The following is a 57,671-nucleotide window of genomic DNA, read 5'->3' as shown; positions in this document are numbered from 1 at the left end:
AGCGATAGAGTTCGGGCGATAACCCAATTCTTTGATCGCTTTTTCAACCTTTAATTTCTTGTCATGACTGACTCTGCTAGTGCCATTAATAACCCTAGACACTGTCGCCTGAGACACACCTGCATGTTCTGATACGTGTTTAATTGTTGCCACTCGAACCTCGATACTTCATTAGCTTGTAACCGCTTACAAAACGATTATTAAAGAAAGGCGTCTTGGTTGAAGTGAGTGTCATCACACTAAACCTCGAGCTAAAAAGGCCAGTTGTGGAAATCATGAAAGCGCTTACAGATTCACTTCACGCCATGAAACAGTTTCATGAGATTATTGTTCATATTATCAAGATGGCGCTCGGTTACTTGTTCGTCAGGTCAAACAAGTCCGCCTAAATCCATTTTTTGAAAACGTCATTTGATGATGAATCCGCAGCTGACGGCAATATACACGGGGAAAGTGACCTTGTTATTTCAATGGTCTTTCGAAATTGTATGAGAACATTTCACGGTAATTTTTAGCTCAAAGCCTTTTCATCAAATAACCAGATACGAAAACGCCCAGCGGAAGGCTGGGCGTGAAATCATGGAAGAAATTAACTGGCTCTAATCTTGGTGATTAGATGATTCCGCTAACTTAAACTCTTGAGTTAATGAGAATTGCTGTTGCGACATGGTTTCAAGCTGTTGACCGTGGGAAAAAAGCACTTGGGAACGTTGCGAGTTATCTTCAGCCAAGGTGTGTATCTGACTGATATTTTGAGTGACTTGAGAGGCAACGACTTGATGCTCTGTCGTCGCGGTCGCGATTTGATGACTCCTTTGCTCAACCTCATTAAGCAGATCAGACACCGTCGATATCGAGTGATTCACTTCGCCGGTTTGTTCTACGCATTGAACCATACCCACCACGCACTGATCGATCTGTTCAACCGCCAGTTTAGAGCTAGTTTGCAACTGCTCGATCTTGTTGTGTATCTCTTGTGTAGAAGCATTAGTTTTGGCCGCTAACACGCGAACCTCATCCGCAACCACAGAGAAACCACGCCCTTGCTCTCCAGCTCGCGCAGCTTCTATTGCCGCATTCAACGCCAGTAAATTGGTTTGCTCAGAGATCCCAGATATCACATCCAGAATGGACCCAATACTGGCGCTTTCGCTTTCAAGCTGACCAATGGTCGCCGTTGATTCCGCCAGCTTATTTTCTAAGCTGCCCATCAATTCAACGCTTTTATCCATGGTCTTTTGCCCATCACTGGAACTGGATACCGCGTCGGTCACTAGCGTTAGAGTTTGATTGGCCGCCTGAGTGATTTCCGTCACTGAGCACTCAATTTGTTCCATCGCTGTCGCTACCATCACCGTTTGATTGGTTTGTTCTTGCATCGCTTCACTCAGAGAACGGCTGGTGCTTTGGTTTTCAAGGGAAGCTTCCTTTAAACGTGTTGAGGAGTGGCGCATGTTGTCAATCATTTGGGTCAGGTGACTGATCACCAAATTGACTTTATCGCTCACCAAACCAAATTCATTATTGGCTTGATACTGAACCATCACGCTCAAGTCTTTTTTGGCGACTTGGTCTAGTGCACTTTGCAGTAATTTACTTGGCTTGCGAATCCCTTTAGCAATGTTCAGCCCGATTAGCAGCGCAATAAAAACCGACCCAATAGCAATGATGGCCTGCATCAAGAGTGCTTGATGAGAGAAGTCCATCGACTCGTTATATAAACGTTTAGCCGTGTCTTCCGCGTACATAGAAAGCTCATCAAAATGGCTTAACTGCACATCAATGAGCTGTTCGATCTCCACTCTTTGCTGAGCAATGCTCTCATGTAGCTTCACGGTTTCCATATGCGTTGACACAGATCCTTGCGCTGAAAATACATGTGAAGCGAGCAGTGATAAAGACTGTTTACTGCGGCGTAACAAAGATGAGTCCAGATTATCCAAATCTGATACAGCTTGTTCGAATCGCTCTTTACGACTTTGTAGACGACGCTCAACACCACGAACCTCCGATGACGTTTGCAGCGAGAAAGCTTCATTTGCTTCTGCAGCAATCAAACTCAATTGAACCAATAATGCTTCTACCGCTTTTTGCGTTGCATCTGAGCTTGCGCTCGCCAATTGATTCACCAAGGTGTTATTGAGTTGTCCTACCACAGATTGAAATTGTTCCTGCTCCATCGAACCGAGATCTTTACTATCCAAATAAGAGACGTATAAGTTTAAGGACTGCTCTACCTTATTGATGGTGGCAACGCCCGTTTCTTCAATATTTTGGAGTATGGGTTCAAGTGGTGAGCCCGATTCAGCCTTGCCATCAAACCAATTTAACTGCTGCTGATATTGCTCGATATTACTCAAAACGGTTTGTTTCAGCGGTTCGAGCTCATCAATGTAGTTCGCGGATAAATAGGGAGTAGTGCTGCGATTAATGTCCAAAAAACGAATGGTGAGCGTGGAGGATTGGAGCATTAAAGGAGTGGCTTGTTGAGTTATGGTTTCGATGTGTGAGGTTATGTTCTTGTTGCTGCTAATACTCAACCATGCGCTACCCAGCATGATTACTATCAGCGTAAAGAAACCTAAATAAACTCGAGACACGATGGAAGAAAGTCTCATCGTTATTCCTTGATCTAGTGGCGAAAAAAAGGGCACAAAAATGTGCCCAAGAATGGAGTTAATTGAAACGTGCCCTAATCAATCTGCCTTTAGGGCTAAAATGGACAGTATTACGTGCTCTTAACAAGCATAGATATTTGAAAGCATGGCTCCTTGAAAATATGCCAAATTCAAAGAGCACCGCTTTCTATACCTGTGATTACCACCAAGCTTCAAACATTGCGCCGAACGACAATGTATCAACATTGGTTGTCTTCACTGTGTTGCCTTTCGTTTCTACATCACCCACAGTTGTGTAGAAGCGAAGCATTGGACGACTCCAAGGTAAGCCACCTAGAGAAACGTTTTGAGACAGAGTGACTTTCCACGCATTCTCTTCACCGTCGTCATCGTAATCAACCATGCCGTAGCCAGCTTCTAACCATGTAGAGTGAACATCATCCCATTGGTACTGTGGACGAACGATACCAGCGTATTCAGTATTCTCACGATCTAAGTCTGAGCCAGAATTGTCTTTGTAAGACACTAAGTAATCAATGATGAACTGTTCAGATGCAGCGTAGCTACCCTCAACACTTGCATACAAAGTCTGGTAATCACCTTTAAGGTCATATACCGATGAATCGGCACCGTCACCGTACTTAACAACCAACTTGTTAGACTCACCCAAGCCTAATGTTGCACCTACTAGGTAGGCCGTTTCATCACTGACTTTTTGTCCTTGAGTCACGACAGGCTGCATTGAATCTGTCACTGGATCGTATACGTACTCAGTCGTCGTAGACGTATCCGCTTCGCTCGATGCAAAACCGTAGTTCGCGTAAAAATCCAGATTACCAATACCTGCGTCAATACTGTGTAGCTTCGCGGTTACAGCGTATCGACCATTATCATTGACGAGGCCGCCTTTCACTTGGCCTACAAAGCCCATATCCAGCTTCGCGCCGCCGAAATCTAGGCTGTTAAAGCCAGCGCCTTGACCATCGTGTGTCATCCAGAAGTAATCATTCAAACCTTGTTGCGGACGTTGATGGAAGTCGCGACCAGCCCACATGTAAAGTTCTGGTTGGCTTTCAAATACGTTAGTTACACCAGCGTACATTTTTTTCATGCTCAAGCCGCCGTCGTCAGCCCAAGCGTCTGCTTCCCAGTGGTCAGCCATGAATACGATGTCCCAAATCGCACCATTGTCAGCTTGGAAAAGCTTAGCTAGCTGAACCTCACCACCATTAGCTTCGTTACCCAAACGACCGACAGAACGACCTGTTGTACCGATGTCTACGTAACGCTCATCACCGCTCTTGTAGTGAGCGCCGTAACGAGCATAACCAGAGAAGACGATGCCTTCTGGCACCTTAGTTTCTGCAGTTAGGACAGCAGGCTGTTGATCGTTGACATAATCAATATCCACAACCTTAGATTCTAACTCTTGGATTCGTTTTTCTAATGCTTCGATATTAGTATCAGCAGCAAAAGAAGAGAGTGAAGCAAGCGATGCCGCCACTGCGACCGTTATTGGCAAAAGCTTAAATTTTTGCATTGTATTTCCCTATTATTTTTTTGAGTTTTCATCGAACAGGGAAATATTAAGCAATGAAAGAGTTGAAAAGTTGGTCGCTGTTCACACTGATAAATCAGCTTAAATGCCATGAAACTTTTAGAAAACCCATGACTAAAACTACTGACTTTAGATCAACAGGTTATAGTGAACAATGCGTAAAATATCAGCTTGAAATCGCTTTCATTTCATCAGTAATGGTGGCGGCTATCACGTAAAAGGGTGCCGAAAAGCAAAGAGAACGAGGTGTGAATTTGATTGGTTTTCATATATATGAAAAACCTCAAAATCTAAGGCAGATTTTGAGGCTTTTTGGTCTGAGTTAAATACCCAGTTATCTAAAATCAAGTATTCGCTACAATGAATCTAGGGACTCTATTCCCATATTGAACAGGGTAAATGCGTAGATATCAGCAGTAAGATCGATAGCTTTACTCAGCGGCATACCTGCCCCATGCCCTGCATTGACGTCAATACGGATCATCACTGGCACGCCACCTTCATGCTTATCTTGCAGCTCTGCAATGAATTTATAAGAGTGAGCAGGTACCACGCGATCATCGTGATCGGCTGTAGTAACCAATGTCGCAGGGTAATCCGCGCCGCGCACCACATTATGAACCGGAGAATAACCAAGCAGGTATTCAAACATCTCTTTATTCTGCGCTGACGTGCCGTAGTCGTACGCCCAGCCTTCACCAGACGTGAATGTGTGGTAACGCAACATGTCCAACACACCAACCGCAGGTAAAGCTACTTGGAAAAGCTCTGGCCTTTGAGTCATACAAGCGCCTACCAGCAAGCCTCCGTTAGAGCCGCCGCGAATCGCCAACTTATCGCTACTGGTGTAGTTTTCTGCGATTAAGAACTCGGCAGCAGCAATGAAGTCGTCAAAGACATTCTGCTTTTTCTGCTGAGTTCCGGCTTTGTGCCACGCCTTACCATACTCACCACCGCCACGCAGATTTGGCACCGCATATACGCCACCCAGTTCTAGCCAACTGCCAACCGTGCCCGAGAAAGAAGGCGTTAGGCTAACGTTAAAGCCACCATAGGCGTACAACATAGTTGGATTATTGCCGTCTAACACTAATCCCTTCTTGTAAGAGATAAGCATCGGAACCTTGGTGCCATCCTTCGAGGTATAGAAGACTTGTTTAGACTCAAATTGATCCGGCTCAAACGGAGACTCAGAGCGTTGGTAGATTTCAGAGCTTCCAGATTCAACATCAAAAGAGAAAATCGTTGGCGACGTTACATAGTTGGTAAAGGTGTAATGAAGCTGGGTTTGCTCTTTTTTACCACCCAAACCACTAGCCGTTCCTAGCCCAGGTAAATGAATTTCACGAACCAGATTGCCTTGGTAATCCAGCTGCTCAATCTTAGACACCACATCGACCATGTAGTGGGCAAACAAGTAACCACCACCCGTGCTGATATCTAACGGCTGTGGCTTTTCAGGAATGATATCGAGCCACTGTTGACTGCTAGTATCAAAGCTCACGACCTTGCCATTAGGCGCATCGAGATTGGTGTATAGAATGAAGGTCTCATCTTGGTTATCGATGAGATAAGTGTCGCTATCCACATGATCAATCAGCGTGTTCAGCGATTGTTCCTCTGAACCTAAATCGATATAGAACAGTCTGTTACCCGATGTCGACTCTCGCCCTAGAATGATCAAGTAACGGTCGTCTTCGGTGGTATAGCCTGATACATAGCGGTGCTGCTCAGCGTTGTTCTCGCCAAAAACCACTTTGTCGCTAGCTTGCTCTGTACCCAACTCATGGAAGTAAAGTTTGTGCTGTTCGGTACGTGCAGAAAGCTGGCTGCCGTCTGGCTTGTCGTAACTAGAGTAATAAAAGCCACGATTACCCAACCAAGAAATGCCGGTGAACTTCGCATCGGTGATTTCGACTTCAAGCTGCTGTTTAGTCTCGGTATCGATAACAAAAATCTTGCGCCAGTCGCTACCACCCTCTGAAATACTGTACGCCACTAGGCTGTAATCTTTAGAAAACGACACCGAACCCAGTGATGTGGTGCCATCTTCCGAGAAAGTGTTCGGATCTAGGAAAATTTCTTCTTGTTGCCCTTCTTTGTGACGATAGAGAATGCTGTGATTCTGCAGGCCATCGTTCTTATAGAAATAGGTGTACTCACCTCGAACAAACGGCTGCGAGCTCTTTTTGTAGTCTTGCGCTTTCGCTAATCGCTCTCGCAGTTCAGCGCGATACGGAATTTGAGCAAGGTAATCGAACGTGACCTCATTTTGGCTCGCCACCCACTGCGCGGTTTCGTCGCTTCTGTCGTCTTCTAACCAGCGATAAGGGTCTTCAACTATGTGATCAAAATAGTCATCGCTGACGATCTGTTTGTTGGTGACTGGATATTGATACTCTTTTAAATAGCTCATCGTGATCCTTATTAAAAATAATGTGAAATCGTCAGGTAACGTGTTCTGATGTGTTCAATCAATAACTTAATCTTGTTCGGTGGCTGGCGCGTAAAGGGGTACACCGCATAAATACCGAGCTTCTTGCCGACTAAATCAGGGAAGATATCCACCAGCTGGCCGTTGCGAATGTCGTGATAAACCAGACAGCGCGGTACATACGCGACCCCATGACCGCCCAAAGCGGCTTTTCGTAATGCCGTCGCATTATCGGTAGAAAAAGAGCCCGAGACGCGCACTATGTATTTATCGTTATCAGTAAAGCCATCTTTACTATGCAGAAATTGCCACTCACTGGCACCCGTTGTTTGATAAGCGTATTGCAGACAATTGTGCTCAACCAAATCCTTGGGCTGCATCGGCTTACCATTCTTGGCGATATAAGACGGAGAAGCACATACCACCCATTGAGAGTCCAAGATATGACGGGCAATTAAGCTGGAGTCTTCCAAGTAGCCGGTTCGAATCACTAAGTCGAGGCCATCATCGACCAGATCCACAAAGCGATTGTTAAGTGACATATCAACCGTTAAACCTGGGTGCATATTACAAAACTCGGCAACAGCATCTGCCAGAATCAAATCTCCGGAGATAGTAGGCACTGACATTTTGATATGACCACTAACATTTTCACCAAAGCCTGAAACTGCGTCCATAGCCTCTTGAGCCGCCTGCTTCACATTTTTGGCTCCGTGTAACATTGCCTTACCCGCCTCGGTAAGCGTCAATTTACGCGTGGTTCGATATAATAGCTGCACGCCAATCTCTTCTTCCAAACGCGCAATTCTCTTACTAACTACCGAATTTGTAAGGTTATTTTGCTCTGCCACCTTACTAAAACTGCCCAGCTCTACTACCTGTGAAAACAGGATCAAATCGTCTGCTCGCATTTGATTATGCCAATTTTGGAATTAATTATTTTCATTATTTCCCTATATCAATAAAAAATAAAGGGGTAAATTCACGCCAAATTAACAAAACAATTACAAAAACAGCTTTTGCAATCACATCGGTTACAAATAAAGCGACTCTAATTACAACAATTGAATCCTCGAGATTCAGATTACACCTACAAAACTAATGACGTGTTATTCACTTCAAACATGAACGTTTGAAAACAAGTACGAGGAAGTACCCATGAGTGAAACTCTACTAGCATTATTGGCCTTTTCGCCAATAGTTGTTGCAGCGATTCTGCTGGTTGGCCTTAACTGGCCTGCAAAAAAAGCGATGCCCGTGGCATTTGCGTTAACCGTTGCTATCGCCCTATTCGCATGGGATATGTCTAGCACTCGCGTGCTGGCTTCAGTATTCCAAGGCTTCGGCATTACCGTGTCGGTTCTCTGGATTGTGTTTGGCGCCATCTTCTTATTAAACACTTTGAAACACACCGGAGCTATCACCACCATCCGCAACGGCTTTACTGACATATCAGCAGACCGTCGTGTACAAGCGATCATCATCGCTTGGTGTTTTGGTTCATTCATTGAAGGTGCATCTGGCTTCGGCACACCCGCTGCAATCGCCGCTCCATTGTTGGTTGCCATCGGCTTCCCAGCATTAGCCGCTGTACTGATGGGCATGATGATTCAATCTACGCCAGTATCATTCGGCGCGGTGGGTACACCTATCATTGTTGGCGTAAACAAAGGTTTGGATACGCACAACATTGGTGAAAGCCTGATTGCCAATGGTTCAACATGGGATGCTTACCTACAACAGATCACATCAAGTGTTGCAATCATCCACGCCTGCGTTGGTGTGATGATTCCTGTCTTGATGGCGATGATGCTGACTCGCTTCTTCGGTAAGAACAAAAGCTGGACTGAAGGTCTTGATATCCTGCCGTTCGCACTGTTCGCCGGTGCTGCTTTCACTATTCCCTACGCACTAACGGGTGTTTTCCTAGGTGCTGAGTTCCCATCACTGATTGGTGGTTTGGTTGGCCTTGCGATTGTTGTAACAGCAGCAAAACGCGGCTTCCTAGTACCTAAATCAAAATGGGACTTCGAAAGCGAAGATAAGTGGCCAGCAGAATGGCTAGGCTCTTTGAAAATCGATCTAGATGACACTCATTCAAACAGTAAGCAAGGTCATAAGAAAATGAGCATGGCGATGGCATGGGCACCTTACGTGCTGCTCGCTGTCACTCTAGTTGCTAGCCGTGTGAGCCCTGAGTTCAAAGGCCTACTTAAGAGCGTTAGCCTTTCTTTCAGCAACATCCTTGGCGAGACCGGTGTAAGCACAGCGATTCAACCTCTGTATCTACCAGGCGGCATCTTAGTCTTCGTCGCGTTGGTTGCGGTTCTAATGCAATCTCGCAGTGCAGCTCCACTGGCTAAAGCCTTTGGTGAGTCGAGCAAAACTCTGATAGGCGCTGGCTTTGTGTTGGTGTTCACTATCCCAATGGTTCGTATCTTCATTAATTCTGGCGTGAACGGCGCTGATTTAGCAAGTATGCCAGTAACCACTGCAAACTTTGCAGCTGACCTAGTCGGCGGCGCATTCCCAGCGTTAAGTGCCACGGTGGGTGCGTTAGGTGCCTTCATTGCAGGTTCGAACACCGTTTCAAACATGATGTTCAGCCAGTTCCAATTCGAAGTAGCACAAACACTGTCTATCTCTAGTGCTGTGGTTGTTGCTCTGCAAGCCGTTGGTGCTGCAGCAGGTAACATGATTGCGATTCACAACGTGGTAGCCGCATCGGCGACCGTAGGCTTATTAGGACGCGAAGGCGCAACACTACGTAAGACTATCATCCCAACGTTCTACTACTTGGTGATGACAGGAATCATCGGCCTAGTGGTTATCTACGGCTTCAAAATGACAGACGCACTTATGTAAACCATAAGTCGTTACAAAAGCACTTGGCGTTAATACTCAATTCCCCGACTGCAACACCGTCTAATAAGACAGTTGATGAGTTTCGGAATGGATACTAAAACACATCAACACCCCGGGTATTAACGCCATTTTATTGCTTAACTGTTTCACTGTTTATTTGCTTCACAGGTTAATTGCTTCATAGATTAATTGCTTCACTGGTTATTTTATTTATCGATGAGTTGCTTCACCGATTAAGAAACAACAAACACTTACTTTTCAAGAATTAAAGCAGCCCAAGCCAAGCTCTCATAGAAGGGCAACATCCCAAGAATTTAGGACTGAAATTATGATCATATCCGCATCGACTGATTACCGCACCGCAGCAAAAGCGAAATTACCACCGTTTCTTTTCCACTACATTGACGGCGGTTCTTACGGAGAACATACCCTACGCCGCAACACCGCCGATCTTGCAGAGATCGCGCTCAAGCAACGTGTCCTCAATGACATGTCAGACCTAAATTTAGAAACCGAGTTGTTTGGCGAAAAGCTGGCCATGCCGATTGCATTAGCTCCGGTTGGCCTAACAGGCATGTATGCACGACGTGGTGAAGTACAAGCAGCAAAAGCCGCAGACAACAAAGGCATCCCTTTTACGATGTCGACCGTGTCGGTATGCCCGATTGAAGAAGTCGCACCTAAGATTGAGCGCCCAATGTGGTTCCAACTTTACGTGCTAAAAGATCGTGGCTTCATGAAGAACGTATTGGAACGTGCCAAAGCGGCAGGCGTAACAACGCTGGTATTTACGGTAGACATGCCTGTACCTGGCGCTCGCTACCGTGACATGCACTCAGGAATGAGCGGTCCAAATGCAGCAATACGTCGTGTATTCCAATCTATGCGTCATCCTAGCTGGGCAGTTGATGTTGGCCTACTTGGTAAACCGCACGACCTTGGCAATATCTCTACTTACCGAGGTTCTCCAACCAAACTGGAAGACTACATCGGTTGGTTGGGTGACAACTTCGACCCGTCGATTTCATGGAAAGACCTAGAGTGGATCCGTGATTTCTGGGATGGCCCAATGGTCATCAAAGGCATTCTTGATGAAGAAGATGCAAAAGACGCCGTGAGATTTGGCGCAGACGGTATCGTAGTTTCAAACCACGGTGGTCGTCAGCTAGATGGTGTTCTATCAAGTGCTAAAGCACTGCCTGCAATTGCAGACGCGGTAAAAGGCGACACCAAGATTCTGGTCGACTCTGGCATTCGTACTGGCTTAGATGTGGTTCGCATGATGGCGATGGGCGCAGACTGCACCTTGCTTGGTCGCTCTTTCGTTTACGCGTTAGCAGCGCAAGGACAAGCAGGCGTTGAGAACCTACTCGACCTTTACGACAAAGAGATGCGCGTTGCGATGACTCTAACTGGCGCCAAGACAATCAAAGACTTAACTCGTGATTCTCTGGTGGGGCTAGATTAAACTTCAACGATTTAGGTTCGGATTCGGACTAATGCTTTGGTCTACTTAGACTGAAGTTCAATCGGTGTCACAGCAATTCCACTGCCGTTGTGACACCGTTTAAGCACTGGAAAATAATATAAAAAACAAATCAGTGCCAAATAAGAAGCACAAGGAAGCAAAGATGGAGACAAACACATCCCATGAGCGAGTAGTAGACGCACAAGCTTATCAGCAGCTTGAAGCGATACTGGCTCAAAGAATAGAAACAGAACGCATTGTCACTCAAGAGGCAAAGCGCTTGGCTTACGGCACCGATGCGAGTTTTTATCGCTTGGTGCCGAAAATGGTTCTAAGGCTCAAGAACTTAGACGAAGTCATATTCACCATTCAAAGCTGCCGTGAACTCGGTATTCATTTTACCTTCCGCGCCGCAGGCACCAGCCTGTCAGGACAAGCGGTTTCAGACTCGGTACTCATCACACTGACCGATGACTGGCGTGGCCACGAAATTGTCGATAACGGCAATCAGATCATCCTTCAACCGGGTGTAATTGGCGCTGATGCTAATAAATACCTTGCCCCTTTCCAGCGTAAAATCGGCCCAGATCCAGCTTCAATCAATACCTGTAAAATCGGTGGCATCGCGGCGAATAACGCCAGCGGCATGTGTTGTGGTACTGCGCAAAACTCGTATCGCACCGTTGAGAGCATGAAAATCGTATTGAGTGATGGCTCCCTGCTTGATACGGCTGACAACGCAAGTGTTGAGGCATTCAAGCAATCACACAAAGCTCTGTTTGAAGGCATTGTCGAATTACATCAACAGACAGCTTCAAACCAAGAACTCGCAGACAGAATCCGCCACAAGTACCGCCTCAAAAACACCACTGGCTACGCTCTGAATGCCTTGGTCGATTACCACGATCCAATTGAGATCATCAAACACCTGATGATTGGCTCAGAAGGCACACTAGGTTTCATTGCTGAGATTACCTACAACACGGTTATCGAACATCCGAACAAAGCTTCGGCTCTGTTAGTGTTTGCCGACATCGAACAAGCCAGTAAAGCCGTTACTACGCTATCAAAAACGCCGGTTGCTGCGGTGGAATTGATGGATGGCAGAGCACTGCGTTCAGTAGCGGATAAACCGGGCATGCCTGCGTTTATGCCGAGCTTAGATTTAGAAGCGGCGGCAATTTTAGTTGAATCACACGCCAGCTCCCAGCCGGACTTAGATTTACAATGTAAATCAATTTTGGGTGCATTGACTGAGTACACTATTGTTGAATCAGTGCCTTTCACTTCTGATCCAAAGACAGTCGCAACCCTATGGGGCATTCGAAAAGGCATGTTCCCAGCAGTTGGCGCCGTGCGTGAAGTCGGCACAACCGTTATCATTGAAGACGTAGCTTTCCCTGTCGAAAACCTCGCTAACGGCATTCGAGAGCTACAAGAACTGTTCGACAAATACGATTACAGCGAAGCGATCATTTTCGGTCACGCCCTCGAAGGCAACCTGCACTTTGTATTTACTCAAGGCTTCGACAGCCAAACAGAAATCGACCGCTACGGCGGTTTCATGGATGACGTTGCCGAACTGGTTGCGGTGAAATACCAAGGTTCTCTGAAAGCAGAGCATGGTACTGGTCGTAACATGGCACCTTATGTGGAGCTAGAATGGGGCAAAGATGGCTATGCCTTGATGCAACAGATCAAAGCGCTGTTTGACCCAGAAAGACTGCTCAACCCCGGCGTTATCATCAACGACAATCCAAATTCACACATCACCAATTTGAAGCCAATGCCTGCTGCTGACGACCTTGTCGACCGCTGTATTGAATGTGGCTTCTGTGAACCTGTTTGTCCGTCTCGTACGCTGACTCTATCACCACGCCAACGCATTGTTCTGTACCGAGAACTACAACGCCGCCGAGCTGCGGGCGAAGAGATAGAAGCAAGTGAGCTAGAGAAAACCTTCGAATACCAAGGCATTGATACCTGCGCGGCGACAGGCCTGTGTGCCGAACGTTGTCCAGTGGGAATCAACACCGGCGATTTGATCAAGAAGCTTCGTATTGCCAAATACGAGAAATTTACGCCCATCGCTAAGTGGACAGCGGATCATTTCTCGACCACAACAAAACTGACTAAAGCTGGCCTCAAAACCAACCAAGTGGCGAGCAAAGTATTAGGCGCAAATACTGTCGGCAAGCTAACCAACGGCTTGCGCTCTATCACCAAAGGCGCGACACCCGTTTGGATGCCTGAGATGCCACAATCCAATAGCCACTCGCTAGTCTCATCACCAGTGACGGCAGAATCCTCAAGCAATCATAAGAAGGTGGTTTACCTCCCTTCCTGTGCCAGTCGCACCATGGGACAACAGAGTGATGCGGGCGACCAACGTCCTCTAACGGAAGTGACCATGTCTTTGCTTAACAAAGCCGGATTTGAGGTGATTCTTCCGAAGAAGCTAGATGACCAATGTTGTGGCATGCCTTACGACAGCAAAGGAATGACCGATTTAGCCCAATCTAAAGCGCAACAGCTCGAAGAAGTGTTGTGGCAAGCCAGTCGTCAGGGTGAATACCCAGTCTTAATGGATACTAGCCCATGTGCTAAACGCAGTATTGAACAGTTCACCAAACCGTTAGAGGTACTAGAGCCAACAGGGTTTGTGAATCAATACTTGCTTGAGCACCTGACACTTGAGCCGCTGCAAGAAACCGTGATGCTGCATGTGACTTGTAGCTCTCGTCGAATGGGTTTGGAAGGCGCGATGTTGAGCCTTGCTAAAGCCTGTACCGAAGAGGTCATCGTTCCTGAACATATTCAATGCTGTGGTTGGGCGGGTGATAAAGGTTTTACCACTCCAGAGCTGAATGAAGCGGCGGTACACCCACTCAAAGAGCAAGTGCCGAGCAACTGTACTCGTGGGTTCAGTAACAGTCGAACCTGTGAGATCGGTTTGTCACATCACAGTGGCATTCCGTATCAATCAATCTTGTACTTGGTGGACGAAGTCGCGCAATAGCGGAGCCTCCCCACTTAAGGTATCGAGCAATTAGCTTAAACCTACAACGAAAAATGGCAGCCCAATCAGGCTGCCATTTCTTTATTCGATTTAAAACGTATTACCGAGCTAGATCTTGATGAGCTAACGGCTACTGAGCTAGGTGTATCAACTCTTCTGGCGAGTAGTGTTCTGCTTCTGCACCTTTGGCGATTAAGTCGATCACTTGAAATTCGCTCATGTCACCAAACTCTTTGGTTAAGTAATCACGAAACGCTTTCTCGTTCGGCCACTTACCTCGCACGATATAGCCCTCTTCTTTATCGAAATCTTCTGTTTCAAAGAAGGAAAAGTCGGTCATACCAATATTGTGGCAATACAAAACGAGATACATGTTGAATCCTTAACGCTGAACATTTAACTAAGCTAAAAACCGATCGACAACCGATCCGAAAGCCAATTCTAAAAAACAGGCTCAAGGTTACAACATAAAAAGCAAATCGAACACTCAATCGAATAGCTCATCGATAACTTAAGCAACCTGCACTTTTTCGTTAATCATCAAACATCATGTTAATTGCCGCACCTAACAGAATCAGCCCAACGATTGGCCCCATGACTGCCAATGGCGCGCGTTCAATGTAGGGCAAGTTTTCTGCAATCATCAAACCCCATTCCGGTGCAGGCGGTTTCGCACCTAAGCCGATGAAGCTAAGCGAGGTCAGGCTCAATGTGATTACTGGCAGCCTCAACATCGCGTGCCTTAGCAAAGGTGGCAATACATAAGGAAGCAAGTAGAAGCGGAAGATTCGAAGCTTGCTAGTTCCCCACAATGGCGCGAGGTGCGTATATGGTTGAGCCTTGGCTTCTACGATCAAGCTTGAGCAGTGGGCGGCTAACGGCGCCCACGACACCAATACAATCGCGATTAATGCGCTGTTCGGATTCATGCCCGTTAAGCCAGCAACCAACAGGCCAGCAATGATGTAAGGAATACCTTTAGTGATCTCGATAAGACCTTGGCTAAAGCGGGTATTGAAGCCCATGATGATGCCTGTCGCCAAACTCAAAAACGTTGCCAAGATACCGGCTTGGAAGGTCGCGACCATACCGGAACCGATTCTCGCTAACAGATCTCGGCCAATGCCATCCGCACCCAATGGTGCTTGCCAACTTGGATCTGCTAAACGAGAAAATTGACTGGTGTATGGGTCACGAAATGCAGCCCAAACCACGATAGCAATCAGGAATGAGAATATTGAAAAAGCAACAGCACGCTTGGTGCGGCTTTGCGTAAAACAAAACGAAGAGTGGCTGCTAATGAGCTTACCGCTTTTCAGGCTGTGACCAAGAATCAGCTGTTGAACAAACAAGCTCATGCTACTCACGGCAATTGAAAATAGCAGCAATACCAATAAGCCGCCCTGCAACATTGGTAAATCTTGCGCCTTAGCTGCGCCTAGAATCATGCGTCCGATACCCGGAATCGAGAAGATAAGCTCAACCGCGACCGCACCACCAGTCAAACCAATCACGATCATCGCGATTTGTGGGATCAAGCTGCTCAGCGCTCTTTTCAGCGCAAAGCGAATAATTTGGTTGGAGTGAACGTTGGCACTGAGCCAAGTGATCACCCAAGGTTCATTTAAAACGCGTTGTAAACTGTCTCTGAGTAGACGACTAAATAGGCCACTGGCAGGCAGTGCGAGTGCTAAACTCGGTAACCAAATGTCTTGCCAGCCTTGCCAACCATACGGTGGTAGCCAACCTAACCAGATTGAGAACACCAGTATTAATACCGAGGCCATCACGTACTCTGGCAAGGATATTAATACGGTGCTTAAACTGCTGTAACTCTGCCCTAGTTTGCCCTTCTTCCAACTGCGCAAAGTAGCAAGCAAGCCTGCACCGCACAGCACGAAAGTCATCACAAGTGCGCTCGACATCAGAAACAGAGACGTCGACGCTGTCTTCTGAATGCCTAGTGCAACCGAAGAACCATCAATCCATGATTTCCCTAGATCACCCAAAAAAGCACTTCCTACCCAGTCAATCAGGCGCTCGCTTGCCGAACGGTCAAGCTGAAGATCAGCGCGTACCGCTGCTAAAGCTTCAGGCGTAAGCAGGTGTTGTTGCCCCGCCCTCGCACGCAGAATGGATTGGCTTGGGTCGATGCCTGCAATGTCAGGCATCAAGCCAACAAGAATCACCACCACAATCAGTGAGGCAATTCTTGATAGCCAAGGCGTCAAGATAAATAAGGTTCGACGCAGAGTTTCAGCAGATAACATCTATTTAGTTAGCCTATTTCACTTGTTTGATCTGTGTAGCTTGGTCAACTAAACGACGCTCACTTGGGTCACGAACCACATTGCTCACGCGCTCGCTTTCACCTTGAATCACACATTCGTGAAGCAATGGAATCGCAGCAAAGTCATTGAGGATTTTTTGCTCGGCTTCGATGATCGCTTGCTGACGTAGTGCACCTAGTGGTTGCAAATCAGCATGAGCCAGCGCTTGGTCGACTTCTTGAGAGCAGAATTGACCAAGGTTGAATGAACCCTTACAACCAAAGTCACTCATCATGTAAGCCACTGGGTCACCCGAATCTAGAACCGTTGCACGAGAAAGGATGAACGCATCAAACTTGCCTGACAGTGCATCGTTTTCAATCTGAGCGTATTCACGGATATCCAGCTCAACGTTAAAACCAGCCGCTTCAAGTTGTTGTTTAAGCAGTGCTGCTACTTCTGGAAGCTCTGCACGATCGGTAAAGGTACCGATAACAATGCTTTCGCCGTTCGCTTTTAGAGTTTTGTCTACTGCCTGACCTTCAGGTCGAATTGGTTCAGCCCAAGCAAGAGCAGGACCTAATAGACCTTGTGCAATATCCGCGTGGTTCTCATAAACGGTATTCACGATTTGCTCTCGGTCCACCGCAGCTGCCGCTACCTTACGCAGTTCAATATCGCTAAATACGCCTGACTTGTTGTTCAGGTAAAGCGTATTAGTACGAGGCATTGCCACTTCATAAAGTAGGTTCGGATCAATAGTCGCGATTTGTGAAACGGGCACTGCTTCAACGATGTCTGCCGTGCCTGTTCTTAAAGCTGCAGCACGAGCAAAACCGTTAGGAACGTATTCTGCAATCACAGATTCAACTTGCGCTTTTTCACCCCAGTAGCCATCGAAACGTTTTAGCTTCGCGCTGGTTGTACCGTTAATTTCAGTCAACTCAAACGGGCCCGTACCTGCACCCATTGGGCTAACGCGGCCATCTTCTTGGTAAGCACTTGCTGCAAGAATCGCTAATTGAGGGCTTGATAAACGGCTTGGTAAAAGAGGGTCATCAAAGCTGGTCTTGATCTCTACGCGGTAGTTGTCCATCGCTTTCACTTCTAGATCGACACCATCTAGAATGCGTGGCTTAGGCGCAGCCTCAAGCGCTTTCTGCAAAGAGTTCACTACCGATTCTGCGGTTAATGTAGAGCCATCGTGGAATTTAACGCCTTGGCGAATCGTGAACTGCCAAGTCAGTGGATCAAGATGTTTCCAATCAGTCGCTAGCATTGGTTCTGCTTCTGAGGTTGGGCTCAAGTTCACTAACGTTTCAGCCGTGCTCCAACGTGATAGTTTGAACGCGTCATCAGAAAGTGGCGATAGGCCCGTTCTTGGTGGCTGCATCATCGCAACACGAATTTCAGATTTGACCGCCGCATCGCTCGACTCTGGTTGAGAGTCAAAACAGCCCGTCAAAGGCAGAGCCAACGCAAGCGCGCAAGCCAGTTTGATTGAATTAAAACGCATAGTTATTTTTCTCTGTAAGCTGTATTTCGTTAATAAACAGTATTTCGTTAATAAGCAGTATTTCGTAATAAATAAGGTTGTGTTAACAAGTAGATTTCGAAAGTGGCTGAGATTGAATCAGCAACTGAGTCGCAGGGTGAGCAGGCGTGCTCATCACTTGAGGTGTCGGTCCATGCTCCACCATCTCGCCATGGTCAAGAACCAGAATTTCTTCACAAAGCGCCTTTGCCGCACCGAGATCATGCGTCACCAAAACGATTCGCATGTCGCGCTTATTCTTCAGTGAGTTAAGTAAATCCAGCAACCTTTGACGGTTCACAGGGTCAAGGCTGGCAGTCGGCTCATCGGCCACCAACACTGCGGGTCTAACGACAAGAGCCCGAGCGATAGCCACACGTTGAGCTTGGCCTGTAGAAAGTTGATTCGGTTTCAGTGATAACAAAGTGGCAGGTAAGCCCACGTCCAATAGCGTCTCTTCAATAATGCTTTCATGATTACCAGAAACGTCTAAGTTGCTTAGCGGTTCGGCTAAGATCTGTCGAACGGTATAGTAAGGGTTGAGACTGGTATGAGGCTCTTGTGGTACCAACTGGATCAAGCGACACACCGTTGCTTGCGTTTTGCTATTGCGAATCGGCAGCGAATGGCCAAATAGGCTGATTCGGCCAACAGTCGGTGATTTTAGGCCAAATAACAGCTCGAACAGTGTCGATTTTCCGGCACCAGAACGGCCAACAATGGCTAAGCTTTTGTCTTCAACATTGAGGTCGATGTTCTGTAGCGCTTTGAACGCCTTACCCCCCAACCAACTTGGCACTGAGTAATAATGAACCCCGACATTTTGGAACTTAATCTCGATCGGTGTTTGTGTTTCTGAATCTATCACTGGCATTAACGACGAGACTTCTGAATTTAGTGGTAAGGTCGAGCTCATTCGATTAAGTCTCTCAATGAACAACAGAAAGCGTGAGAACTTGATTCAAGCGCATGTTTTGGTGCGCCGTAAGCCACCACTCCACCATCATCGATGACCAACAATTTGTCACACGCTAATGCGCTGTGCAGGTCATGAGTAATCAACAAGCCACCGATTTGTCGCTGTTTAACATTGTCTCGAATCAGCTTAAGTATCTCTTGCTCTGTCACCGGATCTAACGCGCTGGTTGGTTCATCGGCGATGATGAGATCGGCGTTACTCAGCAAGCCAATCGCAATACAAATCCGTTGGCGTTGCCCTCCCGAAATTTGGCTCGGATATAACGGCAATATAGTTTCAGGGTTAGGAAATCCAAGCTGCATTAACAATTCAGTGAGTTTGATCTTGTCTTGTGATTTAAGCTTAGTGCGCGTCCCCGTCAATGCCAAACTGAGTTGACCTTCAATGGAAACCAGAGGATTTAATGCTTGAAGCGCATCTTGAAAGATAACTGCGGGGCGCTGTGCTGCGGTTCTTTGCAACATAGGCAAGCCACACACGGCATCGCCAGAAAGAGAAATATGGCCTTCAACTTCAACCGTCTCTGGCAGAAAACCCGCAATCGCGCGTGAAAGCATCGACTTACCAATGCCTGATGGACCCATGATCGCCAACAGCTCTCCTCGATATACATCGAAATGAATATCTTGAAAAAGTGTTCTCGAAGAGGTTTTGATCGTTAATTGGTCAACAGACAGAAGTGGGGTGTTCACGCAGATACTCATAAATGGATGTTATAACATAACAACCCTATCATTAAGCCTACATGATGAAAAGCGAACATTGAACCGTATCGCATTTTATTTGCTGTTTGATTGACCATTTTTACTAGGTCATTAGATAGAAAAAGCGCCCTTAGCATAATGCTGTCAGGCGCTTTCAAAAGTACTGGCAATAACGATTGTGTTTCTAACCTAATGACACGCCGCGGATGCACCTTCTGTTGGAAGGCACTTCTGCTTAACTTGTGCGATGAACGGATACAAGAAGGCAATACGTCCAAGATAAAACAAGGTAAACGCCAACCACAAACCATGATTGCCCCACATATCGATTGATAATGCCTGTACCGCTAAGAAAACCAACAAAGTAGCGATGCTAGAGTCCCTAACCGGACGCGTGGTACCCGTTCCGGTAAAGATGCCGTAAACCGTTAATCCAAAGCCAGACACCAGCGGGAACACAATCAACCACGGAGCCATCTCTTGATATAGAGCGACAAGCGTTGGGATATCGGTAAACAAGAAGACAATGCTGTCTTTGAATACCAAGGTGAGGAAGGTCAGTACGACAATAAAACTCGCCGTCCATTGGAAGTTAAGTCTTAATACACGATCCAACATTGAAGGGTTTTTCTGACCTACCGCTTTACCCGCGAACACACTCGATGCATTGGCAATGCCGTCAAACATGTAACTGACAATGAAGGTCACCTGCATCAAGATCGCGTTAGCAGCCAGAACATCGGCACCCAGTTTAGAACCAGTACGCGCCATCATGTTGAAGAAAACTAAAATACAGATGGTACGAAGTAAGAGGTCGGTATTTGAAGAGATGATTGTCGATAGGTCTTTCTTAGTCATCTTCGAACCTTGTAGGAACTCAGAGATCGAGATATTGCTGGTCTTAATCACCAGTGTCATACCAATAGCGAAAGTAGTGACTTGTGCAATCAAACTTGCGTAGGCCACACCCGCAACACCCAAGTCGAAATAAAGTACAAACACCGCATCCAATACAATGTTCAACACGTTACCAAACACTTGTGTATAAAGAACTTCTTTGGCTTTCGCCTGCCCCATTAACCAACCAATAATGGTGTAGTTGAGCAGTACAAAAGGTGCACCATAAATCAAAATACTGAAGTAGATATGCGCGTGCTCAGCCACTTTCGCTTCAGGTTCTATCACCCACATCGCGCCTTGCCAGATTAGCGGTTGTATCAAGATAAAGATCAAACCCACCAAACCAGACAATACGAACGGGCGCATCAAGCTGCCCGCTAAATCAGAACGATTCCCTTTGCCCAGTGCCATCGCACTTTGTCCCGTGGTACTAACACGGAAAAAACCAAACAGCCAATACATGGTGTTCATAATGATGGTGCCGATCGCCACGCCACCAATCAATTCAGCAATGCCAAGTTGGCCGATAACAGCAGTATCCACCGCACCTAACAAAGGCTGTGTCACCGTAGAGATGATGAAGGGGAAGGCGATTTTAAGATAATCTTTATGGGTAATGGTCATATATTCTAGCGAGTGATATTAAGAATTATTTGCAATTAGAACGGGATGCTATCGCTTAATCCGTACGTTGTCATCAATTACTGAGGTAAATTATCAACAAGCTTTCTCTTCATTACATCACCAACATAAGATGCCTTTCAGCCATTGAGTGAGCAAATTAGCCACAACAAATGAGTAAAGCCACGCTCGAAAAAAAACAACAAAACCAATTACCGAGCCAATTCATTAGTTAGCCTGATAAAGGCTCAGTAAAAACTCACAGGGAGGTAGAAATCAAGCTCAAACACTTCATCACTATTGAGAAAATGGTTCCGATGATAATGCACATACGCAGGAGTCGAGCGCTGTTTGAAACCAGAAGCCGGTAACCATTTTTCCAATACCATACTGATCTGTGGTAGCAGCTCACCATAACGACCATTAAGTCGAAATACGGCATGCAAACCGCCTGGAATCACCATCTGGTTCACGACACCTCGATACTTGATCGGCTCATCTATCGCGATGCACGCGACATAACGACACTGATCCATTTCAACCCAAGCAGGGTTAGAGTGATGCAAGCCGAACTGACTCGAAAAATCACGCTGTTCAGAGTTCGCCCATGCTTTCAATATCAACCACGCATTACGAATGGATCGGTTATAGCCAGTATGTCGAACATAAGCTGCCATTCGGTCTGATACTTCAACAATTTTAGGTTCCGGTAACTCCCGCTGCGACACATTCAAATAGCCTGCCGCCACTTCGGGATCTTTCAGGTAAGGTTTTTCTGCAATCTGTAAATCATGCTTACGCCATTCTCCTGGCGACATATTAAAGGTCGCTTTAAATGCTCGGCTAAACGAAGACACAGAGCTAAAGCCACATTTATGGGCGATCTCAACCACAGACGAGCTGGTATCGAACATTAATTGATTGGCCGCATACTCCATTCGAGTGCGTCGAATGTATTGATGCAACGACTCCCCAACCACACTTTTGAACGTGCGATGAAAGTGTTGCTCTGAATACGCAGCAATCTCAGAGAGCGCTTTTGCCGACAAAGGCTGACTGATGTCTTGGTGAATATGGAACAAAACATCATTGATTCGGGATATGTGTTGTCGTGACATCGTTCAAATAGCATAAATGGACATATTTAAGAGCATAAACGGACACGCCAGTTTTTACAATTGCCGTGTAATATCAAGCGATAGAATAAAAACGATAAACGACGAGACACAACACATGGAAATCGCACAGTCATTACAACAGATTCAATCTTCATACATTCGAGAGATCTTAGCAGCCGCAAGCGATCCAAATGTTATTTCGTTGGCCGGTGGTTTACCCGATGCGAAAACATTCCCTATCGATTTAATGAAGCCTACGCTAGAAAACCTAGCGAACATGCCTGAAGTTTTCCAATACGGTTCGACCGCAGGTTATGGCCCGTTGCTTGATCACCTAACACAAAGCTACCAATTGCCAGAGTCACACACGGCAATGATTTGTACTGGCTCTCAGCAAGGTTTGGATTTGATTGCGCGTGCGTATGTTGACCCGGGTGATGTGGTTGTGATGGAAGCGCCAAGCTACTTAGGTGCGATGCAGGTGTTTGGCCTAGTTCAAGCAAACATCGCTACCGTGTCTCAAACTGAATTTGGCCCGAACCTAGATGAACTGGAAACATGCTTTGCCGAGCAAGCGCCAAAAATGTTCTATGCCGTGCCTGACTTCCACAACCCAACCGGCGTGTGCTGGGCAACAGAAACTCGTCAAAAAGTGGCTGAGCTGTGTATCAAATACAACGTAGCCTTCATTGAAGATGCTCCATACCGTGAGCTACGTTTCACTGGTACGGAACTGCCATTGGTTTCTTCGTTCTGCCCTGATAACTCTATCGTTCTTCGTTCATTCTCTAAGATTGCATCGCCAGGCCTACGTATTGGCGCGGTAACAGGCAAACGCAGCTACCTTGAGCCACTGATCAAAGTGAAACAAGGCGCTGACTTGCACTCAAGTGTACCCATGCAAGCGCTGCTTGTCGGCCTTCTAAAACATGAAGACTTCAACGTACATATGGAAAACATTCGCACACTGTACAAGTCTCGTTATGAGGTGCTGTTCTCAGAACTAGAAAAACAACTGCCTGCAGATTGTGTGTTAAAAGCCGTCGATGGCGGGATGTTCATTTGGGTTGAGATCCCAGAGTGCGATACCTTCGAATTAGCTAAGACTTTGCTATCGAATGGCGTCGCGGTAGTACCAAGCCCTGTATTCTATCCAAAGGCTGATGAAGCTAAAGCTGCACTGCGCTTAAACTTCACCAACGCCAACCCAGAAGAATTGACGGAAGCGGTGAAACGCTTAGCGGAAGTACTGAACCAAGCGTAATCGCTGACGATACTGACCGCTTTGGTGATTGCCTGATCGGCTTGTTGCCGAGAAAGCCGCAACGAATCAGCATTAAGGGCCAATGTCATTCTCAACAAGAGAGTCACATTGGCCTTAATTTTAGGTCGCTATAAAACTCAGAAAGGACATCACTTTGCCTCATTGTATTATCGAACACTCATCCACTGTTGATGGTCAGCAACTCAATCAGAAAGTGTTTCTCGGCGCGATGGAATCTCAGTTGTTCTCACCAACAGGAGAAGACATCAAAGTACGCAGCCTTGCCTACCAGCATTACCAAACTGGTGAAGTAAAAGAAGACTTCGTGCATGTCTCTGTGCGTATTTTGTCTGGGCGTAACGAGAGCATTAAAACGATGCTCTCCAGGTCCATTTTGGATCAATTACTGACTCTTCCACTATCCAATGCTTCGCTGACCGTAGAGATCATTGATATAGAGGCAAGTAGCTATTCAAAAGCCTTAGTTTAAAGGCAAGTCACAAACGAACAGCCCCTCAAATAGAGTATTTTCAAAGCATTAGTTAGACAACATGGAGCAATAAATGGAAGTGGTGATTGGTAACAACCCTGAATTGATAATGAAAGCACAATCCATTCGTCATCAAGTCTTCGTTGTTGAACAAGGCATACCGCAGATATTGGATCTTGATGGGCTCGATCCTGTCTCACATCATGCACTCATCACCGATGAAGATAATTTAGTCGCGACTGCACGCTTGCACATTGATGAATCAGGACACTCAACTATGGCGCGAGTTGCTGTTCTACAGCCTTATCGAGGATCTGGTATCGCATCTGAAATTGTCACGGCACTTCTAAAACATGCCTCTGAACATGGTGCTAAAGTAATTGAAATCCACGCCCATCAATACCTAAAGAATTACTATGAAAAGTTTGGCTTTGAGTTCATTCGTGAAGTAGAAATCTTCGGGGAACACCAGCTCATTGAAATGAGATACAACATAAGTTCGTAGCCAAATATTCAATCAACAACAAGATATCACTACTTATCTGAGCTAAAACTGCTTATCAAATAGCTACCACCTCCACACATCTAAAACCACACTGGTAATAATGCTAAATAGCCCTACTTTTGGTTGGTTTTTGTCCTTCCTTGGCTTGGTTATACTGCGGCGGATTTTAATAAGCCAATATGGGCAAACCTGAGTAAATCAAACTCAGTATGTATCATAAAAGGCAACCGCTCTGGATTTACGTTCCAGCTCGCAGAAAGGAAAAACCATGTCTCAATATGTTGTATGTGCTCTGTATAAATTCGTAGCACTTGATGATTACCAAGAAATTCGCCAGCCACTCACTGACGTGTTAGAAGCTAACCAAATCCGTGGTACTTTGCTACTTGCGAGCGAAGGCATCAACGGCACTGTTGCAGGAAAGCGCGAATCTATCGACGCTCTTCTTCAATGGTTCAAACAAGATTCTCGTTTGGCTGATGTTGTTTACAAAGAGTCGTTCAACGAAGAACAACCATTCAACCGCACCAAGGTTAAGCTTAAGAAAGAGATCGTAACCATGGGCGTTGAGGGTATCGACCCACGCCACGTTGTCGGCACTTACGTGAAACCAAACGAATGGAACGCTCTGATTTCTGATCCTGATGTGATTCTGGTTGATACTCGCAACGACTACGAAGTCGATATCGGTACATTCAAAAATGCTGTAAACCCAAACACAGAAACCTTCCGTGAATTCCCTCAATACGTTGAAGAAAATCTCGATCCTAAGAAACACAAAAAAGTCGCGATGTTCTGTACTGGCGGTATTCGTTGCGAAAAATCAACAGCCTACATGAAAGAGCAAGGCTTTGATGAGGTTTACCACCTTGAAGGCGGCATTCTTAAGTACCTAGAAGAAGTACCAGAAGAAGAGAGCATGTGGGAAGGCGACTGCTACGTATTTGATGGTCGTGTTGCAGTAAACCACCAGCTAGAAAAGAGCGGTTACGATGTGTGTAACGCGTGTCGTCTGCCAATCACTGACGAAGACAAAGCCTCTGAGCACTTCGAGAAAGGCGTAAGCTGCCCTAAGTGTATTGATAAGCACAGCGATGAGCAGAAAGCCCGTTTCCGCGAACGTGAAAAGCAAGTTCAACTGTCGAATGCTCGTGGCGAAACCCACGTAGGTGGCGAAGCCGCTCACCTTATCGATCAACGTAAGAAAGAAAAGCTAGCACACAAAGAGCAGCAACGCTCTGGTAAGAAAGCGAAGTAGTTTTTAGTATTACGAAAATAACAAAGGGCATCAGCGAATCCACAATGGAACGTTAATGCCCTTTTTTGATCCTGTTCTCGCTTTGTGTTTTGAGCCACATTTCTTTCGATAAATTGCTTCTATACTGTTAATAATCCGACTAGAGAGGAAGTGCCAATGCTCAATGAAAACCATGCCTTTATCTTAGATTTCCCAGATCTTAAATTAGACATTGTTCAGCTCAACCACGACGACGAAAAATTCAAAGCAGACATGCAGAAATACCACCAACTCGACTACGACATCCGTCAGCTAGAAATCTCTGGCAGCCCTATCGATGACGACAGCATGCACAACCTCAAAGTTGAACGCATGGCGCTAAAAGACTCGCTACACAAACAGCTCACGCGCCACCACGCACTTAAGATCGTATAGAAAAATCAGGCCAAAACTCTATTTTAAGCCATGCATCACGCATGGCTTTTTGGTTTCATCACATCGCAAATCTAAGCTAATTCGGCGCCTTCAATTATGTTACTGTTTGCTTATTCAAAGGCGTTTGATAAGGAAGCGGACACTGTGGCAAGACAAGAAGAGAATATACAATTCCAGCTCGTTTCAAATCATGAATTCGAAGAACTGTTTACGTGTGTGAAACAAGGTATATTCATACACGTAGATGACGTTTTCGGTTGGGATGATGACTTTCAGCATCAACGCCTAATCAATGATTATCATCCCTCTTGGTTTCATTGGATATATCGCGAAAATGAGAGAGTAGGACTAGTCTGCTTTAAGCCTTATGACAACGCATTCCATATTCATCTGCTGATCATTTTCCCTCAAAACCAAGGCCGCTCACTTGGCAAGCAAGTCATGACTCTCATACATAAGAGAGCCATGGAAGAGCAACGAAGCCAAGTCACTCTATCGAGCTTTAGAAGTAACACTCGCGCCATTAGCTTTTATCAGTCACTTGACTACCGAGTTGTTGATGAAGGAGATGATGATTTTGTGGGATTGGCTCTCAACCTAGCTAACTCTCAGCCTCGCTAACCATAGAGAAAATACAGATAGCGAGTAGGTAGAGAGCGTTTACTTTAGCGCGCGCTTGAAATATCTAATTTCTCAATCAACGACGGAAAACCCCAACCGTTCTCGCCTTCGACCACAGGTTCTCCGGTCAAATACTCAAACAGCGTTGGCGCTAAAGATCCGTTAGCTTCAATTTTCAATTGCTGAGAGTTATCGCCAATTGGCGCTCCCCAGAATCCGATGAAAGCATCTTTCTCTAAGTAATCCTCACCAGCATGACGACCCGGCACCTTAGTGTTGTAGCCAATTCCCGCTTTAGGGAACAAGTTAACCGTGCCAGCCCTATCTTCAAGGTAGATATTAGCCAGTTGATTCACTGAATCTGGTCGAGGTGTTGGCTGCGTCAATGAAGTCCACTCAGCACTGCTACACCACGTTGTCACATCCGCTTTAACCGCTCGGTTAATACACTTGTCGACCAATTGAGAATACTGTGAAAAATCAGCTTCGCTTGGTGATGCTAGGTATGGATTTAACCTTTGCGTATTGAGTAAAATCGGCGCTCGATTGTCTTCCAATGACTCATAGAAAAGCTTGTCACCTTCACGTGTGATCAATTCATCGACCCGTTTTAAATCACGGTTGCCAATCACACGAACAGCGCAACGTTGTCGATCACATGTGCTTTCTCTTACGACCATATAATCAAGACTTTCAGGCAAGCGTTGTGCTATCTGATTAATGATGTCGATATTCTGACCAGCTGGCGCTGCAATCGGAGACCACTGCGTGAGTTCTTGGTAAACCGGCTGAACCTGCCACCCTTGAGCCGAATTAAAGAAGTCCATCATGAAGTTACCACCAGCCGTCGAGGCAACCACCACATCCAATTCCTTCGAGCTTGGGTAGCTTAGAGCATTGGTGATTTTAGGCCCTTCCCCCTCGTCCGAAGATATTTTCTTAACCACAATGGGATACTCTAGCTCGGCTTGTAAGCCTTCGAATACCTGCTTTTCGGGGTTGAGCGCGTAGAACACTGGCGTTAAACCATGATCTCCTGCCATGCCCCATAGCGTTTTATCGTAAACGCCTGCACTGCGGTAGGTCGCTTCAATCTGGCGAATCCAATAGTCCAGTCGGTTAAGCTCTCCCGTCGGCATCAGAATTTCGTCACTAAAAGGACCGGTAAAGTGTGCGAAGTGATCCGGCCATGGGTTATAAACCAAGGTGTAGTCTGGCATCCCTTTTCCATCTAACACGGCAAACTGAGTGATCGACTGTTTAACCAGAGCTCTCTTTGAAAACTTAGTGAAAAAATCAAAGCCAGATATAGACTGATACGCTTCAATATCTTCAATCAAGGCTTGACGCTTTTCTTGCAAAACCACTTCGACTTCTGAACGTTCTTGAAGCTCTTTAACGCAACGTTTCTCACCATAATCACGGAGTGACTCACCCAAACCTAGGTTTACTAGCCCATCGTAAGTGGTGTGAGCATTCCAATCATATTGAGCGTTGCAGTTCAGCGTTTTGAGGTAATCAAGGCGATCAAACATGGTCTGCACCTTGTTGTTTGCCATCAACACATCCAACTGCAGGGCATCATTGCCGAAGAAGTAATAAGCTCGGTCGATCTCTCGGTCAACAAAGTGGAAATTAGGGATACCCGTACCACCGTTACCAGACACTTTTGCGCCCGTTTTGATGATCGGTAGATTACGTACGCTTATCGTCGGAGTAGAAGAGATACCCACTCGGCTTATATTATTTCGATTCTCTTGATAGAGTTTTTTGAAGAACGGAAGATAATTCGGATCACGGTAGGTTTGTTCAGACAGAACCTCCATGAACCTCACCTGCTGTTGATGCTCAGGCTCAATCACCGTTTCTAGCTTAGGTTTGTATTGCGCTCGGTTTTTATGATTTTGGTAAGCAACAGAAATGAAAGGTGAATCTTCATCGACCAAGCCTTCGATCAAACCCTGCTGTAAACCGTCGACGGTCACTTGGACCGCAAAACGTTTGTGCTGTTGGGATTCTAAGAATTGTATTAGCGCATCAGGCTGGTCACTGAACGCTTGTTGCATCCAATCATCGAGCGCTTCTGCACGTTCTTCTTTAAACACAAACTGTCGGTAGGCTTTCAGCAAGTTTAAGCGCACAAAATCAATAAGCGTGATGGTAAGAGCTTGTGCTTTGTTATTCGGCTTATCAGCGTTTTCTGGTTTACCATCTTCTGCAATCGCCAACATTGCAGACTTCATGTCGCCGTCATCCATTCCCAATGCCGCTTTACCGATCAAATCAACAATGATCGGTTGAATCTGAGCGATGATCGCTAGATCTTCAGGGCTATTGGTTAAGTATGTGTAATTCGCAGGGAGCGTGTCCATATCCTGCCAAACACCAATTTCGAATAACGCATCGTAGATAACCACCATGTTAGCAATGAACTGCTCATCGATACGAATACCTTCATGATGTCCCGTTGCTTCAGTCGAGGTATCTGGCTCGTGATGCTCTGAGGTTGGCTTATCTCCAACATGATAGAGGCTATGTTCAAAGCCCTTTAGCGCCTGCTTATCATAAACCGTCGACAAGTAAGATTTGAACACATCTTCACTGCCCAAGCCTGAATAGCGGTCGTAATAACTATAGAGAAAATAACCCAGAGGAATTGAGTACGTCGGGTTAGATAACTGAGCAACGACTCTGGCTTTTGTTTTGACATCTAAAGGGAGAGCGAGAATATACGCATCTAATGTAACTCCACCAATAGTGAAAAGAGCTGCATCACGAGTGAGTTTGGCAGAATAACTTAGGCTTGAAAGCACCTGATTTTTCAACACTTCACTGGAGCTAAAAACGCCACCAATGACGGGCGTTGTTGATATATCAGCGGCACTCGGAGCTGACGCAACCGCCAACGATAAGACACTGAATAAACTGGCGTAACTGCGAACGTGAGAATAAGAGCTCATCAAATTTCCTTTAGATCAACACACTTCTATAAATGCGACTTATTGTTTCAGTTTGCATTTATTAGTCAACCTATGAAAACGTTTGTTTTCTGATTCGAAGAGCTCTTATTGTTATGAAATGTTCATTCTTACTAATATCTCTACGACTTTACCGCATAGCCAAAGCCCGAAAGCTTTCTAATGTTAGACGACAGCTATTCCTTAATTAAACGCCCTAGCCACTCGCCCGTTGCTGCTCAATTCATAATGGCCAATATAGGCTGGGATAAATACCGATTGCCCTTTAGTAAGGGTTAAATGCTCACCTTTCTGACTCATTAACGTTAAATCATCGTCTATCGCCATTAAAATTTCAGCACCGCTTGTGATGACTTCTTCTTGATGAGGGCGATGAAAGATATTGAAATCAAAATCACTGACAGGAATATCATAGCTATCACATTGCCCCAGTTTTGAGGGCGCTAACAACAAGCGTTCGAACGGAATTGGCGTGAATTTTGTGCAGGCGACTAACTCAGCGACATCAATGTGTTTTGGCGTTAAACCGGCTCGTAGCACGTTGTCTGAATTTGCCATAATCTCAAGCCCGGTTCCCTTAATGTAAGCATGCGGAGTGTTTGCATTCAAATACATAGCTTCACCTGGCTTCAATGTGATCAAGTTAAGCAACAGAACACAAAACAGACCGATATCGTTCGGGTACTGGTGGCTAAGCTCAGTAACCAAAGCAAACTCAGCTTGGTCTTGATGAGATGCTGCATAAGTCAGAAGTTGCTCTAATGCTCTGAGTTTACGTTGGTCATCTAGAGTTAACAGATCACGAAAAAACGCTTCTAAGCCTAGAGAATCAAGATTGCTACCAAACTCTTCAACCAAACCAGCTAGCTCGATCGAATCCAGCGCTTTGAACAGGCCTAATATTTCATCGAATTCTCGAAAGCCATTCATCGCTTGGTATTCAGTGATCGCGTAAACCAATTCAGGTTTGTGGTTCGAGTCTTTGTAATTACGATGCCCTGCGGTCAGAGGAATGCTTGCTTGCTCTTCTCTAGCAAAGCCAATTTCAGCTTGGCGCTTGTTTGGGTGAACCTGAACAGACAACGCTTTTTCTGCAGCCAAGATCTTAAACAAGAACGGTAGCTCACCGAACTCCTGCGCAATATCGCTTGATAGATAAGCGGGTTTATTCTTGTTAATCAATTCAGATAGAGGCACCAAATGTTGGTCCAGCTTGACCATTGAGCAACCTTTTGGATGCGCTCCCATCCAAACTTCCGCTTGCGGCTCTTGTGACTCATTCTTAAAGCCAAACAGTTCACGTATCGAAGAAATACTCCCCCATGCATAATTTTGGATGGTGTTTTTCATTGGGAAAAATGAGTGTTCTGAGAAGTGGCTGAGTGACATGGCGTTTTCCGTAGTGAGCCCTTTGAACACAATTCAGAGAGCTGATTCTAATAACGTAAATAATTAGAAAGACTACAGAGAGCAGCTAGAACCCACATGAGATGAGGTCTTAGACGCAATAGGAAAAATTCTTAGAAACAGGTGAGATCGATGAAAAGCGTGAAAAGAGTCACATTTGAATATTACGTGTAGAAAGCGCTTGGAATAAGATAGCTGCTTGTATCGCACTGGTTACAATAGCGAAGCAAGCAACAATACAAACACCAGCGACTATCTTGTTATCGGGAAGAGTCCTTAAAAACCAGAGCGAACCTCTGCACTTTTCTGAGGTGATTGAGCTTGTAGGAAAGGCAGTAGCAGCAAGCCAATAACGGCCGCACAAGTCGAGATGGTAATGAAGAATCCACTCCAGCCATAAGTTTCTAGAACGAGCGCTAATGGGTAACCAGAAAGTGCTGCACCCATGTAAGCAAACAAGCCAACAAAACCTGTCGCCGCCCCAGCAGAGTCTTTGTGCGAGCATTCTGCCGCCGCCATGCCAATAAGCATTTGAGGACCAAAAACAAAAAAGCCGACACAAAACAGCCCAGCAGCTTGAAACACAAAATTGGTTAAAGGCATCAACCACAATGCAGAAACTGAAAGAAATATGCCGATGGCAAACAAAATATTCATTGGACCGCGGTTGCCACCAAACAGCCTATCCGAGCCCCACCCAGCAACAAGTGAACCAACGAAACCGCCAATCTCAAACAGAGACAAGGCAGCGTTGGCGTTTATCAAACTGTAATTGTGTTCTTCGGTTAGGTATAAGTTACCCCAGTCGTTGACCGCCGTTCTTACGATGTAAACCAGCACATAGCTAAAGGCGAGCAACCAAATGTACTTATTGCTGAACACATAGGTTTTCAATATTTCTCGATAGCTTAACCCTTGTCCATGGTTCTCTTGCGCCAACTCTAGGTGGTCACTGCGCCACTTCCCTACCGTCGGGAGTCCCATGGTGGTGGGCTTGTCACGTAAGCGCCAGCAAACGATAAGACCGATACATACACCAATCACCCCCGGCCAGATAAACCCAGCTCGCCAACTGAATTGCAGCGTTAGATAACCCACGAGAATAGGAATGAGCGCCCCACCAACGTTGTGTGCTGTATTCCATATAGCCCAGCGAAAGCCTCTTTCGGAGCGAGAATACCAAGTCGTCAATAACTTGGAACACGATGGCCAGCCCCAACCTTGGAACCACGCATTCAGTACCCAAAGCGAGATGAAAGCCGCTAACGAACTCGAAAAGCCAAACGCGATGTTTATCAGACCAGTCGCGATTAGGCCAAGCCCCATGAAGTAACGAGGGTTTGAACGATCCGATATCGTGCCTGATATAAATTTAGATAAGCCATAAGAAAGATAAAAGAGCGTGCCAATTAAGCCGATATCGCCTTTGTCCAAGCCAAGGTCGGTGATCATGGCTGGCGCGGCATAATTAAAGGTTTTACGAGTAAAGTAAAAACCTGCATAGCCGACATACATACCTATCATGATGTGGAGGCGCCAGTAGCGATAACTCTGATTGACCTCATCATCAGTTAGAGCATCACTCTTTGACATTGTTGAGCGCAGAAATCCAAACATATTCGTTCTCACACTTTAGGTAATGTAACGCTGATATTGGTACCCGAAGATGAGCCATTAGCGTTGATTGTCATCTTGCCACCGAGCGCCTGAACTCGCTCTTGCATACCACGAACCCCCATTCCCTTGAGAAGGTCTTGCGCTGTAAAACCAACGCCATTGTCTGAGATCCGAAGATAAGCCTGATCATCTAGAATCAGTTCAATTCTGATTTCGCTCGCGTTGGCGTATTTAGAGGCATTGTTTAGAGATTCTTGGCACAGCCTGAAGATAGTGACCTTGAGCGTGTCACTCAAACACGAGTAATCACCTTGCCAATTTAACTGGATATCAACGCCGTGATCCGAAAACTCCATCTCTCGAATAAGCTGTTCCACGGAATCTTTTAGGTCAAGATCGTCCAACATCTTAGGTCTTAGTTTTGTAAGTAGGCGTTTGGTGGTGTCATAAACATTCAAAGACAATGACTCAATCGTCCCCGCACAGCGAACGCTCATCTCAGCCGCATCGACACGTTTAATAATGCTTGCCTGCGTACGAATTGCCGTGATGTTTTGGCCAATTTCATCATGCAGCTCACGCGCAATATCACGACGAACCGACTCTTCAGCTGTTATTAGCTGGCGTGAAAGGTTTTGGTTTCTGGAAAGCTCGCTTCGCAATTTGGAGTTGAGATCTTTCTGCTTTTGAACCGCAAGGCCCAGCAATATACCGGTAATAGTTTGAGCCGATAGAGACAAGAGTAAGTCGGTAATTTCGAGTTTGGACGTTCCGCTATGAGCAGCAATCAGCGCAACACTGTTTAACAGGGTCGCCAGTAAAGCGCCTTGCCATCCGTAACGTACGGCCAGCAAGATAATAGGGATCGCCATACAAAATGGGGCGAAGCGCCTTAGTTCATCAGGCAAGCTGGTTTGTATCAAAATACTGGCCACCAGCAACACACTGTATAAAGCGATGTGACGAATTTTGAACTCTACAACATTATGGATTAAGTAAGAGCTCAGTGGCGCCCACTTATTTTGGAATAGATAGTTCCAGACCAGATAACACATAGGCACCAGCATCAATCCACCCGTGATACTCGCTAACCACACCATGTAAACGGCTGGAACATGAGAACCCACCACGGCAACGTTAATTAATGCGGTAACCATGATTAAGCTCGCCATCACTAACAAGTGACGATTTTGATCACCATAGTAATAACGCTTGGCAAATAGAGTGGCAGGAATACTTAATCCACTGGCGACTAGTATGGTCAGCCATTGGGGTTCATCAAGCAATAACGCTAAAGCGATCGCAAGTCCCCACTCTGCAATATAGATAGCAGGCCAATAGTGAGTGCGAGTGTGCAGCGTCATTCCCAATCGAAGTGAGAATGGGAAAAGCAGAATGGCTAACTCAGGGTCATTAATAAAATAGAAGGCAATAACCCATAAACAAAACCATGCACAGCCAGCCATAAAAACCCCACATAGTGAAGTGGCTAGATAGGAGCGCATTAGTACTGATCTTGAGTGAACAATTTAGCTAACTCAACGTTGTTCTTAACATTGAGTTTGTCCATCGCATTGGCACGGTGTACATGCACCGTTTTATGACTAACCCCTAGCTCAACGGCGATAGATTTCACATCGAGCCCTGTTGCCAATAACTGACACACTTCGCTTTCTCGGCGGGTGAGTTGGTTTAAAGAGGCTTTATTCTTCATGGGTGTCGCAAGCTTTATAGCGATATCGGGCGTGAGATAACAGCCACCATTTGCGCTCGTATGTACGGCTTGGATTAACTCATCTGGGCTACAGCGCTTACTGAGGTAGCCTTTAGCTCCTAACTCTAATGACTTCTCAACCATTGCCGGAGAGTCATGTACGCTCAGCATGATACTGGCAATGCCTGATGGAATTTCTTCCAATAAGCTCAAGCCACTTTCATCCTGCATTGAAATATCCAAGATAACGACATCAGGGTGACAACTTGGCAATCCGAGGCGCGCTTCTGCCGCAGAGTTAAATTCACCCACGACCGTAATATCAGTTTCAAGACTGAGTAATTGAGCAAAGCCCGAACGAACAATGACGTGGTCATCAACAAGCGCAACATTAATCATGATATTAACCAGAATTAAGAGTAAGAAAGAAAAATAGCCCCGACAGGAGCTATTTAATATTAAGTTTATTGATAGAGATGATACTGAATCGAACTAGCGATTGGTATGATCTCACGTGCTTTAATCAAATAAAGCACGTGAAACTATCTACCCGAAACTCTCTTTGCGAGAACAAGTACTCAGACAAGCTACGCGTTTTGAGCCGCTAGGTGCATCTTCTTCGCGTGACGAATCTTCTTCTCTTCCGCAATAGCAACGAACAACAGTAAAACAATACAAATGGCAGCAGAAGTATCGAGTGCTGCAAATGTCCCTTTCCAACCTGTTAAGCCGAAAATAGGCGTTCCGTCTGCAATCATGCCTAGGCCAAGTTTGGCAAAACTGTCACCAATTAGGTAAGCAAATGTGCCTTTCACGCCATCAGCCACACTGATTGCTTTCTTAGGAACAAAACCTACCGCAGCAACACCAATCAACAGTTGAGGACCGAATACTAGGAAGCCAAGTACGAATAGTGATGCTAGGTACATGAACTCGCTCGTTGCATGCTGATAAAACTCTAGAGATACAATAATCAGTCCAAGCGATACACAAGCAACTAAAGCACGACGTCCGTTAGCAAGGTCTGATAAATAACCCCACATTAATGTACCGACCAGAGCGCCAACTTCAAACAGAGTAAAGCCTGAAATAGCCGTTTCTTTTGATAGACCTAACTCTTGATACGCATAAACTGTAGACCATTGATCGATACCGATACGAACAATGTACAAAAAGATATTCGCGAAGCAGAGTAACCAGATCACTTTGTTTTTAAGGATATATTCAACAAAGATCTCTTTCTTAGTCATTTGATTTTCTTCAGCAATAGTATCTTCTTCGCTGATTTCTTCGTCAAACAACTCTTCAACCGTACCTAGACCGTATGCTTCTGGAGAATCATTACCAAAACGCATGCCAATAAAGCCGACCACAATCGCGATGATAGATGGGAAAACAAACATGCCAATTACGTTGCCATCAAATAGGTAGTTTGCGCCAAACAGAGCAACACCAGCAGCACCCGCACCACCCACGTTGTGCGACATATTCCAAAGACCTAAGTATGAACCGCGCTTATTACGAGGCGTCCATTTAGTGATGGTTGAGTAACTTGAAGGGCCACCCGTACTTTGGAAAAAACCACTCAATGCGTAGAAGGCAACCATCATGAATAAGCTAGCGCTGCCGCCACCCATACTGAAGCTGAAGCCCAACATGGCAATACCAGAAAGGACAAGCATGAATGGCAGGAACTGCTTGGTGTTTTTACCATCGGCGTAATAGGAAACGACGGTTTTACCAATACCATAAGTAATTGAGAAACCAAGACCGATAAGACCTAGATCGGTCATTGATAACCCATAAGTAGAAATCATGTCGTTTTGCGCGACATTGAAGTTCTTACGGATCAAATACATGGTTAGATAACCAATGAACACGACTAGGTAAGATTGTAGGAAGGGTTTAAACCACATTTTTCTTCTAGTTTCGACCGGAAGATCCAGTGTCGGTTTTCGAACCTGATCTAGGAACTTTAACATTGTGAACTCTCTTATTATTTATGAGGTCTGCACGGCATAATTGCGACCATGCATTCTTTGTTAGTTGACCGTGAAATAATAAGGAGTCTAAAAATCGACCGCATGAGAGAGGGTCTTAGAATAACTAGGAAAAATTCCTAGTTCAGAATTGGGAGTCAAGAAAGCGTGAACAGCATCACTTTGTTTACGGTCTGTTATGTATTGATATTACGATAACAAAAGTTACTCATTTCAAGGCTGATGAACTTTATAAACGAACAGACACAAGTGAAACACTTCGCCTAAAAAAAGCGCCAGTGTCGATTCATCACCATCAAACTCCATGGCATGATCAATACTGGCTCAACTTTCATTCCTATTAAAATAGATTCAATAGGCTTGTTACGCTTTGCGCGAATCGAACTACAATCGTTTACCGCTGCCGTCTTCCCACATCACTTCGCATTCATCTTTGATAGCTGCTTTCAATAGTTCGACTAGCGGAAAAGCTCGGCTACCGATATTAACAGGCGCTTCAACAACCTCTTCTTCATTGTCGTCATCCGCATTTTCTTGCTCTACCGGTTTGCTCTGCTCAGCGGCGATCGCAGCACGTAAGTTGTTTAGTGCTTGAGGGACCGCTGAAGCATCAATGGCTCCTGGGATTGCGCCACTATGTCCAAGCATCTTAATGAACTGAAGACCTACCTCACCAAACATCGTGACGCTAGCATGAGCCTTGCAACTAAAGGTAATTAACATAATGAGCCTCTATCAAATTTAGGTATCTATAAACATTTAGCTATCTACAAGCATTTAGCTATATACAAACTATGTTGAGTAAATCATTGGAAAGCAAGTACATAATAACTAAATCGCTTTTGCCAAATCGAACCTTGATTATCCTCACGCTCGGACAAGCTTGCGCCATCAGTGATACACATCACTATTTATTATCGGTTGATTACTTTTTAATATAAAACCTTGATAACAATCACACTAAATAGCCCTCTAAATCTCCGCGTAGCTTATTATCTAATCTACTATTAACTCCATTATCAAAATCTTTGGCACAAATCACATGAAAAGGCTGGTCGGCAGACACCTAGAAGAAATGGCGGACATACGGTCCACCCGCAAGCAAAAAATTGTCCACTCCTTTTCACTGACTGCCGCTGCGTTATTCATTTTCTACACTTGGGCTTACTTCCAAGGCCAACATTACACACTGTCGGTTTTCGAATTGTGTTTTGCACTGATCGCTATCTCCAATGCATTTTACGTAAGAAAAGTCATTAACCCTGAGTATTCAGAATTGATTCTGAGTGGCGTTCTTCTGGTACAAGGGGTTATCCTATTCTTGTACAGTCACGCGATTCCCGACCGGATACTTTGGCTCTACCCTATTCTGGCAGCCGTCATTTTCATTAACGATTTCAGAATTGGCATTATCTTCAGCACCTCATTTTGCCTGTTTATCAGCACCTTAATTACGGCGATGCCCAATAACTTTTCTCTGCCATTTAACAGCACACATCGGTTTATTCTTAGCCTGTTTACCATGAGCTTGGTGTGTCACACATCCGCTTATTACTACACAAAAGCCGTCAGTTATATCCAACGTCTTTATAAAGAAGGCATTGAAGATCTCGCCTACAGAGACCAACTTACCGGATTGGCAAACCGTTGGAGCTTTGAGCGCTGGGCGGTGGAAAAGCTTGCGACAGTGGATAGTGAGCGATCACTTACGGCATTGGTCTTTTTAGATATTGATGACTTTAAAGGCATTAACGACAGCTACGGGCACGACGTAGGAGACAGTGTCTTACAGCACTTTGCCAATCGCTTGAGTAACAACATTCGAACCAGAGACAGAAAAAGCCATGAATACGACTATTCGATTGCGCGCTTTGCTGGCGACGAGTTTGTTTTGATGCTCTACGATGTACCAACTCGTAAAGATCTAGACGGTATTTTAGATAGGATTTGTGGGTTATTCGAAAGTGGTTGCCAGACAAACGAGAGAATCAAGGAATTGACGCTCAGTGTTGGGGTGTCTTTGTATCCGCAAGATGCTCAAGAGCTACATGAACTGACGAGATGTGCTGATAAAGCGATGTATGTTGCCAAGCATTCAGGAAAAAACCGATACGCTTATTATCACGACAATCCAGTATCGACATTGATCGAAGAGCTACCGACGAACCTAACCTTCTCAGAATCGGATTCATCTGAGCTTGAAGATTGTCTTGAAGCAAAAGTCGAAGGGAACAATGTTACGCTGTTAAAAACGCGTCAACGTTAACCATTAATATCGCTGAGTGCTAAACGCACTAACCTGCCATATACATAAGCCATAGGCTCACTAACCCGATCACAATCATCCATATGACTTGTCGTGTTCGGTTTGGGTTATTGCCTCTAGGTCTCACTACCGTTTTAAAAGCAGCTTGCTTAGCCGACTGAATAAACGGTGCTTCAATCGCACGTTTTTTTACGCGACGTTTAACCGCGCTGTTCGCAACCTCGGTAAAACGCTGCCCTTGCTCCGTTGTAAAGTCGTTATCAAAGCCCATCCGACCTTGCCTTTCGCCATGTTTTTGCTGTACTGCCATAGCGGCCTCCTTGGCGGTCTACTCTATATTGAGTATAGACATAATTTCATATTGTTACCTGTTCAACATTATTGTTACCTGTTCAAAATTTTCGAATAAGTCACTCAACGCTATGCCATCTTCTTTTTAAATCGAATTACATAAACTACAGCTATTCAAGTTTATGAGGGTTTCAAAATGACGAGTGTAAGAACAGTAGATCATGTGATTGCAGCACATGCCACCTCCGATGGTGATGGCGTCAAAATCCAAAGACTCGCTGGCTTCAATAACACGCGTTTCTCTCCATTTTTGATGATTGATGAACTTAAGTCGGATGAAAGCAAAGACTATGTTGGTGGCTTTCCTCCGCACCCTCACCGTGGGATAGAAACGCTCACTTACATGCTCCAAGGTCACTTTCAACACAAAGACCACATGGGGAATGTTGGAGAGCTACGCAGCGGTGGCGCGCAGTGGATGGCCGCAGGTCGTGGTGTTATTCACAGCGAAATGCCAATGATGGAAGAAGGCGCACTGCATGGCTTTCAGATTTGGATAAATCAGCCTGCGTCACACAAAATGCTGCCCGCGCAATATCACGACTTCCAGAGTGAAAGCATTACAGAACACCAAAGCGAACAACGTGGTTTATTGAGAGTGATAGCCGGTGGGTTTGAACTGCATAACCAAACTAACGATGATTCAGAGGCTTTACGAGCGCAAGGTCCATTGCAGAAAACAGGTGTGCCATTAAGCGTTGCGGATTGGCGCTCTCATTCTGGGCAAAAAGTGACGTTAGGGACTAATGTTAATCACAATGCCATGACTTATGTGTACCGAGGCAGCATTAAGATTGGCGACAAAGTGATCAAGCAAGGTCAACTTGCCCTGCTTACCAAAGCTGACTGGCTTTCTTTAGACAGCTTAGAAGATTCAGGTGTACTGGTTTTTTCTGGTGAACCGATTAATGAACCTGTTGTGCACTATGGTCCGTTCGTCATGAATTCAATGGAAGAGATTGAACAGACGATTCAGGATTACAACAACGGCGTATTTGAGACTTACTGATTTACCAATGTCTGTCTTTGAGCTTTGAATTTAGAATTGAATTGAATTGAAGATTGAAGATTGAAGATTGAAGATTGAAGAGATTTTGCAACGAACAACGATTTGGTCATCCATTTGATGACTGCAAAAACAAGTGACACTATCCACTGCCGGTTACTATCACTTATTTAACCACGCTCCTAGAGCGTGGTTTTTTTTCTATTAAATCAGAGATAAACGATTCCCTGATTAAACGAATTTAAAGCGAGTTACAGATATTCACACAGGTAAGCTGTCGCTTCTTTTACCTGTAAGTCGAATGAAGAATCACCCGCAACGTCAAAAGACTCACCAGATTGGTATGTCGTCCAGTCATCATCGCCAACACGCTTTACAATTAAAGCACCTTTAACAACGGTCATCTTTTCTGGAGCCGCAGTACCGAACGTGTATTCGCCAGCCGCCATCACACCAACACTCACATCAGCACCAGCTTGGTTAAACGCTAACGACTTAACGCCACCTTCAAAGTATGTGTTTTCTTTAATCATTGTACTTCCTTGTTATCTCAAAATTGCAATTATTGGACTCAACGAATGAGCCTATGCGTAAATCTAGGTGATAATTGTTTTAACCAATTCGAGACTGTCCTACAAGAAATAAATACGCATAGCTTAGGCATTTCTTGAATTCGCTTTCATTGATAACGTAAATACCAAAGAATTAGGCAAAAAATCGCCAACGCAACCAAATTTATTGGAACATTCGATCCTGCTTCTAACTCTTATAACAATTTTTGCAAACTAAGGTTTTAGTTAATAGAATCTAAAATAATATCAGTGGGAAAATGAAGAAATAATGGCAAAAAAGTCGGTCAAAAGCAGAGATTTATTTGCCAACTCGTTACTCTACAGCTTCCTATTAGCTGGCTTTATGATTGCCCTCACCGCGGGCTATTTTGCTTACCAAGCCCACCAACAATCTGTTAGCCCAAGCAATGTCTATGGCACATGGATAGAGATTGCAGCACCACCTTACAATACTGATACCCTGACACTTTCAGATAATGGTGTAATGATGAATCATCGCCTCATTGCTACCTCGTTTGATTTTGATGGCAAGATTGTCACGATTAGCACAGGCTCTGGAACCACCGTTTACACCATCAGTGGTACTTACGATTCTCCTCGCTTGAAGCGACTAGAGCCAAGCGTACCATCTCAGCAATTTATTAAAGAAGGCTACGAGGATACTGCAGCTGGTGAGACCCACAGTGTTATGCAACAAAGACGCGCTTCCTTAGCCGAGCAATTCAAAAGATAATCCCCTTCTCAGTCTTCCAAATAACAGTCTTCTCCGTAAAAAGTATTCTCCGTATCACTACTTTCATATTTACCTACCGATCTTCGCCGCTCACCCAACACACTTCGCTTTGTGATACTGCTTCAACTTGCGATATTTTCTTATCGTTTGTCGCATCTTTTCATAACTTCATGTCGTGGATTTTCACTTATGAGATTTTACTTCTGAAGGGTGTTTTATTTTATAAAACATGGACTCAGCCTCTCACTCATTAAGCAACAGAATTGTAACGAAATACTATTTTTTAGTTGTCCATCGAAAACGGATTTATTTTCAGTTATAAAATTAAAACTCTCTCGAATACTGACTGGGAAGCTCCTTCAAAACTGACTGGAGCCGTTTATGGGGCCATTTGGTTCTCGTAACCTTCAAGGAATGAGAGAAAAAGTATGATTCGTATTAATACCTGTGCGGCAAGCATTGCTCTAGCGCTATCTGGTACAGCATTAGCTGCTCCAACAGCACCTAGCATCGACATGTACGGTTCCAACAACCTGCAGTTTTCTAAAATTGAACTCGCGATGGAAACCACATCAGGCTACAACCAGATGGTTAAATATCACGACAAAGCAAAGGTCGACGTCAAGTTCAACCAATGGAGCGGAACGTCAGGAAACACGTACAACATCTACTTCGATGGCGTTAAAGTGGCCACTGGCCCTATTACTGGCAGCCAAACTACAGCTTCATTCGAATACGGCCAAGGCGGCTTATTTCAGATGGAAATCGAGGCGTGTGACGAAACAGGCTGCGCCAAGAGTGCTCCTGCTCAGATCACGATTGCAGATACCGATGGTTCACACTTAGCGCCACTTGCAATGAATGTTGATCCGAACAACAAGTCATACAATACCGACCCAAACATGGTAGTAGGCACTTACTTCGTTGAGTGGGGTATTTATGGTCGTGATTACACGGTTGATAACCTACCCGCTGACAACTTGACCCATATCCTTTATGGCTTCATCCCAATTTGTGGTCCAAATGAATCAGTAAAATCGGTAGGCGGCAACAGCTACAACGCACTCATGACAGCCTGTCAGGGTGTAAACGATTACGAAGTGGTGATTCATGACCCTTGGGCCGCTTTCCAAAAAAGTTTCCCGCAAGCTGGGCACGAATACAGCTCACCTATCAAGGGTAACTACGCAATGATGATGGCGCTAAAACAGCGCAATCCAGACTTGAAAATCATCCCATCAATTGGTGGTTGGACACTGTCTGACCCGTTCTTCGATTTCACTACAAAAGCGAACCGCGACACGTTCGTTGCATCGGTTAAGAAGTTCCTAAATACATGGAAATTCTACGATGGTGTCGATATTGACTGGGAATTCCCAGGTGGAGGCGGTGCTGCTCCCGATCTTGGTGACCCTGTAAATGACGGCCCTGCTTACATTGCATTGATGGCAGAGCTGCGCGTTATGTTAGATGAGCTAGAAGCTGAGAACGGCCGTACTTACGAGCTAACATCAGCGATCGGCGTTGGTCACGACAAGATTGAAGACGTGAACTACGGCGATGCTATCCAATACATGGATTACATCTTCGCAATGACTTACGACTTTTACGGCGGTTGGAACAACGTGTTAGGTCACCAAACAGCACTAAACTGCGGTAACTTCATGCGTCCTGGTCAATGTGATGGCACAGGCCTTGATGAAAATGGCGAACAGTACACTGGCCCTGCTTACACCACAGACAACGGCATCCAATTGCTGCTTGAGCAAGGCGTTCCTGCGAACAAACTTGTGGTTGGTACAGCGATGTACGGTCGTGGTTGGGAAGGCGTATTACCATCATCACTTTCAGATCCAAGCGACCCAATGACTGGCGTAGGTAATGGCAAACTAACCGGCAGCTCTGCTCAAGGCGTATGGGAAGATGGCGTTATTGACTACAAAGGCATTAAAGCGAACATGCTTGGTGCAAACAACCAAGGCATCAACGGCTTTGAGTATGGTTACGACGAAATGGCAGAAGCGCCTTACGTTTGGAACCGTACTTCGGGCAAGCTGATCACATTTGATGATGACCGCTCAGTAAAAGCAAAAGGCGCGTACGTTCGTAGCCTTGGCCTTGCGGGTCTATTCTCTTGGGAAATTGATGCAGATAACGGCGACATCCTCAACGCAATGCATGAAGGCCTTGCGGGCGGAACAACAGATCCTGTCAACCGCAAGCCAACAGCTGCTGCGGGTGCAGACCAATCGGTTGAAGGCCCAGCTTCTGTTTCTCTAGACGGTAGCGCTTCAAAAGACAGCGACGGCACAATTGCGAGCTACGCTTGGTCACAAGTAAGCGGTGCTGCGGTCACACTAGCCAACGCTAATGCAGCAGTTGCAAGCTTCGATGTGGTTGAAGTCGCTCAACAAGAAGTACTCACGTTCAGCCTAACGGTAACTGATAATGAAGGTGCGACTGCAACTGACACCGTTGTTGTAACCGTAACTCCTAAAGACACAGGTCCAGTCAATACAGCACCAGTTGCGATTGTTTCAGCTCCAGCTGAAGTTAATGCGGGTGACGTAGTCGTGGTTGATGCTTCGGCTTCGAGCGATGCTGACCAAGACACATTGACCTTCACATGGGATGTACCTGCTGGTATTGATGCAACGGTTCAAGGTTCTTCAGTGAGCTTTGTCGCGGCGGAATACACGCAAGATACGACGCTGAACTTCTCTGTATCGGTCAGCGATGGCACAGAGACTTCGGTAGCGGCTACTTCAGTGAAAGTTCTTAAGAAAACCACAGGCGGCGGTACGTGTACTAACGCTTGGGATTCAGGCGCGGTTTACACTGGTGGCGACCAAGTGACTCAAGGCGGTAAGGTTTGGGAAGCGAAATGGTGGACAACAGGTGAAGATCCAACAACGACAGGCCAATGGGGCGTGTGGAAAGAGATCGGTCCTGCAAGCTGCTAACTAAAAATAGTGCTTAGTTAGATACTGACTAAGCATCAACTAAATCCCTAAAACAAAGGCCAACCAGATACTGTCTGGTTGGCCTTTTTATTTATGTTTTCTGAGCATTGAGCTTACGATCTTTTTACTGGCGTCCTACTGACTTGCGCTCGTTATACCAATCACAGTAAGCAAGTGTTCAAAAATAGCGCAGGAAAAAAGCTTGAGAACAAGGCTGCTCTTTTCAATAAATAGTTTCGATGAGTAGTTATTCTACAATCAAAAAATCTAACGACGTTATCGAGATTTTTAACAAGCTAGGGTGAACAGTTATTTACTACGATTGGTATTAGTCTTAGCCAATCAAGTTATCAAAGCTCTCGAACACTTGTGGGCACTTCATCACTCGCCCGTGACCTTGGCCTTGAGTCGCAATCAAGGTAACGCGACCCATTTCATTAGCTGCACGCTGAGACACATCAAACTTAGTAAACTTGTCTTGCTCATCATGAACAATGATCGTCTGAGACTCACGAAGCGCTAGCTTTCCATATGGATCAACAGACTGAATTGGATAGTTAAACTGCTCTTCCACTTCACCCACGACCGCCTCAAACAACTTCATTGAGTAACCTGAACGAGCCACGCTGCCAAATAGATTTTCGAGGTAATCCAACACAGGTGCGATAAGCAACAGCGGCTTGTTTTCCAATTTAACGTGCTTACACTCCAACGCAGAAGCGGTACCCATGCTGTGACCGACCAAACCTGCCACTTCACCCACCGAATCTAGAACAGCTTCTAAACCATTCACAAACGCTGGGATATGACCATGCACGCCATCGCTGCCACCATGAGCAGGATGGTCGTAAGCCATTGCAGTAAAGCCTTTAGCAGCGATGTGTTCCATTAAAGGAAAGAACTGACTCGCGGTGCCTGACCAACCGTGGGTAAGCACCCAAACTGGACCAGTACCCAAAGAATACGTTTTGATAACGCCATCACGACCTTCGATTTCACTCTTGATAAGCCCTTGTGGATCCGCATTTTTTTGCTCGGTACGCATCGGAGTGAGCAGCAGTTTACGTGCCGTTTTCTTTGCGTGGCTCGGCGCTAAAATGTAGTGCAAATTGGTTGTTGCGCCAATTAAGCTGCGCTTGAAGCTAAATTTGTTCGATGTATTGAAATAGATTTTGTCACTCATGACCGCTCCTTGTATCGCCATCATTATTGGCGGATCGAGCTCGGCCCTAAAAATCGAACGACCGTGCTATTTGTTGATATAAAAAATGGCGCTACTGCGATTTATCATCGCTTACCACCACTTCTCTAAAATTTTGTTGTAAACCTTACTTCAGCAAGACTCACATGATTTGCGAGTTAACCTGCTGTATGTATTAAACCGCTTTCCAACTGGCTACCAAGCGCTCGACACCACTCCAAAAATGAGTGTGGCTCGCTTGTTGTCCTCGTAATGAGTAGAACAAGTTCGCACTTAAATAGAGACCGTATAACTCGAAGGTTGCCTGTTTCGGGTCTAAATCGGCTCTGAATTGTTTGCTCTCAACCGCTTTTGCTACTTGAATCGTCAAGTAATCAATCCACACTGAAATGGTTTTCTGCAGTGCCTTCTGAATCACAGAGGTTTCGCTGCCTGCATCTTTCCAAGCATCAATAAACATGCAGCTGCCTTGGAACGAGTGGTTCCAGCCCAGCCAGTTATCGAGCAGTTGTTTCAGCTTGGCTTCAATATCACCGTCGCCCAACTCTCTCGCCGGAATGATGACTCTTTCAGTGAATATGGCGTTGGAATATTCGAGTACAGAGAGTTGCAGGTTCTCTTTAGAGTTGAAATGCGCAAACAATCCACTCTTAGACATACCACACTGCTTGGCTAATTCGCCAATCGTCAAACTCTCAAGACCATTCTCACTCGCAAGTGCAAATGCATGGCTCAAAATATACTCTTTGGTTATCTTTCCTTTGCTCATTATTCACCAATAATAAATCTGATGCTTTATTTTTAGCACGTTCGTACTTTTTTTCAAGTTTTTTACTTAACCCTTGGTATTCATTTTGTATTATCAAAGAATTGTGGAAAAATGCGACAGTATTCAAAGGAAATTGAAATCGACTAACAAAGGAAAAACAATGAACACACTTTGGGAACAGTTTGCGTTTTCGGCGTCAGTAACAGGCCCTATCTGTTTAATGCTGTTTCTTGGTGTGATGCTCAAGCGGATCGGCTTAATCAATGACAATTTCATTGATGTCGCATCTAAGGTCGTATTTCAAGTCACCTTACCAGCAATGCTATTTCTTAGTATTGTTCAATCAAATCACAATTTTTCAGCCAGTAGTACGTTAGTGGCGTTTGGCGTCATCGCTAACTTTATCTTTTTCTTATTCACGATTTTCTCGACCAAGTTGGTATTCAAAGGTTCGAAAGATCAAGGTGTGATTGTTCAAGGTGGATTTCGTGCTAATACTGCGATCATCGGCCTCGCCTATGTGGCTAATATCTATGGCAACCAAGGTGTGGCATTGGCGGCTATCTATGTCGCATCCCTGACCGTGCTGTATAACATTCAAGCTGTGATTGCACTGACACCCAAAGGCAAAGACACCGGCGCGAAAGCCATTAAAGTAATCGTCAAGTCCATCACCAAAAACCCGCTGATCATTGCTATTTTCTTAGCGGTCGTCTTCTATGCGCTTTCAATTCCTATTCCAAAAATGGTGGCTGACGCTGGGCAATACTTTGCCAATATGACATTACCTTTGGCCCTACTCTGTACTGGCGGGTCGCTGGATATTAGCTCACTCAAACAAGAAAAGTTGTCGACGTGGTTCGCTTCTAGCTACAAGTTAATTGCCTCACCTTTACTGATTACATTGGCTGCTGGGTACTTAGGGTTTGAAGGGCTCGACCTCGGGCTTATCTTCTTGATGAGCGCTGCACCAACGGCAGCGGCAAGCTATGTTATGGCTCGTGCAATGGGAGGAAATTCAACCTTGGCGGCTAACATCATCGCGCTCACGACCGTTGTTTCTCTTATCACTTGCACGCTAGGTATTTTTGCACTCACCGCAATGGGTTTAATATAGCTGCGACAGGCTTCAAAAAACCGACACAAGCCCTGAAATAAAGGTCATAAGCCTTGATTTAGGACTAACTGGTTGGGCAGAAAGGCTGCTAGATTTCGTAAAAATTTTACTAAGAGATCTGATATGTCTTCCGTTCAACATACGCCTTCACAACACATCGCCAGTATCGAGTTAGGCCGAGTGATTGCTATCTTGGCGATCATTGGTTTACACGGCCAAATGGCACTCACTTATTGGCAAATAGATGAAGTGCCTTGGATCGGTTATGTACTCAACCAAACCGCTCGTTTTGCGGTACCTCTGTTCTTCCTTATTTCTGGCTATCTTATTCAGCCTAAGTTAGCTGCATCGCCTTGGACAACCTTCATCAACTACTCCAAACCACTGCTTAAGGTTTGGTTGGCATGGAGCATCATTTGCTTAGTGATGCCATTCAATCTCGCGAAGGTAGAAGAGTTTGGCTATCTAGGTGAACGTGAAGGCTATTGGGGTTTCTTAATGAGCACTCCTCTTAACTCATTCTTAGAGGGAGGTCTGGTGCATTTGTGGTTCATTCCAGCTCTTGTTTGCGCAGTGTTGATCATCGCTTTATTGGTTGAGTTGAAGCTCAACAAACTTCTATTACCGATCGCTATTGCACTCTATGGCTATGGTGTTTTGGCAGGAAGCTACGCAACGCTAACCGGATTAGAAGCACCCTTCTTCACGCGTAATGGCCCGTTCTTTGGCACATTAATGGTGACCTTAGGTTTCCTTATTCGTCAGAATCAATGGAAGGTGTCATCAACTAAAGCGTTGGGGTTATTAGCGTTAGGCATGTTGATTCACTTTGCTGAAGCGGCATGGCTCACCACGTTCGACGTCGGATTCAACATGAATGATTTCTTGTTTGGCACGGCGCTATGGGGGATGGGCGTGTTTATGTGGCTTTTGGCTAATCCAAACATGGGTAACTACGCTTGGGTTCGTGCCATTTCAAATCGCATGCTGGGTATCTACGTTTGCCATCTGCTGATCATTATCGTGTTGTTCAATGTCTGTGGAGCTTTAGGGATTACGGAATTGGCAAAAGACGTTACGGTATTTTTTGGCACCGTATTGTTGAGCTTCGGGTTGATTGCTGGGATCGAGAAAACACCACTGCGACGCGTGCTACTTCGTTAGTGTTTATATCTATAACTATCCGCTAAATCAGTTTTATAGAGCCACAAAAAATAAAGGCAAGATAACGGATTATCTTGCCTTTATTTCATCATGTCAGTAACGAGACTGTATCACTCGTTGAAGTGTTATCGGAACGCCATTGCGCCCTTGCCAACACCTTCATAAGCGACGATTTGTAGTGATTGGCTCTCTGTTAGGCTAGGCTCAACTTGATCCGCAATATAGCCTGCCAGTAATTCCACCGTGGTATCCGTCGGCAAGATTTCTGTTTCACTCTTAGCAATCGCTAGCTCAAATTCGCCTTGAGGTGCGGTGTAGCGGAAGCCATAGTGACTTTCATCATTAACGCTGTTCGCGTGTTCACTCAGGTTAAGTGATGAAACTGAAACTTGGTCTTCTTTAGACCCTAAATAAATGTCTTTCCAACGCTGAGCAAATGCTTGTTCGCGTTGCTCGTCACGCTGACCATCAACCACGATTTCTACTGGAGAACGGTGACCATGCGCAATACGTTGACAGTTGCCATCATGCTTTTTCAAACCATGGGTATAGTGGTAGAACGCGCCATTAATGTTCTCATGACGAAGGGTGATCTCTAACCCAGTGACGTTACTTGGAAGGTTATCACGCAGAATATGATAAACATGAGCGGTCACACTCTCGATGGTGATCGCTTCTGCATCAATCAGGCAATATGCTTCATCAGGACAGTGCAGGTAAAGGCTCTTGTCACCGCGCAACACATCAACCTGAGAGTAGCCCGCTTTGCTCGCTTGAAGAACAACTGCAGCGCTTTGCATCGGCAGTAGCAAACGGTGATCAACGTGCTCATCAACGAGGTGTTTGATCTGCTTTTTGACCTTGCTAAAATCCAGCACCATGCTCATTTCATTAAGTTCACCAGACATGGTGACATCTAAAATCCAACTATCTCCTACGACCCCTCTGTGTTCACAGATGTATGAAGAATCGATAACGGTAAGGTCTCTTACAAATAGGTTCAAGTTGAACTCCTTAATACTTTAATGAGATACGGGAGGCTGAATAATGTCCAGCAGGCACTTCGTCTCATTGGTGTCTAGATAAAATAGGACGAGCAGGATGTTACGACAAGCTTAAAAAGTCCACCTTTTTAGACCCTCTTTTGAGAAAAGAACAAACTCTGCACAATTTCCGCTAAAACATAGACCAGCCCGATGCGAATAGCCATATCTTGGATAAGGTTGCCGAGCGTTTCACGATACATTTTGCTTTAGCCAAAGGCGCGGTGACACCCCAGCAACATGCTGAAAAGCGCGTGAAAATCCCGAATAGCTGCTGTAACCCACTTCATCAGCGACCCAGTTGATGGGCTTATTTTGCAATAACAGGGATTGAGCCACTGAGACTCGCCACTTTTGCACATAATCTCCGGGCGTCTCACCGACTTCTCGTTTGAACGCTTCAATAAACTGAGTTCGAGACATCGCGGCCAGTGACGCCATTTCCGCAATCGAAAAATGACGAGCAGGCAGTAGGTGAACGGCTGTAACCACCGAAGCCAATCGTGGATGAGCTAGGGCTGAGAATACCCCTCGATCAATTTGCTGCTGTTCAATGAGGTGACGAAAAATCAAAGCCATCAAGGCATCACTTAACTTATCCATTAGATATTGTTGCCCTGACGATTGTTGTCCTGAAGATGCTTGCCCCGACTCTCGAAATAGCACCTCAATCACTGGCATTAAGTTAGGTGCATCCACAAACGGAATCACTATCACGTCAGGCAGAGCAGACAATAAAGGATTCATCTGCCCTGAACGATATTCGACATTCGCACACACGACCTCAGCACCGTCTCCCACGCCTTCTATCACATGTGGTGTGCTATTCGGCAGATAAACAATGCAGGGCTGTGACAGTTGCCTGTACTCCGTGTGCGCACTAGACAAGGTCAACTCACCCGCGCTCAATACATGAAGATGCCCTTCTTTACCCTGTTGCGGCTTAAATGACGACACTCCGCACAAATTGCCAGAATAGAAAACACCGGTACGTATCGAGAAGTGTTCCATTAGTTGTGAAAGCAGATCCATGCACCCTCCGAACGATTCGCTTACTTTTAAGTTCTTTTGTCCCTCTATAGACCGGACGAGTGGGCTAAATTACTTCAAACAAGATAACCAACACTGACAAGGAACTTGATATGTCACACATGAAATCGACCAGTCAAAAAATCACTCTATTGGCCGCGTTACTAGGAACCAGCTTTTCACTGATGGCAGCAGACATCGACATGAGCGTTGATAGCAATGACATCGCGATCAAAGGCTATGACCCAGTGGCTTACTTTACTGATGCTGGTGCCGTTCAAGGTTCATCAGAATTCACTGCTACTTATAAGAACGCTATTTATCAGTTCGCAAACAGTGACAACCGAGATCAGTTCCGCACCAATCCTGAAGCTTATGCGCCTCAATACGGTGGCTATTGTGCCTTTGGTGTGGCTATGGGTAAGAAATTTGAGACCGACCCTAACGCATGGAAAGTCGAAGATGGAAAGCTGTATCTGAACTTAGATAAATCAGTACAAAAACGATGGTTGGAAGATACGCAAGAGTTCATCCAAGACGCCAACAGCAACTGGACGACAATCAAAACCGTAGAAGCCTATAAGCTTTAGTCTACAAGTTTTAGCCTAGTAACTTTAACCTTTATCCATTGCCCATTAATAAAAACGGAAGCGACCGAACGCTTCCGTTTTCATTTCGACGTTCCAAATCTTAATAAGCCTCCAGCTATTGGTATCACCACAATAAATGGCGATGCGCTGCTCAAATCAGGAAAACCCGTCAGCCTTTAGCACGAATCAAGCCCATTTTTATTCTATACTCCTAGAAGATAAGCTTTTCTTTTTATGGAAGAATAATGATATTACCTAGGATTTTTGCACTTGGGCTCTGCGCCTTATCAACACTGACTTATGCAGCTCCATGGCAGTTCGTCAAAAGTGAAGATGGCATCATCATTGATAAGAGACCTCACAGTGAAGGCTTAGTAGAGATACGAGCACAAATGCAAACGCCCACCACTTACTCCGGTTTTTTACTGTTGCTGGAAGACAGCGAGAACGTGCCAAACTGGATAGATAACGTATCGGAAAGTCGCGTCTTGATGCAGATATCTGAGGATGAAAATATCGTCTATACCCAATTCAAAGCGCCTTGGCCTGCCAGAGATCGAGATATGGTGACCTACTCAAAGTACAGCATCGAGGATGGGCAGTTTGTCTTGTCGATTAAAGATGCATCTAACTATTTGGCGAAAGAGTCGGGGTATATTCGAATTTACGATGTGGACGCACTTTGGACGCTACAACCGCTCACTAATGGCAATACTTACATCACCTACACCGCATATGCGAACGCAGGTGGCATCTTGCCCAATTGGTTGATGAATAAGTTATCGATAGGCAGTGCGCTGAGCACGTTTAAGGGGCTGAAAGAACAGCTACCAAAATACCAAGGCCAGCAGCACCCCAACCTGCCAAGTGAGTCTCGTTAACTATACAGGTTTAGTGAGGCAGGCAGCGACAGTGCTAGATAATCTAAGGTCTTCTTGCTAGGTCGCGAGCTAAGATAAGCGCTAAACCAAACACCTGAAGAAACAGGGCGATGTTCTTATAGAAAGCCATTTTCTCATCAAGCCTTTGGATTAACTCAACCAAGGTCAGATTATCCAAATAGTAGTCATCAATTCGGGTTCGTTGCGATTCTTGGGCATTGTTTATCAGCATCATAAGCTTAGGTAAATTAGCCAACGAGATGGCCGGCACCTCATCACTCACCCAACTCCGAAGTTGTCCGCGAAGCGCTTCATCAAGAACAGTAGCAGGTTGAGCGATTTCTGGAGATAGCTTATCAAGGTGAATCAGGATCGCTTCACGCTTACGCTCTAAGGTTTCGATCGTATTCCAGGACAGTTGTATAGAATACACATTGCCGTATTTACGATCGTTGTATTCCGATTTCTCCGCTTCAATTTTGTCCAACACCAAGCTCGACATGACAATCGCCATGATGTTGAGTATTAGCCCTGCAAGGACAATCGCCCAAGCAGGAGGAAGGCGCAATGCCATAATGCTCCCTAGAACATTTTATCAAAAGGTAGGTAAGCTAAGTTTAGGACAATCAAGGAGATCATGCAGATAAGCGTTAACACCATACCCACTTTTCTGCCTTTGAAATTCTTCGCTAAGATCCCTTTAGCGTGAATCACTCGCCCCAGAATAAACGCCACACCAATGACATGAATAAGCCACACACCAGCCCCATTCATCTCTAGCAACCCCATCAAAATCACCGTGATTGGGATGTAATCCATCGCGTTACTTTGTGCCGAACGTGCTATCTGTAACGACTCAACACCGCCATCGGCATGAGCAACAAGATTGATTCGTCTTTGCTTAATAACTTCAATCGCCAACCAAATCATTACGACTGTCAGCAGAGCTGCGTAAAGTGCTGTAACCATCATATTTCCCTATTGTTTTGTCTTAACTCAGTGTTCTTTTCTATCTTTTCGACATTAACCGCCAAGATAAAATGATAATCACGCCCGAGCACTTGTAAGAGATCTCTCACACCGAACGTAAGAGATCACAATCAAGCTTCGCAGAAAATTCCTAAAATACAAACCCAACCCCTTGTTTTGTATGAATCCACGCATATTTCTTTCGGCTAGTGAGTACATTTATTTCTTGAGGTGGATTGTGAGTAAAGCCTCTACAGTGTTTAATACACATGTCGACAGGGAGTTGGCAGGAACAGGAAAAAGCCTAACGGATTAGGTATCTTCAGGATGAAGATTTGATGACTTAGGATGAGTTATCAGCAAGGAAGTTTTGCTCTAGGATAGAGTCGCTTGTCAGGATGATGAGTTAGCAAGGACACCGCTAGGAAGGCGATGAATTGGATAGGTTAAAGGATTTAGCCACGTCAAGGAATGATGCAGGGAGCACCAGTTACCTATTGAAAGATAAGTAACGCGCAGTAGCAGGATGGCTACGAAAAGAATAGACCCCGTTTGGTGAAAGCCAAACGGGGTTTCCTTTTTTTGTAACGTCTAAAAGCTGTTAGCAGCTAACCGTTAATAGTCACGTTACAAAATAATGTTCATCAAGAACATTGCACCAAAGGCATTCAATACCGAAATCGCGATCATCACCGGGATATAACGACCTTCAGTACCAATTGGTCCCATAATACGACCCATGTATTGAACCTGAGAGCCCATCAAGTAGATAGCTGGCGCCAAGATAGCGATATGGTTGCCGTTCAGAATGCCTTGGTCAAACAGCGTGATAACCACACCCACAGCACCACCCATCGACATCCAAGCGCCAATCAATACTGCTGCCGCTTCGCCAGGTAAACCAAATACCGCCATGATTGGAGCAAAAACACTGCCCATCAAATCCAGCGCACCGGTGATCTGCAATGCCTTGATGATCACAAACGCCATCAGAACATTCGGTACCGTAGAGGTAGTCGCAATAACCCAGCCTTTCTTAGCACCTTCAACGAAAATATCAGTAACCATTGGTTTCTTTGCTTTAACTTCGCTCATTATGCTACTTCCTCTGCCAGTTTTTGTTCTTTGTCTGATTTTGGTTTGTCTTCTTTGCCTTCAGTAATGTTGAGGTAAATACGGAACAGGTTCGCACCGACAAACTTGAAGATGAACATCACAGCCACAGCCAAACCAATTGACGATGTTACCGCCAAAGAACCATCCATCGCCGTTAGAGTGAACAGAACCGCTCCTGAAGAGAAAAAGTTAACGATCGCCGCGCCCGCCGTAAACTGGAACATGGTGAAGACATCGGTTTCACGCTTAGTCAGATGCCCTTCATCTTTCAGCTGCCTCGTCATCGCTGCACCCGCATCGGTACTTTGCAAAGAAGCAATCAGTGCCAAGCCTGAGTTACCCGGAATACCCATTAGAGGGCGAAGCAGAGGTGTCAGTAGTTTACGAGCCGCGTCCAGTGCACCGTAGTGCTCAAGTACGTTGATCATACCCAGTGCAAACATCACGGTCGGAATAAGTGTCAAAGCAAAAATGAAACCGTCGCGAGCACCACTACCGCCTTTACCGCGCAATGACGTCGTTGCCGCTTGGATACCATCGGCCGTCTCACTGACATCGTAAGCGACCTTACCAAATGAACCGTTGAGCGTTGTAAAATCGAGCACTCCATACCATTCATTTGACTGCATTAAACCTGAAAAGAACACAATCGCGAATGCGAGTGCGATATAGCTGCCGATCGTAACTTTACGATCGGTTTTAGTTGGATTAGTCATAAGGACCTCTATACATCTCGTTTATGTGGAACAGAACACGTATAGATAGTGCAAACTAATGAGCAATAGGTTAATGACCAAAATCAAATAGCGTATCGGTTTGAACAAAAGAACCACAGCAACATATAAAACTGTGATTTAGATTTAAAAGCAGAGGCATACGCTAAAATAATTAGAATATTTCACATACAAAACTAAACAAAATTCGCTTCAACAGCGCAACCAAAAACGCACACAATCACCACACAAGTAAGGTTTCAAATGACAGGTTTTTACCTAGTCTGATCTCTGATAATGATGTAAGTGATCTCTTACATGTTTTTTTGTTCAATTTTAATTCGATTATAATACAGCGGCTTAAATCGTGGTTACGCTTCAAAAATGCAATCGTTTACCTATTATTGGTTGAGTTTTGAACCATGGCTAAACCGTGAACCATTTTATAAAGAATTTGAGCTTAATTCGAAATTTCAGCCCTTAGAGGTGCTATAGACTTCGCGCTGCCAATATCGAAGGAGAACGGTGGTGATGATGATGGAAATGAGAACGCTTAAATATCAAGTAATGGGCAAAGGCATGTGGATCACTGCAACGGTATCTCGCGCAGTAGCGGACAAACTTGCGCTGGAATATCAATCCTACGGCTGGCCTGTTGAAGTATGTGCCGCAGAACAAACACTGACGTTTGATCTCAATGCTGCATAATATTGGCAATGGCGAATAAGCTCTATCGGTACTAAACCCGGTAGGGCTTTTTCCCTAACCTCTATAATCTCTATAATCTCTATTTCTCTATTTCTCTATGATTAACAAGTTGCCGATGATCGACCGTTTTCCTATGAACGACAGGGTTCCTATAATCAACGGCTTTCACTGTGACCTCACGTTTTCACCCAATCTACTGTTTTCTATATAATCTATTGAATTATTAAGATATCTATCACACTGCACATGGTTATTTAGGTCTACGCTTTTACCCGTGTTAATAACTTATTAACTTCGGAGCGTAATCCATGCTAGGTATCCAGCTTTCAGTTGTTCTCTCTTTATTATTTTTTTCTACGGTAGCAGGCGCTGCCACTTCTCAGTTGGGAGAGCCACTTAAGCTAACCAGTTCATTTGCTGGCTACCTATCGCTGACTATTTTCGTTGTCGCCTACATCGTGGTGATGATGGAAGAATACCTAAAACTCCGAAAATCCAAGCCGGTTCTACTTGCAGCGGGCCTGATCTGGATAATCATTGGTTTTACCTACCAAGAACACAACCTTGTTGAAGTCGCCAAACAAGCGCTCGAGCATAACCTTCTGGAATACGCCGAGCTATTACTCTTTCTGCTCGTCGCCATGACATACATTAGTGCTATGGAAGAGAGAAGACTGTTTGATGCGCTGCAAGCGTGGATGGTAGGCAAAGGCTTTAATTTCCGCTCTCTGTTCTGGATAACCGGTATTCTGGCCTTCTTTATCTCGCCTATTGCCGACAACCTCACGACAGCTCTATTGATGTGCGCCGTTGTTCTCAAGGTTGCTGGCTCTAATCCTAAATTCGTTAACCTAGCTTGTGTGAATATCGTGATAGCCGCCAATGCTGGCGGCGCGTTCAGTCCATTCGGCGACATCACAACGCTCATGGTATGGCAGGCTGGTTATGTGAGTTTTAGTGAGTTCATTCCTTTGTTTATCCCTTCGGTGATGAATTACCTAGTCCCTGCGTTGATCATGTCTTATTTTGTACCCACGACTCAGCCCGACACAGTTCATCAACACGTTGAATTAAAACGTGGTGCAAGACGAATCGTATTCTTGTTCATCATGACAATAGCGACCGCAGTTGCTTTCCATGCCGTACTCCACTTCCCTCCTGTGATGGGGATGATGATGGGGCTCGCCTACCTGCAGTTCTTTGGTTATTACTTACGTAAGACTTTACCCAACTCACTCGCGAAGAAAAAAGCGGTGGCGATCGCCAATAACGATGAAGGCGCCCTGAAACGACTCGGTTCTGTTGTGCCATTCGATGTATTTCGAAGAGTTTCGCATGCCGAATGGGACACGTTGCTGTTCTTCTACGGCGTCGTAATGTGTGTCGGTGGCTTGAGTTTACTTGGATACTTGGAATTAGCCTCGGGCGTGATGTATAGCCAATGGGATCCAATTTGGGCCAACGTCATGGTGGGAATCTTATCGGCTATTGTCGATAACATTCCGGTGATGTTTGCCGTGTTATCCATGGAACCCCAAATGTCGATGGGCAACTGGCTACTGATCACCTTAACCGCAGGTGTCGGTGGTAGCTTGTTATCTATAGGCAGTGCAGCAGGTGTGGCGTTGATGGGGGCAGCGCATGGAAAATACACCTTCTTTGGCCACTTAAAATGGATGCCAGTGATCATGATTGGCTATGCCGTCAGTATCGCCGCTCACCTATGGCTGAATGGCGATCTTTTCTAATTCGGAGATCTTTTCTAATTCGAACTGTCTTTCAAAGGCTTCTCAACAAGTGTCCAGACGTTACTCAATTGTATCGCTGGACATTGGTTGCAAGTTAGCATCTCGCCCTGTTGTTGAATGCGCATCACTAGTCTAGAGTCAGTTCGACTGCTTCCAGAATTGAACTCAATGGTGATCAAGTCATCATCAACACGATAGGTTCGAGTAACGGAATTATCCGTTGTTTGATAAGTCACTTGCCCGGATTCAAAAAGTAGATAACTGTCATTATCTGCGTTCTCATACATACCTTTGAACAGAGCAAGTTGTGGTACTTCGAAGGGTCGACTGGTGTCGGTTAAACAGCCCGTCAGCAATAGTGCGCTACTGCAGCAGA

49 protein-coding genes (2 of these 49 cut by a window edge) are annotated in these 57,671 nt (G+C 45.3%); 19 read left to right on the top strand and 30 right to left on the bottom strand.

The features are described 5' to 3' along the window. The 5 genes from L3V36_RS04645 to L3V36_RS04625 all read right to left on the bottom strand — a co-directional run. Window positions 1–153, bottom strand: the 5' portion of a protein-coding gene (locus tag L3V36_RS04645; RefSeq protein ID WP_009846150.1) for a LacI family DNA-binding transcriptional regulator. It extends 855 nt beyond the left edge of the window; only the first 153 of its 1,008 coding nucleotides appear in the window; the start codon lies at window positions 151–153; its stop codon lies beyond the left edge, outside the window. Between the two features lie 446 nt (window positions 154–599). Then, window positions 600–2,618 carry a methyl-accepting chemotaxis protein gene (locus L3V36_RS04640; RefSeq protein ID WP_208774393.1) on the bottom strand — a complete coding sequence of 673 codons (2,019 nt, stop codon included), beginning with the start codon at window positions 2,616–2,618 and terminating at the stop codon, window positions 600–602. A gap of 199 nt (window positions 2,619–2,817) precedes the next feature. Continuing rightward, the gene (locus L3V36_RS04635; RefSeq protein WP_208774395.1) at window positions 2,818–4,158 is read right to left on the bottom strand and encodes a carbohydrate porin; all 1,341 of its coding nucleotides are present in this window, start codon (window positions 4,156–4,158) and stop codon (window positions 2,818–2,820) included. Between the two features lie 373 nt (window positions 4,159–4,531). Then, entirely contained in the window at window positions 4,532–6,592 is a 2,061-nt protein-coding gene (locus L3V36_RS04630) for a prolyl oligopeptidase family serine peptidase (protein ID WP_208774398.1), read from the bottom strand. Between the two features lie 11 nt (window positions 6,593–6,603). Beyond that, window positions 6,604–7,521, bottom strand: a complete 918-nt coding sequence (locus L3V36_RS04625; protein WP_017081288.1) for a LysR family transcriptional regulator — start codon at window positions 7,519–7,521, stop codon at window positions 6,604–6,606. Window positions 7,522–7,768: 247 nt separating this feature from the next. Here L3V36_RS04625 and L3V36_RS04620 point away from each other — a divergent pair, with 247 nt between their 5' ends. From L3V36_RS04620 to L3V36_RS04610, 3 genes are all read left to right on the top strand, one after another. Next, window positions 7,769–9,475: an L-lactate permease gene (locus L3V36_RS04620; RefSeq protein ID WP_065681024.1), complete on the top strand. Its 1,707-nt coding sequence runs from the start codon at window positions 7,769–7,771 to the stop codon at window positions 9,473–9,475. Window positions 9,476–9,803: 328 nt separating this feature from the next. After that, window positions 9,804–10,943, top strand: a complete 1,140-nt coding sequence (lldD, locus tag L3V36_RS04615; protein ID WP_208774400.1) for an FMN-dependent L-lactate dehydrogenase LldD — start codon at window positions 9,804–9,806, stop codon at window positions 10,941–10,943. A 163-nt stretch (window positions 10,944–11,106) separates the two neighbouring features. Next, window positions 11,107–13,962, top strand: a complete 2,856-nt coding sequence (locus L3V36_RS04610) for an FAD-binding and (Fe-S)-binding domain-containing protein (RefSeq protein ID WP_208774402.1) — start codon at window positions 11,107–11,109, stop codon at window positions 13,960–13,962. A 130-nt stretch (window positions 13,963–14,092) separates the two neighbouring features. On the opposite strand, the gene L3V36_RS04605 is transcribed toward L3V36_RS04610, so the two are convergent. The 7 genes from L3V36_RS04605 to L3V36_RS04575 form a co-directional block, all read right to left on the bottom strand. Continuing rightward, window positions 14,093–14,335, bottom strand: a complete 243-nt coding sequence (locus L3V36_RS04605; protein WP_208774404.1) for a hypothetical protein — start codon at window positions 14,333–14,335, stop codon at window positions 14,093–14,095. Window positions 14,336–14,495: 160 nt separating this feature from the next. Next, window positions 14,496–16,232, bottom strand: coding sequence for an ABC transporter permease subunit (locus L3V36_RS04600; protein ID WP_208774406.1), 1,737 nt, complete (start codon window positions 16,230–16,232; stop codon window positions 14,496–14,498). A 13-nt stretch (window positions 16,233–16,245) separates the two neighbouring features. After that, complete coding sequence (locus L3V36_RS04595; RefSeq protein ID WP_208774408.1) at window positions 16,246–17,748, bottom strand: ABC transporter substrate-binding protein; 1,503 nt, start codon at window positions 17,746–17,748, stop codon at window positions 16,246–16,248. 82 nt (window positions 17,749–17,830) lie between these two features. Then, window positions 17,831–18,682, bottom strand: coding sequence for an ATP-binding cassette domain-containing protein (locus L3V36_RS04590; protein WP_208774410.1), 852 nt, complete (start codon window positions 18,680–18,682; stop codon window positions 17,831–17,833). Continuing rightward, window positions 18,679–19,437 carry an ATP-binding cassette domain-containing protein gene (locus L3V36_RS04585; RefSeq protein WP_208774412.1) on the bottom strand — a complete coding sequence of 253 codons (759 nt, stop codon included), beginning with the start codon at window positions 19,435–19,437 and terminating at the stop codon, window positions 18,679–18,681. Before L3V36_RS04585 ends, L3V36_RS04590 begins: the two co-directional genes overlap by 4 nt. 201 nt (window positions 19,438–19,638) lie before the next feature. Further along, window positions 19,639–20,973, bottom strand: coding sequence for an MATE family efflux transporter (locus L3V36_RS04580; RefSeq protein ID WP_208774420.1), 1,335 nt, complete (start codon window positions 20,971–20,973; stop codon window positions 19,639–19,641). A gap of 245 nt (window positions 20,974–21,218) precedes the next feature. Continuing rightward, window positions 21,219–22,088, bottom strand: coding sequence for a helix-turn-helix domain-containing protein (locus tag L3V36_RS04575; RefSeq protein WP_017083000.1), 870 nt, complete (start codon window positions 22,086–22,088; stop codon window positions 21,219–21,221). Between the two features lie 115 nt (window positions 22,089–22,203). On the opposite strand from L3V36_RS04575, the gene L3V36_RS04570 reads away from it, so the two are divergent. The 6 genes from L3V36_RS04570 (at window position 22,204) to L3V36_RS04545 (ending at window position 26,640) form a co-directional block, all read left to right on the top strand. Next, window positions 22,204–23,352 carry a PLP-dependent aminotransferase family protein gene (locus L3V36_RS04570; RefSeq protein ID WP_017082999.1) on the top strand — a complete coding sequence of 383 codons (1,149 nt, stop codon included), beginning with the start codon at window positions 22,204–22,206 and terminating at the stop codon, window positions 23,350–23,352. Between the two features lie 154 nt (window positions 23,353–23,506). Continuing rightward, a complete protein-coding gene (locus L3V36_RS04565; RefSeq protein WP_102447851.1) occupies window positions 23,507–23,842 on the top strand; it encodes a 5-carboxymethyl-2-hydroxymuconate isomerase in 336 nt (111 codons plus the stop codon). A 73-nt stretch (window positions 23,843–23,915) separates the two neighbouring features. Then, window positions 23,916–24,347 (top strand): GNAT family N-acetyltransferase, encoded by a 432-nt coding sequence (locus L3V36_RS04560; protein WP_102447850.1) that lies wholly within the window; start codon window positions 23,916–23,918, stop codon window positions 24,345–24,347. A 268-nt stretch (window positions 24,348–24,615) separates the two neighbouring features. After that, window positions 24,616–25,605, top strand: coding sequence for a rhodanese-related sulfurtransferase (locus L3V36_RS04555; protein ID WP_017089989.1), 990 nt, complete (start codon window positions 24,616–24,618; stop codon window positions 25,603–25,605). 156 nt (window positions 25,606–25,761) lie between these two features. Next, a complete protein-coding gene (locus tag L3V36_RS04550) occupies window positions 25,762–26,019 on the top strand; it encodes a YdcH family protein (protein ID WP_010432560.1) in 258 nt (85 codons plus the stop codon). A gap of 96 nt (window positions 26,020–26,115) precedes the next feature. Next, window positions 26,116–26,640 (top strand): GNAT family N-acetyltransferase, encoded by a 525-nt coding sequence (locus L3V36_RS04545; RefSeq protein WP_208774421.1) that lies wholly within the window; start codon window positions 26,116–26,118, stop codon window positions 26,638–26,640. A 44-nt stretch (window positions 26,641–26,684) separates the two neighbouring features. Here L3V36_RS04545 and L3V36_RS04540 read toward each other — a convergent pair whose 3' ends face one another. The 7 genes from L3V36_RS04540 to L3V36_RS04510 form a co-directional block, all read right to left on the bottom strand. Then, window positions 26,685–29,600 carry an alkaline phosphatase family protein gene (locus L3V36_RS04540; RefSeq protein ID WP_208774423.1) on the bottom strand — a complete coding sequence of 972 codons (2,916 nt, stop codon included), beginning with the start codon at window positions 29,598–29,600 and terminating at the stop codon, window positions 26,685–26,687. 201 nt (window positions 29,601–29,801) lie between these two features. Continuing rightward, a complete protein-coding gene (gene manA / locus L3V36_RS04535) occupies window positions 29,802–31,007 on the bottom strand; it encodes a mannose-6-phosphate isomerase, class I (protein ID WP_102457847.1) in 1,206 nt (401 codons plus the stop codon). Window positions 31,008–31,301: 294 nt separating this feature from the next. Continuing rightward, window positions 31,302–32,642 carry an MFS transporter gene (locus L3V36_RS04530; protein ID WP_208774425.1) on the bottom strand — a complete coding sequence of 447 codons (1,341 nt, stop codon included), beginning with the start codon at window positions 32,640–32,642 and terminating at the stop codon, window positions 31,302–31,304. Between the two features lie 8 nt (window positions 32,643–32,650). Next, window positions 32,651–34,147, bottom strand: coding sequence for a signal transduction histidine-protein kinase/phosphatase UhpB (gene uhpB, locus L3V36_RS04525; protein ID WP_032545887.1), 1,497 nt, complete (start codon window positions 34,145–34,147; stop codon window positions 32,651–32,653). Beyond that, entirely contained in the window at window positions 34,147–34,755 is a 609-nt protein-coding gene (gene uhpA / locus L3V36_RS04520; protein ID WP_004732761.1) for a transcriptional regulator UhpA, read from the bottom strand. The genes uhpB and uhpA overlap by 1 nt, the downstream gene beginning before the upstream one ends. Before the next feature lie 188 nt (window positions 34,756–34,943). Continuing rightward, the gene (uhpT, locus tag L3V36_RS04515; protein ID WP_208774427.1) at window positions 34,944–36,338 is read right to left on the bottom strand and encodes a hexose-6-phosphate:phosphate antiporter; all 1,395 of its coding nucleotides are present in this window, start codon (window positions 36,336–36,338) and stop codon (window positions 34,944–34,946) included. Window positions 36,339–36,740: 402 nt separating this feature from the next. Continuing rightward, window positions 36,741–37,079 (bottom strand): DUF1840 domain-containing protein, encoded by a 339-nt coding sequence (locus L3V36_RS04510; protein ID WP_017077035.1) that lies wholly within the window; start codon window positions 37,077–37,079, stop codon window positions 36,741–36,743. 352 nt (window positions 37,080–37,431) lie between these two features. On the opposite strand from L3V36_RS04510, the gene L3V36_RS04505 reads away from it, so the two are divergent. Continuing rightward, complete coding sequence (locus L3V36_RS04505) at window positions 37,432–38,622, top strand: GGDEF domain-containing protein (RefSeq protein ID WP_050546407.1); 1,191 nt, start codon at window positions 37,432–37,434, stop codon at window positions 38,620–38,622. Between the two features lie 28 nt (window positions 38,623–38,650). Here L3V36_RS04505 and L3V36_RS04500 read toward each other — a convergent pair whose 3' ends face one another. Beyond that, complete coding sequence (locus tag L3V36_RS04500; RefSeq protein WP_004732756.1) at window positions 38,651–38,932, bottom strand: hypothetical protein; 282 nt, start codon at window positions 38,930–38,932, stop codon at window positions 38,651–38,653. 177 nt (window positions 38,933–39,109) lie between these two features. On the opposite strand from L3V36_RS04500, the gene L3V36_RS04495 reads away from it, so the two are divergent. Next, on the top strand, window positions 39,110–39,982 hold the full coding sequence (locus L3V36_RS04495) for a pirin family protein (RefSeq protein WP_017077037.1): 873 nt from the start codon (window positions 39,110–39,112) through the stop codon (window positions 39,980–39,982). A 248-nt stretch (window positions 39,983–40,230) separates the two neighbouring features. Here L3V36_RS04495 and L3V36_RS04490 read toward each other — a convergent pair whose 3' ends face one another. Then, entirely contained in the window at window positions 40,231–40,512 is a 282-nt protein-coding gene (locus L3V36_RS04490; RefSeq protein WP_017089998.1) for a pyrimidine/purine nucleoside phosphorylase, read from the bottom strand. A 307-nt stretch (window positions 40,513–40,819) separates the two neighbouring features. On the opposite strand from L3V36_RS04490, the gene L3V36_RS04485 reads away from it, so the two are divergent. Together L3V36_RS04485 and L3V36_RS04480 are read left to right on the top strand one after the other, a co-directional pair. Then, complete coding sequence (locus L3V36_RS04485; protein WP_208774429.1) at window positions 40,820–41,284, top strand: DUF2850 domain-containing protein; 465 nt, start codon at window positions 40,820–40,822, stop codon at window positions 41,282–41,284. A gap of 428 nt (window positions 41,285–41,712) precedes the next feature. Beyond that, on the top strand, window positions 41,713–44,247 hold the full coding sequence (locus tag L3V36_RS04480) for a glycosyl hydrolase family 18 protein (protein WP_208774436.1): 2,535 nt from the start codon (window positions 41,713–41,715) through the stop codon (window positions 44,245–44,247). Between the two features lie 334 nt (window positions 44,248–44,581). Here L3V36_RS04480 and L3V36_RS04475 read toward each other — a convergent pair whose 3' ends face one another. Together L3V36_RS04475 and L3V36_RS04470 are read right to left on the bottom strand one after the other, a co-directional pair. Continuing rightward, on the bottom strand, window positions 44,582–45,430 hold the full coding sequence (locus L3V36_RS04475; protein WP_029221922.1) for an alpha/beta hydrolase: 849 nt from the start codon (window positions 45,428–45,430) through the stop codon (window positions 44,582–44,584). Window positions 45,431–45,623: 193 nt separating this feature from the next. Beyond that, a complete protein-coding gene (locus L3V36_RS04470) occupies window positions 45,624–46,217 on the bottom strand; it encodes a TetR/AcrR family transcriptional regulator (RefSeq protein ID WP_004732750.1) in 594 nt (197 codons plus the stop codon). 160 nt (window positions 46,218–46,377) lie between these two features. Here L3V36_RS04470 and L3V36_RS04465 point away from each other — a divergent pair, with 160 nt between their 5' ends. Together L3V36_RS04465 and L3V36_RS04460 are read left to right on the top strand one after the other, a co-directional pair. Next, complete coding sequence (locus L3V36_RS04465) at window positions 46,378–47,334, top strand: AEC family transporter (protein ID WP_017090002.1); 957 nt, start codon at window positions 46,378–46,380, stop codon at window positions 47,332–47,334. 123 nt (window positions 47,335–47,457) lie between these two features. Continuing rightward, a complete protein-coding gene (locus L3V36_RS04460) occupies window positions 47,458–48,498 on the top strand; it encodes an acyltransferase family protein (RefSeq protein WP_108091373.1) in 1,041 nt (346 codons plus the stop codon). A gap of 125 nt (window positions 48,499–48,623) precedes the next feature. Here the strand turns inward: L3V36_RS04460 and L3V36_RS04455 are convergent, their stop codons facing one another. Both L3V36_RS04455 and L3V36_RS04450 read right to left on the bottom strand, forming a co-directional pair. Further along, window positions 48,624–49,502 (bottom strand): 6-carboxytetrahydropterin synthase, encoded by an 879-nt coding sequence (locus tag L3V36_RS04455; protein WP_108091374.1) that lies wholly within the window; start codon window positions 49,500–49,502, stop codon window positions 48,624–48,626. Window positions 49,503–49,733: 231 nt separating this feature from the next. Beyond that, on the bottom strand, window positions 49,734–50,573 hold the full coding sequence (locus tag L3V36_RS04450; protein ID WP_108091375.1) for an AraC family transcriptional regulator: 840 nt from the start codon (window positions 50,571–50,573) through the stop codon (window positions 49,734–49,736). A gap of 110 nt (window positions 50,574–50,683) precedes the next feature. Between L3V36_RS04450 and L3V36_RS04445 the strand changes: the two genes are divergently transcribed. After that, window positions 50,684–51,160, top strand: a complete 477-nt coding sequence (locus L3V36_RS04445; RefSeq protein WP_017077045.1) for a YHS domain-containing (seleno)protein — start codon at window positions 50,684–50,686, stop codon at window positions 51,158–51,160. A 245-nt stretch (window positions 51,161–51,405) separates the two neighbouring features. Beyond that, window positions 51,406–52,041: an START domain-containing protein gene (locus tag L3V36_RS04440; RefSeq protein ID WP_004732744.1), complete on the top strand. Its 636-nt coding sequence runs from the start codon at window positions 51,406–51,408 to the stop codon at window positions 52,039–52,041. Between the two features lie 43 nt (window positions 52,042–52,084). Here L3V36_RS04440 and L3V36_RS04435 read toward each other — a convergent pair whose 3' ends face one another. The 4 genes from L3V36_RS04435 to L3V36_RS04420 all read right to left on the bottom strand — a co-directional run bounded on the left by L3V36_RS04435 (window position 52,085) and on the right by L3V36_RS04420 (window position 54,842). Next, window positions 52,085–52,615, bottom strand: a complete 531-nt coding sequence (locus tag L3V36_RS04435; RefSeq protein ID WP_054541961.1) for a hypothetical protein — start codon at window positions 52,613–52,615, stop codon at window positions 52,085–52,087. A gap of 8 nt (window positions 52,616–52,623) precedes the next feature. After that, complete coding sequence (locus tag L3V36_RS04430; protein ID WP_004732742.1) at window positions 52,624–53,010, bottom strand: MAPEG family protein; 387 nt, start codon at window positions 53,008–53,010, stop codon at window positions 52,624–52,626. A gap of 627 nt (window positions 53,011–53,637) precedes the next feature. Then, window positions 53,638–54,105 (bottom strand): YjiG family protein, encoded by a 468-nt coding sequence (locus tag L3V36_RS04425; RefSeq protein ID WP_004737023.1) that lies wholly within the window; start codon window positions 54,103–54,105, stop codon window positions 53,638–53,640. Beyond that, entirely contained in the window at window positions 54,105–54,842 is a 738-nt protein-coding gene (locus L3V36_RS04420) for a nucleoside recognition domain-containing protein (protein ID WP_017077048.1), read from the bottom strand. The genes L3V36_RS04425 and L3V36_RS04420 overlap by 1 nt, the downstream gene beginning before the upstream one ends. Window positions 54,843–55,370: 528 nt before the next feature. On the opposite strand from L3V36_RS04420, the gene L3V36_RS04415 reads away from it, so the two are divergent. Continuing rightward, the gene (locus L3V36_RS04415; RefSeq protein WP_004732739.1) at window positions 55,371–55,547 is read left to right on the top strand and encodes a hypothetical protein; all 177 of its coding nucleotides are present in this window, start codon (window positions 55,371–55,373) and stop codon (window positions 55,545–55,547) included. Window positions 55,548–55,855: 308 nt separating this feature from the next. Beyond that, window positions 55,856–57,295, top strand: coding sequence for a sodium:proton antiporter NhaD (gene nhaD, locus L3V36_RS04410; protein WP_208774438.1), 1,440 nt, complete (start codon window positions 55,856–55,858; stop codon window positions 57,293–57,295). A 14-nt stretch (window positions 57,296–57,309) separates the two neighbouring features. Here nhaD and L3V36_RS04405 read toward each other — a convergent pair whose 3' ends face one another. Further along, window positions 57,310–57,671, bottom strand: the 3' portion of a protein-coding gene (locus L3V36_RS04405) for a hypothetical protein (RefSeq protein ID WP_108161139.1). It continues 25 nt past the right edge of the window; only the last 362 of its 387 coding nucleotides appear in the window; its start codon lies off the right edge, out of view; the stop codon is at window positions 57,310–57,312.

It is taken from the genome of Vibrio sp. G-C-1 (genome assembly GCF_021728015.1).
Lineage (GTDB): Bacteria > Pseudomonadota > Gammaproteobacteria > Enterobacterales > Vibrionaceae > Vibrio > Vibrio splendidus.
The sequence above is the reverse complement of the archived record's forward strand: the minus strand, read 5'-3'. Positions and strand labels throughout refer to the sequence as shown.

Excerpts from the sequence above, each read along its gene's own strand:
- L3V36_RS04485 (WP_208774429.1), top strand. The coding sequence starts at position 40,820 with ATGGCAAAAAAGTCGGTCAAAAGCAGAGATTTATTTGCCAACTCGTTA.
- L3V36_RS04635 (WP_208774395.1), bottom strand. The coding sequence starts at position 4,158 with ATGCAAAAATTTAAGCTTTTGCCAATAACGGTCGCAGTGGCGGCATCG.
- uhpB (WP_032545887.1), bottom strand. The coding sequence starts at position 34,147 with ATGCGCTCCTATCTAGCCACTTCACTATGTGGGGTTTTTATGGCTGGC.
- L3V36_RS04430 (WP_004732742.1), bottom strand. The coding sequence starts at position 53,010 with ATGGTTACAGCACTTTACGCAGCTCTGCTGACAGTCGTAATGATTTGG.
- L3V36_RS04495 (WP_017077037.1), top strand. The coding sequence starts at position 39,110 with ATGACGAGTGTAAGAACAGTAGATCATGTGATTGCAGCACATGCCACC.
- L3V36_RS04435 (WP_054541961.1), bottom strand. The coding sequence starts at position 52,615 with ATGGCATTGCGCCTTCCTCCTGCTTGGGCGATTGTCCTTGCAGGGCTA.
- L3V36_RS04440 (WP_004732744.1), top strand. The coding sequence starts at position 51,406 with ATGATATTACCTAGGATTTTTGCACTTGGGCTCTGCGCCTTATCAACA.
- L3V36_RS04500 (WP_004732756.1), bottom strand. The coding sequence starts at position 38,932 with ATGGCAGTACAGCAAAAACATGGCGAAAGGCAAGGTCGGATGGGCTTT.
- L3V36_RS04620 (WP_065681024.1), top strand. The coding sequence starts at position 7,769 with ATGAGTGAAACTCTACTAGCATTATTGGCCTTTTCGCCAATAGTTGTT.
- L3V36_RS04575 (WP_017083000.1), bottom strand. The coding sequence starts at position 22,088 with ATGTCACGACAACACATATCCCGAATCAATGATGTTTTGTTCCATATT.
- nhaD (WP_208774438.1), top strand. The coding sequence starts at position 55,856 with ATGCTAGGTATCCAGCTTTCAGTTGTTCTCTCTTTATTATTTTTTTCT.
- L3V36_RS04510 (WP_017077035.1), bottom strand. The coding sequence starts at position 37,079 with ATGTTAATTACCTTTAGTTGCAAGGCTCATGCTAGCGTCACGATGTTT.
- L3V36_RS04550 (WP_010432560.1), top strand. The coding sequence starts at position 25,762 with ATGCTCAATGAAAACCATGCCTTTATCTTAGATTTCCCAGATCTTAAA.
- L3V36_RS04595 (WP_208774408.1), bottom strand. The coding sequence starts at position 17,748 with ATGCGTTTTAATTCAATCAAACTGGCTTGCGCGCTTGCGTTGGCTCTG.
- L3V36_RS04475 (WP_029221922.1), bottom strand. The coding sequence starts at position 45,430 with ATGAGTGACAAAATCTATTTCAATACATCGAACAAATTTAGCTTCAAG.
- L3V36_RS04445 (WP_017077045.1), top strand. The coding sequence starts at position 50,684 with ATGTCACACATGAAATCGACCAGTCAAAAAATCACTCTATTGGCCGCG.
- L3V36_RS04555 (WP_017089989.1), top strand. The coding sequence starts at position 24,616 with ATGTCTCAATATGTTGTATGTGCTCTGTATAAATTCGTAGCACTTGAT.
- L3V36_RS04610 (WP_208774402.1), top strand. The coding sequence starts at position 11,107 with ATGGAGACAAACACATCCCATGAGCGAGTAGTAGACGCACAAGCTTAT.
- L3V36_RS04425 (WP_004737023.1), bottom strand. The coding sequence starts at position 54,105 with ATGAGCGAAGTTAAAGCAAAGAAACCAATGGTTACTGATATTTTCGTT.
- L3V36_RS04460 (WP_108091373.1), top strand. The coding sequence starts at position 47,458 with ATGTCTTCCGTTCAACATACGCCTTCACAACACATCGCCAGTATCGAG.
- L3V36_RS04600 (WP_208774406.1), bottom strand. The coding sequence starts at position 16,232 with ATGTTATCTGCTGAAACTCTGCGTCGAACCTTATTTATCTTGACGCCT.
- L3V36_RS04465 (WP_017090002.1), top strand. The coding sequence starts at position 46,378 with ATGAACACACTTTGGGAACAGTTTGCGTTTTCGGCGTCAGTAACAGGC.
- L3V36_RS04560 (WP_102447850.1), top strand. The coding sequence starts at position 23,916 with ATGGAAGTGGTGATTGGTAACAACCCTGAATTGATAATGAAAGCACAA.
- L3V36_RS04630 (WP_208774398.1), bottom strand. The coding sequence starts at position 6,592 with ATGAGCTATTTAAAAGAGTATCAATATCCAGTCACCAACAAACAGATC.
- L3V36_RS04450 (WP_108091375.1), bottom strand. The coding sequence starts at position 50,573 with ATGGATCTGCTTTCACAACTAATGGAACACTTCTCGATACGTACCGGT.
- L3V36_RS04605 (WP_208774404.1), bottom strand. The coding sequence starts at position 14,335 with ATGTATCTCGTTTTGTATTGCCACAATATTGGTATGACCGACTTTTCC.
- uhpT (WP_208774427.1), bottom strand. The coding sequence starts at position 36,338 with ATGTTAAAGTTCCTAGATCAGGTTCGAAAACCGACACTGGATCTTCCG.
- L3V36_RS04530 (WP_208774425.1), bottom strand. The coding sequence starts at position 32,642 with ATGTTTGGATTTCTGCGCTCAACAATGTCAAAGAGTGATGCTCTAACT.
- L3V36_RS04590 (WP_208774410.1), bottom strand. The coding sequence starts at position 18,682 with ATGAGCTCGACCTTACCACTAAATTCAGAAGTCTCGTCGTTAATGCCA.
- L3V36_RS04490 (WP_017089998.1), bottom strand. The coding sequence starts at position 40,512 with ATGATTAAAGAAAACACATACTTTGAAGGTGGCGTTAAGTCGTTAGCG.
- L3V36_RS04625 (WP_017081288.1), bottom strand. The coding sequence starts at position 7,521 with ATGCGAGCAGACGATTTGATCCTGTTTTCACAGGTAGTAGAGCTGGGC.
- L3V36_RS04480 (WP_208774436.1), top strand. The coding sequence starts at position 41,713 with ATGATTCGTATTAATACCTGTGCGGCAAGCATTGCTCTAGCGCTATCT.
- manA (WP_102457847.1), bottom strand. The coding sequence starts at position 31,007 with ATGTCACTCAGCCACTTCTCAGAACACTCATTTTTCCCAATGAAAAAC.
- lldD (WP_208774400.1), top strand. The coding sequence starts at position 9,804 with ATGATCATATCCGCATCGACTGATTACCGCACCGCAGCAAAAGCGAAA.
- L3V36_RS04545 (WP_208774421.1), top strand. The coding sequence starts at position 26,116 with ATGTTACTGTTTGCTTATTCAAAGGCGTTTGATAAGGAAGCGGACACT.
- L3V36_RS04415 (WP_004732739.1), top strand. The coding sequence starts at position 55,371 with ATGATGATGGAAATGAGAACGCTTAAATATCAAGTAATGGGCAAAGGC.
- L3V36_RS04505 (WP_050546407.1), top strand. The coding sequence starts at position 37,432 with ATGGCGGACATACGGTCCACCCGCAAGCAAAAAATTGTCCACTCCTTT.
- uhpA (WP_004732761.1), bottom strand. The coding sequence starts at position 34,755 with ATGATTAATGTTGCGCTTGTTGATGACCACGTCATTGTTCGTTCGGGC.
- L3V36_RS04640 (WP_208774393.1), bottom strand. The coding sequence starts at position 2,618 with ATGAGACTTTCTTCCATCGTGTCTCGAGTTTATTTAGGTTTCTTTACG.
- L3V36_RS04420 (WP_017077048.1), bottom strand. The coding sequence starts at position 54,842 with ATGACTAATCCAACTAAAACCGATCGTAAAGTTACGATCGGCAGCTAT.
- L3V36_RS04470 (WP_004732750.1), bottom strand. The coding sequence starts at position 46,217 with ATGAGCAAAGGAAAGATAACCAAAGAGTATATTTTGAGCCATGCATTT.
- L3V36_RS04580 (WP_208774420.1), bottom strand. The coding sequence starts at position 20,973 with ATGACCATTACCCATAAAGATTATCTTAAAATCGCCTTCCCCTTCATC.
- L3V36_RS04570 (WP_017082999.1), top strand. The coding sequence starts at position 22,204 with ATGGAAATCGCACAGTCATTACAACAGATTCAATCTTCATACATTCGA.
- L3V36_RS04540 (WP_208774423.1), bottom strand. The coding sequence starts at position 29,600 with ATGAGCTCTTATTCTCACGTTCGCAGTTACGCCAGTTTATTCAGTGTC.